Origin of the sequence: Vreelandella aquamarina (assembly GCF_900110265.1) — a bacterium.
In the GTDB taxonomy this organism is placed as follows: Bacteria; Pseudomonadota; Gammaproteobacteria; order Pseudomonadales; family Halomonadaceae; genus Vreelandella; species Vreelandella aquamarina.
The window spans coordinates 1-43,732 of the sequence record NZ_FODB01000029.1; the positions used below are offsets into that span (position 1 = coordinate 1).

Genomic DNA, 43,732 nt, shown 5'->3' on the forward strand with positions numbered 1-43,732 from the left:
AGCAGTTGTTGGAAGGGCTTGTCGCGGCGGAAGTTCTCGACAGCGTCATAGTCGCTCATGCCCAGACACAGCAGGCCCAGGTAGCTCTTGATCACGTCACTGGTGCGCATGCCCAGCGTGGTGGGGAAGCGGCTGTCGATGCTGTCGACGCCAGCGATCTCGAAGCATTGCCCGATGATGGACAGCCCGGCGTGGCTGGTGAGGGTGCGGCGACTGGCGCGGAACTTTATGTTGGGCATGGCACTGTCTGGGTGAATGGCGATAATGGCTATATTGCCATGCAGGTCAGTGGGTTAGAAGTGCTTCCGGGGGCCGGTCTCACGGATTCAGGGTATATCCTGGAGCAGGAGGACGTGGTATCGGTGGCCAGCTTCATCGGCCAGGGCGCTACCCGCTTCATGCTCACCTACGCCCCGGAGCAGCCCAACACCGCCTATGCCCAGTTCATCGTGCGCACCGAAGACCTGGACGCCATTCCCGCGCTGGACCAGCGCTTCTACCGAGAGCTGAACGAAGCGTTTCCCAGCGCGCAGGTACGCACCCAGCGGCTGCAGTTCGGCCCGGGCGATGGCGCGGGCATCGAAGCGCGCTTTCAGGGGCCCTCCCCGGAAGTGCTGCGCTCGCTGGCCGACCAGGCCCAGCGCATCATGGCCGACAGCCCCTACCTGATCGACCAGCGCACCGACTGGCGCCAGCAGGAGCTGGTAGTGCGCCCGCGCATCAACGAGGAGCGCGCCCGCATTGCCGGGGTCAGTCGTGAAGACATCACCCAGACTCTACAGTTTGCCTCGTCGGGCATTCGGGCAGGCACCTACCGTGAAGGCGAGCACCTGCTGCCCATCGTCGCCCGCCCCCCGGCGGCCGAGCGGGACGATGTGGCACTGCTGGAAAACCGCAACGTGTGGAGCGCCGCGCAGCAGCGCTTCGTGCCCATCAGTCAGGTGGTCTCCTCCTTCGATACCGATAGCGAGGAAGCGCTGATTCAACGCCGCAACCGGGTGCGCACGTTGACCGTCGGGGCCGACCCCGCCGAGGGCTATACCGCCGCCCAGACCTTCGGCGGCATTCGCGAAGAGATCGAGGCCATGACGCTGCCACCGGGCTACCAGCTGAGCTGGGGAGGTGAACACGAGGATTCCGGCGATGCCCAGGAGGCGCTGGCCCAGCAGTTGCCCATCAGCCTGCTGGTGATGCTGCTGACCTCGATTTTGCTGTTTGGCAAGCTCAAGCAGCCGCTGATCATCTGGCTGGTGGTGCCCATGTCGGTGTGTGGCGTGGTGATTGGCCTGCTGGTGACCGGCCTGCCCTTCTCGTTTACCGCCCTGCTGGGCATGCTCAGCCTGTCGGGCATGCTGATGAAAAACGCCATCGTGCTGGTGGACGAGATCGATGGGCAGATCAAGGAGGGCAAGGCGCGCTTTTCTGCTCTGGTGGACGCCAGCATCAGCCGCTTGCGGCCGGTCTTCCTGGCCGCTGGTACCACCATCCTCGGCATGCTGCCGCTTTTGGCCGACGCCTTCTTCAACAGCATGGCGGTGACCATCATGGGCGGCCTGGCGTTTGCCTCGCTGCTGACGCTGATTGCCGTACCCACCCTGTATGCCATGCTGTTCCATATCAGCAGCGACGAGGTCGACTCCTGAGCAGGCGCGTTCGGCCCATGAGCGCTTTTTGGCTATCATGGGCTGGACGCTGGGATCATCCGACTCATCCTTTCGGGTAATAAAACTACAACTTAATCTATAAATAGCGTTTTTATTGCCGTAAAGTCTCTTATATCGACGCCATAAGATGTAAAATAACTACAAATCTGGATTCACCGTCTCTACACATGCAGAGGTCTCTATGCCTGGTTCAACACCCGCCACACTCAATCCTACGGTTGCTAAGGTTACCCAACGCATTCGTGAACGCTCTGCCGAGCGCCGCGCTCTCTACGAGCGCCGCATGGCCGACCAGCACAAGCGTGGCGTGCATCGTGCCGAGCTCTCCTGCGGCAACCTGGCCCACGGCTTTGCTGCCTGTAGCGCCCAGGAGAAAGACTCCCTGAAGCTGATGAACAGCGCCAACCTAGGGATTATTTCTTCGTACAACGACATGCTCTCGGCCCACCAGCCGTTCGAAACCTTCCCGGAAACCATCAAAGCGGCCGCCCGCGCCATGGGTTCTACCGCGCAGTTTGCCGGTGGCGTACCCGCCATGTGCGATGGCGTAACCCAAGGCCAGCCGGGCATGGAACTCTCGCTGTTCTCCCGCGATGTAATTGCCATGGCCACCGCCGTGGGCCTGTCGCACAACATGTTTGATGCCGCGCTTTACCTCGGCGTATGCGATAAAATCGTTCCCGGACTATTCATTGGCGCGGCGCGCTTTGGTCACTTGCCCGCCATGTTCGTACCCGCAGGCCCGATGCCGAGCGGCTTGCCGAACAAGGAGAAAGCGCGCATTCGCCAGCTCTACGCCGAAGGCAAGGTGGGCCGCGAGGAGCTGCTGCAGGCGGAGTCCGACTCTTACCACAGCCCCGGCACCTGCACCTTCTACGGCACCGCCAACTCCAATCAGCTGATGATGGAAGTGATGGGCCTGCACCTGCCGGGCACCTCGTTCGTCAACCCAGGCACCGAGATGCGCGAAGCGCTCACCCGCTACGCCACCGAGCAGGCCATTCGCAACACCGAACCCGGCGGCGAGTACCGTCCGTTCTATAAGCAGATCGACGAGCGCGCCATCGTCAACGCCGTGGTCGGCCTGCTGGCCTCCGGTGGTTCGACCAACCATACCATGCACCTGATTGCTATGGCGGCCGCGGCGGGCATTACCCTTAACTGGGATGACTTCACCGATCTGTCAGCGGTCACCCCCAGCCTGATGAAGGTGTACCCGAACGGCCAAGCAGACATCAACCACTTCCAGGCCGCGGGCGGCATGAGCTACCTGTTCCGCGAACTGCTGGGCGCGGGCCTGCTCCACGGCGATATTCCCACGGTGTTTGGCACCGACCTGACCGCTTACACCCAAGAGCCCTTCCTGGAAGATGGCAAAGTGGTATGGCGCGAAGGCCCGGAAAACAGCCTGGACGAAGAAGTGCTGCGCCCGGTCGCTACACCCTTCGCCCCCACCGGCGGCCTGACCGTGATGAAAGGCAACCTGGGACGTGGCGTCATCAAAGTCTCGGCGGTAGCCGAAGAGCACCGTGTAGTAGAAGCGCCGGTGAAGATCTTCGAGGATCAGAACGAAATGAAAGCGGCGTTTGAGTCGGGCGACCTGGACCGCGACGTCATTGTGGTGGTTCGCTTCCAAGGCCCCAAAGCCAACGGCATGCCCGAACTGCACAAACTCACCCCCTTCCTGGGCGTACTCCAGGACCGTGGCTTCAAAGTTGCCCTCGTCACCGATGGCCGCATGTCCGGCGCATCGGGCAAAGTACCCGCCTCCATCCACATGAGCCCGGAAGCGCTGGACGGCGGCCCGCTGGCCAAGCTGCGCGATGGTGACGTGGTACGCCTGGATGCCAACGCCGGCACGTTGGAAGCCAAAGTAGACGCCGCCACCTGGGCCGAGCGTGAACTCGCCGTTGCCAATCTAGACCACTACCATGTGGGCCTAGGCCGCGAGCTGTTCTCGGGCTTCCGCCACTTGGCAATGCGCGGCGAAGAAGGCGCAGGCTCGTTGGGCGGCTTCGAAGCCGACGATCTCGCTCGTCAAGAAGGTCAGATTTTTCAAGAGGACGCCTGATGCGACCGGCATTAATCGGGGACATTGGCGGCACGAATGCTCGCCTAGCGTTGGTCACGCCGGGCGAGGTCACGCCCCACGACATTCTTAACCTACCCTGCGCCGATTACCCCGGCGTGATCGAAGCGATTCAGGACTATCTCGCTCGGGTAGGCGCAACGGGCGATAACGCCCCGCAAGAAGCCTGCTTGGCGTTCGCCTGCCCGGTGCACGCCGAGCGGGTAAAGATGACCAACAACCATTGGGACTTTATGAAAAGCGACGTTCAGCAGGCGCTGAATCTGTCGCTGTTCAAAGTCATCAATGACTTCACCGCCCAGGCGTTGGGCGTACCCCACGTAGGGGAAGATAACCTGGTGGAAGTGCAGCCTGGGGAAGCCCAGTCGCACTCTACCCGCTTGGTCATCGGCCCCGGTACGGGCCTGGGCGTTGCCGGGGTGTTCCCCGGCCAACACGCCTGGATTCCGCTGCCGACCGAGGGCGGCCACGTCACCTTTGCGCCTACCGACACCACCGAACGCGCGCTGCTGGACGTGTTCTTACAGCGCCACCAGCGGGTGAGCGTCGAGCGCATTCTGTGCGGCCAGGGGCTGCTAGAGCTATACCAAGCCCACTGCACCCTGGAAGGCCAAACGCCGCGCTGCGAGACCCCCGCCGAGGTGACACAAGCGGCCAACCAGGGCGATGCCCTGGCCACGGCTACCCTGCTGCGCTTTTTGAAAATTCTCGGCGACGTGTGCGGCGATGCCACCCTGACCATGGGTGCGCGCGGCGGCGTGTATCTCTGCGGCGGTATTCTGCCCCGCCTGTTGGACTGGCTGCCCAAGTGTGAGCTGCGCGCAAGTTTCGTCAATAAAGGGCGCATGGGCGCTTACAACGCCGACATCCCGGTGAGGATTGTGACTCACCCGTGGACCGGCCTGCTGGGTGCCGCCGAAGCGCTGCATAACGAAGAAGTCTTTTAAACTGACGGAAATACGCCATGGCTGCTGTGACCTTTGACGTGCCGTTCGTACTCGGCATGATGCGCCTGCATGAAGCGCAAGAGATGCACCAGGCGAGCCATTTGGCCGACTGGATCGAAGCTCGCTTAGAGCAGGGCTTGCACTGGTTCGACCATGCCGACATTTACGGCAACGGAGCTTGCGAAACGCTATTCGGCCAGGCGCTGCGTGCCCGCCCGGCCCTGGCCAAGCGGCTCCACGTGGTGACCAAAGCCAGCATTGCCAACGACAACCCGGCCCCCGGTTCCGGCAAGGTCAAGCACTACAATGCCAGCCCGGACTACTTGGGCCGCGCCATTGACGATGCGCTGGGCCGCTTGGGTGTCGAGCGTCTGGATCACTTTCTGATTCACCGCCCGGACCTGCTGATGGACGCCGCCGCAACAGGCCGTGCGCTGGATGACGCCATAGAGGCAGGCAAAATCGGCGCGGCGGGGATTTCCAACCATCTGCCCAGTCAGTGGCGCAGGCTGCAACGCCATATGTACCACCCGCTTCAGGCCAACCAGATCGAACTCTCCATTGCCCATAGCGCGCCGTTGTTTGACGGCAGCTTTGACGACCTCGGTGCCGATGGCCATGCGCCCATGGCGTGGTCTCCGCTGGCGGGCGGCCAACTGATGCAGGGTGAAGTGAGCCGCGTATTGAACCGTTTAGCAGGCGAGCTTAGCAGCACCCCCGGCGCGCTGGCGCTGGCATGGCTGCGCACCCTGCCCGGCCGCCCAGCACCGGTGGTGGGCAGCGTGAAACCGGAGCGTATTGCCGATATGCTGAACGGCCCGGAAACGCTGCCTAGAGAAACTTGGTATGAACTGCTGGAGGCCGCCCGCGGCCACTGCGTCGCTTAGTACGCTCACTCAACATTGATGCCAATAATGACAAGGAAAGACCTATGACACCGGTGATTGCTTTCGGTGAAGCCTTGATTGATATGCTCTCTAGCCGCTTGGGCGATAACACAGGGCCGGAAACCTTTACCCCCTATGCTGGCGGCGCGCCCGCCAACGTGGCGGTGGCCTGCGCACGGCTCAACGTGCCCAGCCAGTTTTTGGGCATGGTGGGTGATGATACGTTTGGGCACTTTCTAATTCGTGAGCTGAAAAGCCACGGCGTGGATACCCAGGGCGTCGTGCTTACCAAAGAAGCGCGCACGGCGCTGGCGTTTGTCTCCCGCGACAGCAGTGGCGAGCGCACCTTCGATTTCTACCGCCCACCGGCCGCCGACCTGCTCTACCGCTTGGAAAACCTTCCCCACGGCGTGTTCGAGCAGCCCGCCATCGTTCACCTGTGTAGCAACAGCCTGACCGACCCCGAAATTGCCGAGACCACTCTCGCTATTGCCGCTATGGCCAAGCGTGCGGGCTGTCTTGTGAGCGTGGACGCCAACCTGCGCCACAACCTGTGGGCAGAGGGTGCGGCAGATCCTTGGCTGGTCACCGAGCTGGTCGATAGCGCCGAGCTGGTCAAAGTCTCTCTCGAAGAGCTGGACTACCTGCGTGGCGACCACCCAAAGGAAGCGTGGCTCGCCGAGCGCATGGCCGCAGGGGTGAAGGTGATTGTAATTACCGACGGCCCCAATAATGTGGTACTCAAAGGCATCGGCATTGACCAAACCGTGACGCCACCCAGCGTCACGGCGGTGGACACCACCGCCGGTGGCGATGCCTTTATTGGCGGCCTGCTCGCGGAGCTTTCAAGCTACGGCATCAGCGAGAGCTGGCACCAGGACAGCGCGTTTCTCACCCGCGCGGTGGACATTGCCTGCCGCTGCGGTGCCCACGCGGTCACCCGCCCCGGCGCGTATGCCGCGCTGCCCACCCACGCCGACATCGAAGCCCTGCGCAGCTCGGCAGGCTAGCACTGAGCGTCGTCGAGGCCGCTACTCGACGGCGCTTTGGATGCCCCCTTCTGCCACCTCCACCCGCCCACTGACGACTTCCAACGTCACCGGCTGACGGCGATGATCGACAAAGCTAACCTGAGTGATGCTGCGCTGTTCGGTGGCCCCGTCGACCAACATTTCCAGCGTGCCGTGATCGCACCACCACGTTACCGTCACCGTTAACCCATCGACGCTGCCCGCCGCGTGGTCGCAGGCAAAGTGCTCATCAAAGGTGGCCTGACCGTTACTCCCTTGACGCTCATAGTGTAGCGACGTTGTTGATTCGCCTGCGGTCAGCCACAGCCGCTGCTGATAACCCTGCTGTAGTGATAGCGCTAGCCTTGTGCCTGCTTTAAGCACCAGCGTCAGTTGGCCGTAAACCGCCGCGCCCTCTGGCAAAGCAATGCAGTGCTCCCCTGCCGTTTGAAGCGAGCGAGGCGATATGTGGCTTGGGGCGCTGAGCGCTTGAGCTGCTTCGCGAGCAAAGCGCTGTCGTAACCGCACCCCACGAGAAGTCGCACGCAGCGTCAGCTCTCGCGGCAGGCTCATGGTGCCCCGCCAGCCCGTTTCGGGGGCATGATTGGCGTACTGCCAGTTGTTCAACCACGCCAGCGCAAGCTGCCGCCCGGGGGTATTCGACCAGCTCTGCACCGCGTAGAAATCCCGCCCTTCGTCCATCATCAGCACGACGTCGGCAGCGTTGTCATTGGTGAAACGCTGGCCGTCAAACTCGCCGATAAAGTACTGGGTAAACGAGCCAAACGGGTTATCCGGCGTGGCGCCAATCCCCACCACCAGCACCCAGCGCGTGGCGGGCTCATCCGACCCAGCGCCGTCCACCGGCAGCTCAAACAGATCCGGACACTCCCAGGGGTGCTGGGTATGCGCGCCCTCGCCTTCGCCAAAGGCGCTGGCAAACTGCCACTCCAGCAGGTTATGGGAGGTATAGAAGTGAATCTCCTGCCCACAGGCCAGCGCCATTACCCAGCGCTGGCTAGGGCCATGCCAAACCACTTTAGGGTCGCGGAAATCTTTAAATCCAGGCGGTGGCAGAACCGGACTCCCCTCGTAGCGCTGCCAGGTACGGCCCCTGTCGCGGCTATACGCCAAGCACTGGGACTGCTGGTAATCTTCTGGGTCATCTGAGAGCACCCGGTGGCAGGTGTAAAACGCCAGCAGCCCCGGCTGGCCGTCAAACAGCCCCGTGACATCGTGCTCATCCACCACGGCGCTACCCGAAAAGCAGGCACCCTCTTCATTGGGTGCCAGCGCAATGGGTAAATGCTGCCAGTGGCACAGATCACGACTGACCGCATGTCCCCAGTGCATCGGCCCCCAGACGGTGCTGAACGGGTGGTACTGATAAAACAGATGGTACTCGCCCTCGAAAAACACCAGCCCGTTGGGGTCGTTCATCCACCCCATCGGGGGAGTAAAATGCAGCGCAGGATGCTGAGGCTCAAAATCCGCTAACGTCATGCTTAAAACCTTAACTTAATCGGCCAACTTAATCGTTTAAGTTAGCGTATCACGCCTATTAACTAACGGAAGTATCCCCTTTAGGTGTAGACGTAAAAAAGCCCGAGCATGGCGACATGCTCGGGCAAACGTCTTGCTCACACGACCCGACATCAGTGAGGCAAGTGACGAGAGTGCTCGGTACTGTGTTTTACATAAGTGGTGGAACCGTTTAGTGGTGGAACCGTTTAGTGGTGGAAACGCTCCGCTGCTTGGCGGGCCAGTTCGCGAATGCCGTCCCAATCTTCGGCATCGACCATGGCTTTCGGCGTCAGCCAAGAGCCGCCGACACACATCACGTTGGGTAGTGACAGGTAAGATTCAGCGTTATCAACGGTAATACCGCCCGTGGGGCAGAAACGCGCTTCAGGAATTGGCGCGCCGAACGCTTTGATCGCCTTGGCACCGCCGCTGGATTCCGCGGGGAAGAACTTGAAGCGGCGGTAGCCGTACTGCCAGCCGGTCATCAGCTCAGAAATGGTAGAAACGCCCGGCAGCATCGGCACCGGGCTCTCTACGCCGTAGCGGTAAAGCGCGTCGGTGGCACCTGGCGTAACGACGAAATCAGCGCCGACTTGCTCGGCTTGGCGATATTGCGCGGGCGTCAGCACGGTGCCGACCCCAATGCTGGCACCCGGTAGCGCCTCTTTCATGCGCTTGATGGCTTCCAGGGCGCAGTCGGTACGCAGGGTAATTTCCAGCACGGTCAGGCCGCCTTCGACCAGAGCTCGGCCCAGCGGCACGGCGTCTTCCAGGCGCTCGATGGTGATCACCGGGATCACTTCGGCTTTTAGGCAGATGCTGTCTAGCTCGGCGGTGCGCGTTGAGGGAAGCTGTTTATCGATGGTCATCAGTGAGTCTCCAAGCAAATTGTTATTGGCGAAGGCGGTTTATTAGGGCGCCCAGTAGATCGCCAGCGGGCAAGATAGAAACGCGCGAATCGGCAGCGTGCGAACATCGTCACCACCCATGGCGTTGGCCAATACGGCACGCTTATCGTCGCCGGTGATATGTAGAATGTGGCGCTTCGCCTGATGCAGGCGGTCCGCCGAGAAGGTAATACGCGGCTGCGGCTGGCTGGGGGTGCGCACGGCCACTAGCGGCTCATCGGTAGAAAGCGCTAGGCCCAGCTCTTGGCTATCGGGGAACAGCGAAGCCGTGTGGCCATCGCCGCCCATGCCTAAAATGACGACGCTCGCGGGCCAGGCAAGTCCTGCCGTTGCTTCTGCCACCGCTGGCACGCCCTCTTCCGGGGTGCCAGCGTCCGAGGTGAGCGGCACGAAGTTAGCCGCCGCCGCCGGGCCCTGCAGCAGGTTCTCGCGCACCAGCTTGGCGTTGCTGTCGCTGCTTTGCTCATCTACCCAGCGCTCGTCGGCCAGGGTGATATCTACCCGCGCCCACTCCAGCGGCTTTTGCGCCAGCGCCTTGAAAAACGGCACGGGCGTTGAGCCACCGGAGACCACCAGCAGCGCACGTGATTGGTTGACAAGGTCATCGGCTAGCGCCTGATAGACGGCTTCCGCTAGCTGCTCGGCTAGCGCTTGACGTGCTTCGCTCATGTTAATAATCCTCGTACCAGCTGCGGCCATCCTGGGTAATCATGGCAATAGAGGCGACCGGCCCCCAAGAGCCTGCCGGGTAGCGGCGCGGCGGGGTTTCGCGTGCTTTCCAGCCGCTGATGAGCTGGTCGCACCAGCGCCACGCGTGCTCCACTTCATCCCGGCGCACAAACAAGTACTGCTGGCCTTTCATGACTTCTAGCAGCAGACGCTCGTAGGCATCCGGGATACGCGATTTCGGGAAGGCGCTGTTGAAATCCAGGTGCAGCGGGCCAGGGCGCAGGCGCATGCCTTTATCCAGGCCGCTATCCTTGGTGAGCACCTGAAGGGCAATGCCCTCTTCCGGCTGCAGGCGGATAATCAGCTTGTTGGAGGCGATGCCGCGCTGGTCCGGATCAAAGATGTAGTGCGGTTGCTGACGGAAATGAATGACGATTTGCGACAGTTTCTCCGGCATCCGTTTACCGGTGCGCAGATAGAACGGCACGCCAGCCCAGCGCCAGTTGGACACTTCGGTCTTCATGGCCACGAAGGTTTCGGTCTGGCTCTGGGTGTTGGCGCCCTCTTCTTCCAGGTAGCCCGGCACGGCCTGGCCATCGCTGGTACCGGCAATGTACTGGCCACGCACCACGTCGTGGCCCAGCGCTTCGCCGGTAAACGGCTTCAGCGCCTTGAGCACTTTTACCTTCTCGTCACGGATGGCATCGGCATCCAGGTTGGAAGGCGGGTCCATGGCAATCAGGCAGAGCAGTTGCAGCAGGTGATTCTGCACCATATCGCGCAGCTGGCCCGCATCATCAAAGTAGCCCCAGCGGCCTTCAATACCCACTTTTTCGGCGACGGTAATCTCGACGTGGGAGATATGGTTCTGGTTCCACTGGGTGCCGAAGAGCGGATTGGCAAAGCGCAGGGCGATCAGGTTTTGAACCGTCTCTTTACCCAGGTAGTGGTCAATGCGGTAAATGCGTGATTCAGGGAACACGGCACCGATGGCGTCATTGATCTCTTCTGAAGAGGCCAAGTCATAACCAATCGGCTTTTCCACTACCACGCGGGTATCGTCATCCAGGCTGTTGCTGGCCTGGAGATTGCGGCAAATGTCGCCATAAATACGCGCGGCGACGGAGAGGTAGACCACCATTGGGCGCTTGCTGCCTTCGCGCCACTGGCGAATGGCGTCGTAGCCCTCTGCGGTGGCAAAGTCGAGCTTGAGATACTCTAAGCGGTTCAGGAAGCGTTCAAGGCTTGCCTTGTCCTGCTCCTCTTTTTTCAGACGCTTCTGCAGCGCGCCGTTGACCAGCTGACGGAACGCGGCAGTGTCGTGTTCCTGACGCGCCAGCCCCATGATCCGCGTGCTTTCGGGCATTAAGCCTTCGCGGTCAAGATGATACAGCGCAGGAAACAGCTTGCGCATGGCAAGGTCGCCTAGCGCCCCAAAAAGCGCTAAATCAATAGCGTGATTCGGATCGCCCAGCGGGGCATGTGACTGGCTCATCTCAGCTCCTATTTATAATTAGGCCATCTAATGTAGTTAGATTACCTAAAATCTATCTTATATGAGGCACTATACGCAATAATTCGTGTAATTTTACTACAAAATATTATCGCCTGCTGCCCTTTCCGGTGAGTTTTACAACGACGATGTCGCGCCCTGGCCGCCTACGCTTCTACCTTTACTCTACGCCCCTTGGATACGCCACCCCTCCTCCCCCCAAGGAGGAGGTGGCCTTGCGCTGAATTAGAGACGCTGGCAGTGAACAAAGCACGTCCAACAACGAACGTGCCCGACAACAACAACGTCACAACGAGGTATGCACATCATGGCAATGGTTCGTCCATTTTTCACGCCGCTGCTCGCCGCTACGCTAGCAGCCACCGCCACACTCCCCGCCTTCGCCTTTGAGGATGACCGTTTAACCATCTGGATGGGCGACAATAAAGGCCAGGAAGGCATCCGCGCGGTCGCCGACCAGTTCTTAGAAGAGACCGGCATCGAAGTGGAAGTCGTGTTTCCGGACAACCTGACCGACCGCTTCCAGCAGGCGGCAGGCAGCGGCCAAGGGCCGGATATCGTGATTTGGGCCCACGACCGCATGGGTGAATGGGCACAGAGCGGCCTACTCAAACCGATTGCACCCAGCGACAGCTTCCGTGAAGCGTTCTACGACTTCACCTGGGAAGCCGCGCTGTGGAACGGCGATACCTATGCCTACCCGATTTCCGTGGAATCCCTTGGGCTGATTTACAACAAAGCGCTGGTGGAAACACCCCCCGATAGCTTTGCCGAACTGATGGAGCTGGACGCCACGCTGGCTCAAGAAGGCAAGAAAGCCATCCTGTTCGATTACAGCGAACCCTACTACGGCTGGACGCTGCTAGCCGCCAACGGCGGCTACCCGTTCAAGCAAACCGATAGCGGCTATGATGTCAGCGACATTGGGGTCAACAATGCCGGTGCCCTACAGGGGGCCGAGCTGCTGGTGGAGCTGATCGAGAGCGGCGTGGTGCCCCGGGGCACCGACTACAACCTGATGGATACTCGCTTCAACCGGGGCGAAGTCGCCACCATGATCAGCGGCCCCTGGGCGTGGCCCAACCTGGAGCGCAGCGGCATCGATTATGGCGTGGCGCTGCTGCCCCGGGTAGGCGACGAGCGCGCCCGACCGATGTTTGGCGTGACGGCCGCGATGATCAACTCCGCCACGCCCAACGACTTCCTGGCGGTGGAGTTTTTAGAGAACTACCTGCTCAGCGAAGAGGGTATGCGCACCTTCAACAGCGATGGTTCCCTGGGTGCGGTTGCCCATATCAACTATCAGGCGGAGCTGGCGGATAACCCCAACATTGCCGCTACGCTGAAAAACGCCGAAGTGGGCATGCCGATGCCCAACATTCCTGAAATGGGTGCGTTCTGGGCCGCCATGGAGCCAGCGCTGCAAAACATCGGCAGCGGGCGCCAATCGCCCCAGGAAGCGCTGGATGCCGCTGCACGGCGCATGCGTCAGTAGCCTCTCTTTTTTGCTCATCTGCCCAGCGGCATTAGCCGCTGGGCAGCTTTCAGGAAGCCATCATGTATACCACCAACGCGTCTCGTGGCCTTCCCCGCCATCGCTCTCGCCATCTTACTGAACGCTACACACGCTGGGCCATGCGTGGCGTGATTGCTGTTTTGGTGATTGCGCTACTTTGGTTAGTCTTGGCCTTTCATTTGAACGGCCAGTGGATGTTTGCTCTGCTGTTTTTGGTACTTGGCGGCTCGCTGGGCGTGGTCTTCACCAAGCGCACGCTGATGAGCCATCGCTATATCTTTCCTGCGATTGCCGGACTTGGCGTGTTCGTCATTTTCCCGCTGTTGTACACCATCGGGATCAGTTTTAGTAACTACAGCTCTACCAACCTGCTCTCAGAAGAGCGGGTACGCGACCAGCTCATGAGCCAAACCTATCAAGCGGAAGGCAACGCCTTTGATCTGGCGCTCTATCCCGAGGGTGATTTGGTACGGCTCTATTTAGAGAGCCCTCAGGGCCAGCGGTTCGTGTCTTCCCCACTCAATTTGGCCAATCAGGAAAACCGCCAGATTGGCGTTCAGGCCACCGATGCCCCACCCGCACAGGAAGCGCTGGGCATGCGGGCCGTTATTCAGGCACGGGATGCCCTACAAGGCTTGCGGCTGGTCACTCCAGACGGCAGCGAACTGCGTATGGCGGGCTTGCGCCAGTTTGCGCCCATGCTCGACCGCTACGAGGCCCGGGAGGATGGCACGCTATATGATCGTCGAGACGACCGCGTGCTGACACCGGACCACACCATCGGCTTTTTCGTCGCCGACGACGGCGAGCAAATCACCCCCGGCTGGCCGGTCAACGTGGGCTTCTCGAACTACACGCAAATCTTCACCGACCCGGACATTCGCGGCCCGTTCATGCAGATTTTTGTGTGGACCTTCGTATTTGCCGCCCTCACCGTGGTGTTTACCCTGGCTGTCGGTTTCGTACTGGCGTCACTGCTGCAGTGGGATCAACTCAAAGGCAAGGCCATTTACCGTACGCTGCTGATTCTGCCCTATGCGGTGCCAGCGTTTATCTCGATTCTGATTTTCAAAGGCATGTTCAACCAGCACTTTGGCGAAGTGAACATGATTCTGGACACCTTGTTTGGGGTGCGCCCCGAGTGGTTTACCGACCCGTGGATGGCACGCAGCATGCTGCTGATTGTGAATACCTGGTTAGGCTACCCCTACATGCTACTGCTCTGCATGGGCTTGATTCAGGCCATTCCCCAGGATTTATACGAAGCCTCGGCGGTAGACGGCGGTGGCCCGCTCACCAACCTGTTCAAAATCACCCTGCCGCTGATCATCAAGCCGCTCACGCCGCTGCTGATTGCCGCCTTTGCGTTCAACTTTAATAACTTCGTGCTGATCGCGCTGCTCACGGGTGGCAACCCGGACATTCTGGGGGCCAGCACCCCGGCGGGCACCACCGACCTGCTGGTGAGCTACACCTACCGCATCGCCTTCCAGGATGCCGGGCAGAACTTTGGCCTCGCGGCGGCCATTGCCACACTGATTTTCCTGCTGGTGGCGGGCATGTCGCTGCTCAATTTGCGCCTTTCCAAAGTGAAGGTATAGGAGGTTACACATGGCCATGGTTCAACCCCGCTCCGTTGGTGTGCGCCGCCTAGGAGCGCACTTAGCGCTGATCTGCTTTGTATCGCTGATTGTCTTTCCGCTGCTGCTGGTCATCTCGATTTCATTTCGCGAGGGCAACTTTGCCACCGGCAGCCTGATTCCAGAAAATTTCTCGCTGGAGCACTGGTCGCTGGCGCTGGGGATTCCTTGGGAGCGGCCAGACGGCACCGTAGTGCAGCCGCCCTTCCCCGTGCTGCTCTGGCTGTGGAACTCCATCAAGGTGGCGGTGATCTCCTCGGTGCTGATTCTCATGCTCGCTACCACCAGCGCCTACGCGTTTGCCCGCATGCACTTCAAGGGCAAAGCGCCGCTGCTCAAAGGCATGCTGATTTTTCAGATGTTCCCAGCGGTGCTCTCGCTGGTGGCACTGTATGCCCTCTTTGACCGGCTGGGGCAGTTCGTCGGTTGGCTGGGCATCAATACGCACGGCGCGCTGATTGTGGCTTCGCTGGGTGCGGTAGCGCTACATATCTGGACGATCAAAGGTTATTTCGAATCCATCGATGGCTCGCTTGAGGAAGCTGCCATGGTGGATGGCGCCAGCACTTGGCAAGCGTTTCGCTACATTCTGCTGCCGCTCTCTATCCCAATCTTGATGGTGGTGTTCATTCTGGCGTTTGTGATGAGCATTATGGAGTACCCCATGGCCTCGGTACTATTGGTCGACGAGCACAAGCTGACGCTCGCCGTGGGTGCCCAGCAGTACCTAGCCGACCACAACCAGCGCTGGGGTAACTTCGCCGCCGCTGCTGTTCTCTCCGGCCTACCGGTTACCGTGGCGTTTTTGATCTGCCAACGCTGGATTATCGGCGGTTTAACCGCAGGGGGTGTGAAGGGTTAAGCAGGAACTTACTAGGCTGTTTCCTCGCTTGAGCATGTTGCTCATGACCGGCGCTCATCAGCGCCGGTTTTTTTATGGGTTAGGTAATCTTTAGCACTACAGTCGTAACTACTGCCGTGATCGTTCATGCTAAGAAGCCCATTGGCGGCCCAAGGAGTTAGGTTTTTGGACTGATGGTGCGTTCTTCTCGTTACTGTTATGTTGAAAGATTGTTCATGGCTGAAGCGAGGAGCGCGATTATGGCGGGTGGATGGGCGAAAGATGGCGCTGAACACGAGCAGATGGAGAGCACGCTGGAGGATGCGGTGCAGCGTGCGCGTAGCCAATTACCCCGCGGCGAAAGTCTTGAGTTTTGTGAGGAGTGTGGCGACCCCATTCCCGAAGCACGCCGCAAGGCTATTCCTGGCGTTCGACTCTGTGTGGTGTGTCAAGGTGAATTGGACAAAAAGCAGTCGGCTTATAGTGGCTACAATCGTCGGGGCAGTAAGGATAGCCAACTGCGTTGAGATGGGGCTGTATGTCTACGCGTCCTGGTCGGTGTCCGGCAACTGCTTGAAATAGACATAGCGGTGAAGGCGAATCGCTGGGCGAATCAGCATTCGAGAGCGACGGTGTTGCCGTCCGGTACTTTGACGTCGGCGGGCGTCATGTCAGCCAGCGCGACGTGACTGAAGGATGCAATCAAGATAGCGGCGAGAGTATGCTGGATGGTCATTTCAGTCTCCTTGGGTTTTGTATCAACCGCTTTAAATAGCGGCTGTATAGGGGATACACACAAGGAGACCGATTGGATGCACTCTTTTTTAAAAAAGTTTAATTATTTAAAAAATTATCGGCTCACCCCATCCACCGTGACTTGGCGTGGGCAGGCGTTGCCGTTGGAGTCAAACAGATGGCAGCGCTGCCCTGTCAACCCCAGATGTGACGCTTGCCCTTCTTCAAGCCGGGTTAAACCATCCAGGCGTTGGGTTAAAGGCGCTTCAATGCCCTCTACCTGCCAGTGGGCCAGAGTTTCATAGCCCAGCTTTTCGGCCACCATCAGGGTCGCGCTCAGCGTTGCATCCGCTTGCTCAGCCGCCACGAAGTCTTCGGCACGCAGTCCCAGGGTGGCCCTATCGCCTGCCTGGAGCTGATGACCGCTCACCGCCACCGCCAGCGTTTCACCGCTGTGCAGGCGCACCACGGTTTGGCGCTCGCCGGGGTCGACCACCGTCACCGGCAGCGTATTGATACGCGGCGAGCCGATAAACTCCGCCACCTCAAGGGTATTGGGAAAGTGATACAGCGACAGCGGCGCGCCTACCTGGGCAATACGCCCCTTGGAGAGCAGCACGATACGATCCGCCAGGGTCATCGCCTCCACCTGATCGTGGGTGACGTAGATCATGGTGGCGTTTAAGCGCTTGTGCAGCGCGGCGATCTGTACCCGCATATCCACGCGCAGCGCGGCATCCAGATTGGAAAGCGGCTCGTCGAACAGGAACACTGCGGGCTCTTTCACCAGGGTGCGGCCAATAGCGACCCGCTGGCGCTGGCCGCCGGAGAGGTCTTTGGGCTTGCGCTCCAGAAGCTCGGTGAGGTGCAGCATCTCGGCGGCGTGCTCCACGCGGCGGCGAATTTCTGCTTTGTCGGTGCGTGCCAGCTTCAAGCCAAACGCCATGTTCTCGGCCACGCTCATATGCGGATAGAGCGCGTAGGATTGGAACACCATGCCGATGTCCCGCTCCTGGGGCGGAATCTCGTTGATACGCTGACCATCGAGCTGCATATCCCCAGTGGTGATGTCCTCCAAGCCCGCAATCATGCGTAGCAGCGTGGATTTACCGCACCCGGAGGGGCCCACGAAAACGACGAACTCGCCGTCTTCGATGGTGAGGTCGATATCTCGTGAGATTTCGACACCATCGAAGGATTTACCGATGCCGCTGAGGGTTAAACGTCCCATGGTGCTTCCTCCTGAGTGTGCGGGCAGCGGGCAATCGCCACCCCAAACGGCGGCAGTGTCAGCGTACCTGCTTGCCACTCGCCGTTTAGCCACTTAGGCGCATCCCCCAGCGCTTCAGCACCCTCGGGAGCCGGGCGGGTCACGGTTTGATCGCTAAAGTTCAGGGCCACCAGCAGGCGTGTTTGCTGATAGGTGCGCTCCAAGCAAAGCACCTCGTCGCGTACCGGGTGATAGCGCACGTCGCCTTTAACCAGCGCAGGCTGCGTGCGGCGGAAGGCTAAAAAAGCTCGGTAGGCATTGAGCAGCGAATCGGCATCCTGCTCTTGCTGGTCCACCGCCAAACTTGCGTGGGAATCGGGCACCGGCAGCCAGGGAGTAGCACTGCTAAAGCCCGCATGGCGGGCGTCCGCCTGCCAGGGGTGCGGGGTGCGGCAGCCATCGCGGCCTTTATAGGCAGGCCAGAAGGTGATGCCCGCCGGATCGACAAGCTGCTCGAAGGTCAGCTCCGCCTCGGGCAGACCCAGCTCTTCGCCCTGATAGAGGCATACGCTGCCCCGCTGGCTGAACAGGAACACCAAATAGAGGCGCAGCTTCTCCAGCTGCCCTTCCGCCTGCCAGCGAGTTGCTAGCCGCGTTACGTCGTGATTTCCCAACGCCCAGCAGGGCCAGCCATCGCCAATGCGCGCTTCCATTTCAGTAAGCGTTTCGTGCAAATAGCCGGGGTCGGCTTTATCGGTCAGCAGGTTGAACGAGTAGCACATGTGCAGCCGCTTGCCGCCCTGGGAGTACTCCGCCATCACGCCGAGCGCGTCATCGTCGCCCACTTCGCCCACGCTGGTGGTGCCGGGGTACTCATCCAGCAGCGCCCGCAGCCGCTCCAGAAACAGCAGATTTTCCGGCTGGGTTTTGTCGTATTGGTGGAGCTGATAGCCGTAGGGGTTATCAGGGCGAACGCCCAGGAAGCTCTCGATAATTTCCTGGCGCGGCGGGTTGTCTTTTAACTCGCCGTGGGTGCAGAAATTCACCGCATCCAGCCGGAAGCCATCCACGCCGCGCTCCAACCAGAAGCGCACCTCTTCCAGCATGGCGTCGACTACCGCAGGGGTGCGGAAGTTAAGGTCCGGCTGGCTGGCCAGGAAGTTATGCAGATAGTACTGGCAGCGGCGGGTATCCCACTGCCACGCGCTGCCGCCGAATACCGACTGCCAGTTGGTGGGCGGCGCGCCGTCGGGTTTGGGGTCGGCCCATACGTACCAGTCGGCTTTGGGGTTGTCGCGGCTTTGGCGGCTCTCTTCGAACCACGCGTGCTGGTCGGAGGTGTGGGACATCACCTGATCGATCGTCACTTTCAGCCCCCGCGCGTGGGCCGCTTCGACCAGGCGGTCGAAGTCTTCCAGCGTGCCGAACATGGGGTCGACATCGCGGTAGTTGCTGATGTCGTAGCCGAAATCTTTCATCGGCGAGGTAAAAAATGGCGAGAGCCAAATCGCATCGACGTTCAGTGAGGCGATGTAGTCGAGCTTATCGATTACCCCTTTCAAATCGCCAATGCCGTCGCCGTTACTATCCATAAAGCTGCGCGGGTAGATTTGGTAAATCACCGCGCCGCGCCACCAGTCTGCCCCCTGGCTGCCAACGTAGTGAGAAGTAGAAGGTGTCTGCATCATGATCCTTGTCCTTGTTATTGCCGTCGGCATCTCGATGAATAGAGAGATGCCCCATAGTCGGCATGATGCAGGCTACGCCGCTCGATAGAATCCTCCCCCACTGGGCATACCAGGCGTAGGCCCGGGGAGGAGTGGTCACACGGCGCCTTACTCCCCCTGGATATGCGCCAAGAGCTGTCCGGCCAGGGCAATGGCCTCGTCCCGGCGGCGGATATTCTGCTTTTGGTAGAGGCTGCGGATATGGGTTTTGATGGTGGTCGGTGCTACCGAGAGCTGCTCGGCAATCTGTTCGTTGGAGAGCCCGGCGTGAATCAGCCCCAGGATTTGCCATTCGCGGCGGGTCAGCGGCGAGGTGCGGATCAGCTCTGGCACGTCGGGCCTCGCGACAATATCCGCGATGACCGTTTCATCCAGCATTAAGCGTCGGGCGCAGCCGAAATCCTTCTGTTGGCCCGCCAGCGCCAACAGCCGCTCTGCCCTCGCCTGCTCTAAAGCCGCTAGCGTGCCGCTGGCGAGTAAGCCGTTGAGCAGTTCCCCAAGCGGTTTCCCCAAGCGCAGAAAACTGCCTACCAGCGCGGTACGGGAAGCCAAGCTGAGCGCTTGATGCATGTGGTGGCGGGCTTGCGTCTCCTGGCCAGCCGACCACGCAGCGGCCGCGAGGCAGAGCTGATTGCGGTTGGCATCGGTAACCAGCCCTAGTCTTTGAGTATGCACTTCGAGCGCTTCCAGAAGCGTGCGGGCCTCCTCGCACTGGCCCAACAGCGTGAGCGCTCGGGCGTGGTTGCGCACGTTGCATTGGGCAAAGTGGTTGGTGGCCCCTTCGGTAACGGGAGCGGGCGCTTCTTGGCGCCAGCGCTCTACCGCGTCGAGGTCTTGCGTGGAGTGCCACCAGGCCAGCAGCGTGGCGTGGGCATTGGCCACCCAGTCGATATGGTAATCGCCTTCGGCGAGGATTTTACGCAACCGCCGGATATGGTCGGCGCACTGGGCCTGATCGCCACGACTCTGGGCAATTTTGGCCAGTTGAATATGGCACTGCAGCGTCCAGCGCTCGCCCTGGTTATCCAGCACGGCAATGCCTTTCAGCGCGGCCTGCTCGGCTTCATCCAGGCGGTGCCACTCCCAGAGCACCTGGCTGCGAATCCGGTAGAGAAATTCCGCCACGGGCAGGTGCTCAAGCTCTGCTCGCTCCAGGTGGGCAAAGGCGCGTTCTTGAATATCGTAGGCAGCCTGCAAGCGCCCCTGGGCCACCAGCGTTTCCGACTGATGGCAGAACGACCACAGCAGCAGCTGATGATCCTCACGCTGACGTGCCAGACGCTCCACCTCGCGCACCCGCTGCAGCGACTCATCCAGATAGCCCAGCACAAAGCGCGCCTCGCTCAAAATGGCTGTCGCGGTCAGCGGTGTGGAGGCTAAATAGCGGGCGGGCACGGCCAGCGCCTGTTCGGCGAGCGGAGCGGCACGCTCGGCGTTGCCTTGATTGATCGCTAACTGGGCACGCAGGGTGGCAAACTCCGCGCTCAACACCTGCCACTCGGGCACCTCAAGCTGCGCTTCGATCCAGCTAATCACCCGTGCGGTGATATCAAACTGAAACTGCGCGTGGGATACCCAGCCGTAAAGCAGCACCAGCTCTGGGCGTGTCGAGATTTGCGGCTCCCCCAGCAACCCAAGCCCTTGAGCCAGCAGCGCGTAGGCCCCGCTGGCAAGCAGTGCAGGCCCTTGAGAAACCAGCAGGCTAGCCACATCGCCAGGCGATTCGGCCAAAATGGCTTGTCGCAGCGCCATTACCGGGTCGTTGAGTGCTAGCCAGGCTTGGCTGGCCCGCTGGTGCAGCGTGCGCTGGGTGGCCAAGCTTAGCTCGTGACGGCGGTGGCGCAGGTACTCACCAAACAGCCGTTGAAAGCGGTACCACTGAGCGTGAGGGTCGGGCCGCTCGATAAATAGCCCCGCCTGTTCAAAGGCTTCCAACCGCTGGGTAAGCCGCTCGCCCTCCAGTAGGCGCGCCATCAATTCAGGGGTAAAGCGCTCCAGCACTCCAAGCTGCAGCAGGAGTTCACGCTCTTCAGGGGGCAGCGCCTCGGCCAGCCGTTCATCGAACCACGCCACGAAATCGGGATGACCGCCGTTTAGCCGCTCGACCAGCGCATCGAATCCCGCGCGGGTCGTCGTACGCTCCACCAGCCAGTTCAGGGCCATCACCCAGCCGCCGCTTCGACGCAGCGCCCGCTCCAGGCTCACCCGAGTAGGCGGAAAACTGAGCTGCTCGGCGCAGAGAGTTTGCGCCTCTTCGCTATCGAAGGCCAGGGCGCTAAGGTCGATCTCTTCAAGCTCGCCGCGTAACCGCAGGCTGGCAAGGCCCAACGCAGGGCGGGAGCGGCTGGCCAGCGTTAAGGTCAGCCAGGGTGGCTGGTGGCGTAGCCAGTGGGCCAGCCCGGCTAAAATATCGGGATGGGTAAGGTGCTCAAACTCATCCACCACCAACCGGCAGGCTGCGCGCTGTTCAGGCAGCTCGGCCAGCCAGCGCTCCAACTGCTCAACACACTCTTGCTCATCGCACTCTGCCCCTTCGGCCAAAGGCGACAGCGGCGTATGGTCGCCTAGCAGCGACTGGATGGCCGCTTGCCAGTAGCTCAAAAAGCGCTCGGGCTGGTTATCGCGCTGATCCAAACGCAGCCAGGCCGCCTCTTGTTCCAGGGCGGGTAGGCGTTCAGCCAGCAGCGTGGTTTTGCCATACCCCGAAGGCGCTTGCACGACCAGCAAGCGTATCCGCTCGTTCAACGCGAAGAAATCGTTCAGGCGCGGCCTTGCCACGACGCTCAGTGGCAGCGGCGGTGCTTTTAGCTTTTCTTGAAGCAGCGGCATGGCCCTCTCCTTTCACTACCCAAAACCTAGCCTAGTAAACCTAGGCTAATAAAAAGCCCGCGACGAATCGCGGGCAATCAGCATTGGTGAAACAAACGTATCAATAACAGCCTTGCTAGTGAGTGGTTCGCCCTTAGAACCATACCTCGGTTTGTACGCCGAAGGTGAACTCACCGCCAGTAAAGCCATCGCTGCCAAGTAGTGAATTCCCACCGTAACTGTTCAGGCTCTCATCCCAGTCGCTATAGGAGTGAACAGACGAATTTCAGGACGCTTCCAGAACCCGCCAACTTCCGGCTTGAAGGTCGGGGCGATGGTGAACTTCATGTAGTCGCCATCGACAGCGTTGCGGTCGCTGTAGCCCTGCGGTTTGAAATCCATCCACTGGTAGCTGGCTTCGTACTGCATTTCAAAGTTCTGGTTAATCTCGTTCGCCAGACGAACGTTCAGGGTCGCCCAGTCGTAGCTGTCACCGCTAGCAAAACGGTCATCGCTGGTTTCCGCCAGAATGGCGGGAGCAATGCGCCACTTCGGAGCAACATAGGTTGTACCGTAAACGGCCAGACGCGTCGTGGAGGCATCGTCGGTTAGATCACCGTTGCTACCGAGCCCCTTCACTTCGGCACCCAAGCCTTGGCCATGCAGAACCGCCGCTTTGAAGTTACCTTCACCCATGCCGAAGAAGCTGTCGCCGTGGTAGGCCACCATGGTGTGCCAACCGGTATCTGCAGCGGTTTGACCCACGCCAATATCGCGCTCGTCGTTATCGGCAGCGGACATGCCGTTGACCATCACCTGCCAGTTACCGAAGTAGTTATTGGAGGTCAGGACCAGGTTGTCGGTATCGCTGTTTTCGCCATCCAAGCCGGGGTTTTCGCGGTTGACGACCGGATAGTCGCTGAAGCTGCGGCCATAAAGCGAGAAGTTGGTTTTCCAGTTCTCCGCCAGCTGCACGTCGTACACACCACCACCGGTACCAGCTAGGAAGACCACATCGCTATCGAGCCAGTGAATATCGAAGTTGTTACGGTCAAAGCGCTTACCGGCCCAGATGGATGCGTTTTCAAACGCCCCGGTGAAGCTGGGCAGGTCGCTGAACTCTGCATACACTTGGCGCACGTTTAGGTTGGTGTCATCGCCCACCCAGTCGTTGCTGGAATTGGTGCCATGGGCCAGCATGGTGGTGTAACGGGCTTTGGCGCCGTTATCGAACTGCATGCGGTAGTTCAGGATGGCTTCAGAGTAGGTGTCCGGCTCGTTACCCAAACGCCCCACTGCGCCGCCATTACCACCGGCGGGCGTTAGGTACGGGCCGCCCGGTGCGCTTTTGCCATCTTCACCGATCAACAGGCCAGAACGAGCATACACGTTGAACGAGAAGCCCTCTTCGCCGCTGGCCTGGCGTTCGACGCGGGCCAGGCGCTCTTCGATATCGGCATCGGTAGTTGCCGTTGCTGGCGCGCTTGAAGCAGGCGCAGCACCGCGCCCCTGCTCAGCTAACTCCGCGCGGCGCTCGGCAGCTTCAGCCCGCTGCTCGGCGGCCGCAATGCGCGCTTCTAGCTCGGCAAAGCGCTCTTCCATCGTCGTGTCGGCGTTGGCAACACCGCAAAGTCCGAGGCTGGCAGTGGCAACGGCGATGGCTAATGGTGTCTTGAATGTCATTTTGTGCATTGTTTTAAATCTATTTTTGTTCTGATCGTGACGCTGGCTCCAGGCACCGCCTTCCCTTGAATAATGTTGCAAAGCAACTTCTATTTTGAGCCGAAGAGCGACAGCCACTAAAACTTAATCGATTAAGAGCTAGTAAACCAACAAGCTTTTACTAATTATCGACCAATGTCTAAAGCACTATTTATCTTAGAGAAACCGAATTGAAATAGATTAGACAAAAGTCTCTATTGAACTTCACGACGACAGACGGCTAACTGGCAGCGTACTTAATCGTTTAAGTAGGCGCTACAAGCGCTCTGATCCCCCATCACCCACAACAATAAACGCCGAGGAACGCCGTAATGAAAAAGACACTACTCACTTCAGCTATCGCTTTGGCCAGTCTTGCCAGTACCACCGGGTCTGCCCAGGCGGTCGAACTGACGATTTCCTGTGGTGCGGTTGGTGCAGAGTTGACCCTTTGCCAAGAAGGCGTGCGCGCTTGGGAAGAGAAAACCGGCCACAGCGTCGATGTGGTTTCAACGCCCAACTCATCCACTGAGCGCCTGTCTCTCTATCAACAAATTCTCTCCGCCAACTCCAGCGATATCGATGTGATGCAAATCGACGTGGTGTGGCCCGGCCTGCTGGCCAACCACCTGTTCGATCTTCGCGAGGTATTGGGTGACGACGCAGCCGCGGGCCATTTCGAGACGATCGTGGTCAACAACACCATCGATGATCGTCTGGTCGCCATGCCGTGGTTTACCGATGCGGGGGTGCTTTACTACCGGGAAGACCTGTTGGAAAAGCATGGCCACGAGGTGCCCACCACGTGGCAAGACCTGACTGAGATTGCGCGCGATATTCAAAACGCTGAGCGTGAAGCGGGCAACAGCCGCATGCAGGGCTTCGTATTCCAAGGGCGCGCCTATGAAGGGCTGACCGTCAACGCCTTGGAATGGGTCGCCAGCTTTGGCGGCGGTACCGTGGTCGATAATGACGGCGAAGTGACCATCAACAACGAGCGCGCTGCCCAAGCGTTGGATCTGGCCGCCTCTTGGATCGGTGACATCTCCCCGGAAGGCGTGCTGAACTACACCGAAGAGGAAGCACGGGGTGTTTTCCAGGGCGGCAATGCCGTCTTCATGCGCAACTGGCCTTACGCCTGGGCGCTGGCCCAAAGCGATGACAGCGACGTGCGCGGCAAAGTAGGCGTCGTGCAGCTGCCTGCTGGCGGTGAAGAGGGCCAAAGCGCTGCGGGCCTGGGCGGCTGGAACCTGGCCGTGTCGCGCTACAGCGAGCATCCTGACATTGCGGCGGATTTGGTGGCTTACCTGACCGGTGAAGAAGAGCAGAAACGTCGCGCCATTCAGGCGTCCTACAACCCCACCATCGATGCGCTCTACCAGGACCAGGAAGTACTGGAAGCGGTGCCCTTCTTCGGCACGCTCTACGACACGTTCACCAATGCCGTCGCGCGTCCGTCTGCACCTACCGGCGGTGCCTATGGCCGGGTCAGCAACGCCTTCTTTAGCACCTCTCATGACGTGCTGTCCGGCACCAAAGATGGCGCTCAAGCCGTCGCTGACCTTGAAGGCGAATTGCTGCGCCTGAAGCGTCGCAACTGGTAAACGCGGAGACACCTATGTCGAGCTCTTCTCACCACTCTCACCAAAACGCGCCCCTCGGGGCGCGTTCCGCCACGCCAGCGCGGCGGCAACGGGGTACCAAGGTCCGCCGCCAACGCGTCAAGGCGGCGTGGCTGTTCTTAGCCCCCATGCTGATTGCCCTCACGCTGGTGGCGGGCTGGCCGTTACTTCGCACCTTCTTTCTCAGCTTTACCGATGCGTCGCTGTCCGATTTAGGCGCCGCAAACCTGATTGGCTTTGAAAACTATCTGGTTTACGACAACGGCCGCTGGTTTGGCGTGCTAGCCGACCCGGTATGGTGGCAGTCCGTGTGGAACACGGTCTACTTCTCGGTCGTTTCCGTTTCGCTGGAAGTAGTGTTTGGCGTCATCGTGGCGCTGATTCTGAACGCAGAATTTAAAGGCCGTGTGATTGTTCGTGCGGCGGTCCTCATCCCTTGGGCCATCCCCACCATTGTCTCAGCCCAGATGTGGGCGTGGATGCTGAATGATCAGTTCGGCATCATCAACCACCTGCTGATGGTGGTTGGCATTATTGATAATCCCATCGCCTGGACAGCCAGCGCCACCTACTCCATGTGGGCGGTCATTATGGTTGACGTTTGGAAGACCATTCCTTTCGTCGCGCTGCTGGTGTTAGCCGCGCTGCAAATGCTGCCTAAAGATTGCTATGAAGCTGCCGAGGTGGATGGCATTCATCCGGTACGCGTGTTCTTCAAGGTTACGCTGCCACTGATCACACCCGCGCTGATGGTGGCGGTCATCTTCCGCCTGCTGGATGCCCTGCGCGTATTCGACGTGATTTATGTGTTGACCTCCAACTCCACCAGCACGATGTCGATGTCGGTGTATGCGCGCCAGCAGCTCGTCGAATTCCAGGACGTCGGCTACGGCAGTGCGGCCTCTACGCTGCTGTTCTTGATCATCGCGCTGGCTACCGTTGCCTACCTCTATATCGGCCGCAAACAGATCCAATTGGGAGGTGACTGATGAACAGCCGCCAGTTCGCCAAAATTGCTAAACGCGTTGGTTTTTGGGCACTGATTGCCGTCATTATGGTGTATGCAGTGTTCCCGTTTTACTACGCGGTGATCACCTCGGTAAAACCCTCTAGCGACCTGTTCCGCGTGGAGCTATGGCCCTCTACCTGGAACCTGGACAACTACGCGCAAATCTTTAGCCAATCGAGCTTTGTGCGAGCGATTTTCAACTCCATCATCGTCGCCTTTAGCGTAGTGTTTATCGCCCTGCTGCTGGGTATCACCGCCTCTTATGCGCTTGGGCGGGTACGCTTTCGGGGCCGTTCGACGGTGCTGCTGGTCATTCTGGGCGTTTCGATGTTCCCTCAAGTGGCCGTGCTCTCTGGGCTGTTCGAGGTAATTCGCGCGCTGAATCTATATAACAACCCCGCAGGCCTGATCCTCAGTTACACCATCTTTACGCTGCCCTTTACGGTGTGGGTGCTCACCACCTTTATGAAGCAGCTGCCCATGGAGCTGGAAGAGGCGGCGATCATGGATGGTGCCACCCCCTGGGTGACCATCACCAAGGTATTTCTGCCGTTGATGTGGCCCGCCATGGCGACCACGGGCCTGCTCGCATTCATCGCCGCCTGGAACGAGTTTCTGTTCGCACTGACCTTCACACTGACCGATACGCAGCGCACGGTGCCGGTCGCGATTGCCCTTCTGTCAGGCGGTAGTGCTTACGAACTGCCCTGGGGGCCGATTATGGCCGCCTCCGTTGTGGTAACCGTGCCGCTGGTGATTTTGGTCATTATTTTCCAGCGCCGCATTGTTTCCGGCCTAACGGCGGGTGCCGTGAAGGGCTAAGCCCCTGCGCAATAACGCCTCTATGAATTCGCTGATAAACCTCAGCAACCGTTTTTAAGGAACTAAGTAATGCAAGACAACATGATGTGGTGGCGCGGCGGTGTAATCTATCAAATTTACCCGCGCAGCTTTTTAGATAGCCGTGGCGACGGCGTAGGCGATCTGAACGGCATCACCGAAAAGCTGGATTACGTGGCCTCCCTCAACGTGGACGGCATCTGGCTATCGCCCTTCTTTACTTCTCCGATGCTCGACTTTGGCTACGACGTGAGCGACTACCGCGACGTAGACCCGATGTTCGGCACGCTGGAAGACTTCAAGGCGCTGCTGGAAAAAGCCCATTCGCTGGGCTTGAAAGTGATGATCGACCAAGTGATCAGCCATACCTCCGATCAGCACCCCTGGTTCCAGGAGAGCCGCCAGGATCGCACCAATCCTAAAGCCGACTGGTTTGTGTGGGCCGACCCGAAACCCGACGGCACGCCGCCCAACAACTGGCTGTCGATCTTTGGCGGCTCGGCGTGGACCTTCGACTCCCGCCGCCAGCAGTACTATCTGCACAACTTCCTGACCAGCCAGCCGGACGTCAACTTCCACAACCCGGAAGCGCGTCAGGCACAGCTCGACAACATGCGTTTCTGGCTGGATTTGGGTGTCGACGGTTTCCGCTTGGATACGGTCAACTTCTACTTCCACGATGCCGAGCTGCGGGACAACCCGCCGGTACCGAAAGGCGAAGCCAAAACCCTGGGCGCCCCGGAAGCAAACCCCTATACCTGGCAGCGCCATGTCTACGACCTCAGCCGCCCGGAAAACCTGGACTTCCTCAAAGACCTCCGTGCGCTGATGGATGAGTACCCCGGCACCACCACCGTAGGTGAAATTGGCGACGATAACCCGCTAGAGCGCATGGCCGAGTACACCGCCGGTGGCGATAAGCTGCATATGGCGTACACCTTCGACCTGCTCAACATGCCCCACTCCGCCAGCTACCTGCGCGAAGTGATTGAACGCTTCCAGCGCTTAGCAGGCGACGCTTGGCCCTGCTGGGCAACCTCCAACCACGATGTGGTGCGTAGCGCGACTCGCTGGGGGGCTGACGAAGACCCCAACGCCTACCCGAAAGTGATGCTGGCCATGCTGTTCTCACTGCGCGGCAGCGTGTGCCTGTACCAAGGCGAAGAGCTGGGCCTGCCGGAAGCGGACGTGCCCTTCGAGCGCATTCAAGACCCCTACGGCAAAGTGCTGTGGCCTGAGTTTAAAGGCCGCGACGGCTGCCGCACGCCCATGCCGTGGACCGACGGCGAACAGGGCGGCTTCTCTCCGATGGAACCGTGGCTGCCCATGGAAGCTCGTCACTTGGATTTGGCGGTGAGCCGCCAGCAGGATGACCCCAACGCCACGCTCAACACCGTACGCGCCCTGCTAGCGTTCCGCCGCAGCCAACCGGCCATGTTCGATGGCGACTTGGCACTGGTAGACGTTGGCGAGGAGCTACTTGGCTTTACCCGTCAAAAAGGCGACGAGACCCTGCTGTGCGTGTTCAACCTGACCGGGCAAGAGCAGCAAACCACCCTGCCTGTGGAGGTCGCCAGCGACTTGCCGGTCGCCCACTTTACCGCCACGCGAGACGGCAGCACGCTCACGCTGCCCGCGTACCAAGCCGCCTTTATGCAGGTTGCCTAAACGCCGCCCATAACAGTTAATAACGATAGCCGACCCGCTCCGATCGAGGTCGGCAAGGAGTTACCATGGCAAGTGTTACGCTTGAAAAGGTCAATAAGGTATTTGGCCGCGATCACATCATCAAAGACGTTGATCTTTCCATTGGCGACGGTGAGTTTGTCGTATTTGTTGGCCCCTCCGGCTGCGGTAAATCCACGCTGCTGCGCTTAATCGCCGGTCTTGAATCAATCACCGATGGCGACCTGAATATTGGCGGCACCGTGGTCAACGACTTACCGCCTCGTGAACGCGGCGTAGGCATGGTGTTTCAGTCCTACGCGCTCTACCCGCACATGACCGTTTACGACAATATGGCGTTTGGTCTTAAGCTGGCCAACACCGCCAAAGAGACCGTTCACGAGCGGGTGATGAGCACGGCAAAAATCCTGCAGTTGGAAGAGCTTTTACACCGTAAGCCCAAAGCCCTCTCTGGCGGCCAGCGCCAGCGGGTGGCGATGGGCCGTGCCATGGCGCGGGAGCCGCGCATTCTGCTGTTTGACGAGCCGCTCTCCAACCTGGATGCCTCGCTGCGGGTGCAGATGCGTAACGAGATCGCCCGCCTGCACAACCGTCTCGGCTCTACCATGATTTACGTCACCCACGATCAGGTCGAAGCCATGACCCTGGCGGATAAAATCGTGGTGCTAAACCGCGGTCATATCGAGCAAGTGGGCAGCCCTCACGAGCTGTACCAGCGTCCGGCCACTAAATTCGTAGCCGGCTTTATTGGCTCACCCACCATGAACTTTATGCCCGCCGAGCTACTGAGCGGCACCGCCGACGGCTGCCGAGTGAAAGCGGCGGGAGTGGGAGAAGTATCATTGCCACAAGCGGGCGACGCTTACTCGAAAGGCTCCTCGCTCACACTTGGCGTGCGCCCCGAGCACCTTCGCCTGGAAGCGCCTCAGGGCGATAACTGCTTTGATATCGTCAACGTTGAATACCTGGGTAACGAAGTCTACGTGTATCTGGAGCCGAAAGAGGGCTCTACCTTGCTGATCCATCGCAGCGAAGCGCCCAGCCAGTGGCAAGAGGGCCAGCAGGTATCGCTGGTACCGGATACCGAGCATGTACATCTGTTCGACGAAAGCGGGGCCGCCTTAACACTTTCCGCAACCCGCTCGGCAGCTTAAGTACTGATAGAAAGACCCATCACGGCCTTGGCTGGGTGAGACAACCTTTCAAAGAGGGTAGTCGTCACACCATCAAGGCCGTTATTCTTGCGCACTACAAGTAAATAATTAGCCTGCGTTGTAAATACCACCCAGGCAACGCACTCTCTCCGCCCATACTCTTCACCAGTTTAGGAAGCACCGTGACCGCCCCTCGCCGAATGACCCTAAAGGATCTTGCGCTCGAACTCGGCGTCTCAACCGCGACGATTTCCAACGCCTTTAACCGACCCGACCAGCTCTCCCCGCTACTGCGCGACCGCATTCTTAAGGAAGCTAAGCGGCTGGGGTATAGTGGACCCGACGCCAAAGCACGCAGCCTGCGCACCGGACGCTCCAGCATCGTGGCGGTGATTCTGGCCGAAAGCCTGACTTACAGCCTGAACGATGCCGTGGCCAGTGAGTTTCTCTCTGGCGTGGCTGAAGTGCTGGATGCCCACGGCCATACCATGCTGTTATTACCGGGCCGAGGCCATGCTTCCCAGCCACCCGGCTCGGCTAATATCGCCGATGGATTTATCGTTTACGGGCTGATGCCCAACAATAAACTGCTGAACGAACTGTCCTCTCAACGCCCTTTGGTGTCGGTAGACTTCGATATCGACGGCAGCCCTACCGTGCACATCGATGATCGTGATGCCAGCTACGCGATGGCAACCCATGCGCTTAAGCAGCGCCCTCTTCGGCCTGCCATTATCAACCTGCGTTTAACTAAAGAGCACTGCAATGGCCGGGTGACCAAAGAGCACACGATGCTGCCCGACAGCAGCACGATAAGCCGTGCGCGCCTGGCCGGTTTTCATGCCGCGCTCACTGAGCATGGCTTTGATACCGAACAGGTTCCGCTGTGGAATATTGAAGAGAACGTGTTTGACGTGTGCTCGCCGGTGATTACCGAGATCATCGATCTGCCCGCTGAGCAGCGTCCAGATCTACTACTATGCATGTCAGACCGAATTGCACTCACTGCGCTAACGCTAGCAGAGCAGCGAGGCATTCACGTCCCAGGGGAGTTACGAATTACCGGCTTTGACGGCATTGCCGAAGGGCAATATCGTGCCCCACGCTTAACCACCGTACGCCAGGACAGCGCAGGTAAAGGACGTGTGGCAGCCAAAATGATTTTAGGCCGAATACCAAAAACCCAGCAGCTGCTCAAAACCGAGCTGCTGCTGGGCGATACCTGCCCTTAAAGATCAAACAGGAGTTATTTGGCGGTTTTCTGCATGGCGATGGCGGTATCCAACATACGGTTGGAGAAGCCCCACTCGTTGTCGTACCACGCCATGATCTTCACCAGACGACCATTAACGCGAGTATGGTTAGCGTCAAAGGTAGACGAGTGCGCATCGTGATTGAAGTCGATAGACACCAGCGGCTGGGCGTTGACGGCCAAGACCGGGGAGTTTGCGGCGGCTTTCTCGACAATCGCGTTGATCTCTTCTTTGGTGGTATCACGACCCACAGTAAAGGTTAGATCCACCAGAGAAACGTTGATCACCGGCACGCGCACGGCCAGGCCATCGAACTTACCCGCTAGCTCCGGCAGTACCAAACCCACGGCTGCCGCCGCGCCGGTTTTGGTCGGAATCATGGAGTGGGTGGCACTACGCGCACGGTAGGGATCGGAGTGATACACATCCGACAGGTTCTGGTCGTTGGTGTAAGCGTGAACGGTAGTCATCAGGCCGTTTTCGATACCGACTGCATCGTTCAGCGCTTTAGCGACCGGAGCCAAGCAGTTGGTGGTGCAGGAAGCATTTGATACCACGGTGTGCTCGGCGGTCAAAATGTCGTCATTCACACCGTAAACGATAGTGGCATCCGCATCCGGGCTAGGCGCAGAAATCAGTACGCGCTTTGCGCCTGCAGCAATATGCTTGGCCGCCGCTTCGCGCTTGGTAAACAGACCGGTACACTCCATGACGAGGTCAATATTCATAGAGGCCCAGGGCAGGTTGGCCGGATCGCGCTCAGAAGAGATCACAATACGATCCCCATCCACGCTGATGCTCTCTGCATCGTGCTCGACCGCAAATGGGAAATGGCCGTGAACGGTATCGTGGCGCAGCAGATGGGAGTTTAGGGAAGGGTCGCCCAGATCGTTAATCGCAACCACCTGAACGCGATCACGGTAGCCATTTTCGTACAGCGCACGCAGTACGTTACGGCCAATCCGTCCAAATCCGTTAATGGCAACTCTTATTGTCATGGTAGCACCTCAATCAAGCAGTGGTCGTAGATGGCGTATCCAGTAAAAAAATTACTAAAAATACGTATTTAGTCACCTATAGGCCGATTAAAACCTGCCATAACCGCCCCTAAAGGCTAATAACTATCCAATATGTAGTAAAATTACTATATAAAGGCTATCGTAGTCCAATACTTAATCAACGATTCATCAGCCCTTTTTATAGTCTATGTTCAGCCCACGCTGCTCATTAGGAGTACCACTATGACACGCGCAACGTCCCCAACCCCCCTTCGTCGTACCAAAATCGTCGCCACGCTTGGCCCAGCCAGTGACCGCCCCGGGGTGTTGGAAGCCATGCTAAAAGCGGGCGTTGACGTGGTGCGGCTGAATTTCTCCCACGGCTCTGCTGATGATCATCGCCGCCGCCTCACCGAAGTACGCGAGATTGCTCAGCGCTTAGGCCGCAGCGTAGCGGCACTGGGCGACTTGCAAGGCCCTAAAATTCGCATTTCCCGCTTCAAAGAAGGCGCTATCCACTTAGACATCGGCCAAGTGTTTGTGCTCGATATGGCTATGGATGCCAATAGCGGCACCGCCGAACGCGTCGGCTGCGACTACAAAGCGCTCATCGATGACGTCGCCCCCGGCGACCGTCTGCTGCTGGACGATGGTCGCGTCGTGCTGGACGTCACGTCTATCGTTGGGCAAGAAGTTCACACCCGAGTTCACGTGGGTGGCAAACTGTCCAACAATAAAGGCATCAACAAGCAAGGCGGCGGCCTTTCCGCCCCAGCGCTGACCGATAAGGATAAAGAAGACCTGAAAACCGCCATCGAGATTGGTGTGGATTACCTCGCCGTTTCGTTCCCACGCAGCGCCGCCGACATGCAGGAAGCGCGTGCTCTACTGGGCGACGAGGGCAAAGAGATCGGGCTGGTGGCGAAATTGGAGCGTGCCGAGGCCGTTGCCAACGACGAAACTCTAGACGCCATCATCGAAGCGTCAGAAGCAGTCATGGTCGCTCGCGGCGACCTGGGCGTAGAGATTGGCGATGAGGCGCTGATCGGCACGCAAAAGCGCATTATCAAGCATGCCCGTTCGCTGAATCGCGCGGTGATCACCGCCACCCAAATGATGGAGTCGATGATAGAGTCGCCGCTGCCTACGCGTGCCGAAGTGTTCGACGTGGCCAATGCCGTGCTGGATGCCACCGATGCCGTCATGCTCTCGGCGGAAACCGCAGCGGGTGACTATCCGGTGGAGACCATCGAAGCCATGGACCGCGTCTGCCTGGGTGCCGAGCGGGAGCGCATTGCTCAAGCCTCCGGCCACCGCATCCATGAAGGCTTCGAGCGGATCGATGAAACCATCGCACTCTCCGCTATGTACGCCGCCAACCATCTGACCGGCGTACGCGCCATTGCCTGCATGACCTCCACCGGCTACACGCCGCTGATTGCCTCGCGCATCCGCTCTGGCTTGCCGATTGTCGGCTTGGCTCACAGCCCCATCGCCCAACGGCGCATGGCGCTCTACCGTGGCGTAGTCTCGATTCCATTCGATACGACGCACATGGAGGCCACCGAGGTGAACCATGAAGCCATCAAACTGCTGAAGGCCCATGGATTGGCACGCCCAGGTGAGCATGTCATTCTTACTCGCGGCGACCATATGAATGCCCACGGCGGCACCAATACCATGAAAGTACTGGCCGTCGACGCCGAATGAATAACCGTCTCGACGGACGATGAATAACAATCGAATGACCAGGAGAGCCATGCCATGAACGATGCCCGCCCACCCCGCCAAGCCGTGCGCACGCTGCAACCGCGCAAGCGTATTGCGCTGATTGCCCACGATGGCAAAAAAACCGAGATGCTGGAGTGGGCGACGCGCTGGCAAGACACACTCAGCCAGCACACGCTGATTGGCACAGGCACTACCGCAGGGCGGCTGAAAACCGCCCTGGGGCTAGAAGTGGAAGGCTTAATGAGCGGGCCGCTAGGCGGCGACCAGCAGATCGGGGCGCGTATCGCCGAGCAGCAGCTCGACGTGCTGATCTTCTTTTGGGACCCCTTTGCACCGCAGCCCCACGACCCGGATGTGAAAGCGCTGCTGCGCCTTGCCGCGCTATGGAACGTGCCGGTGGCCTGTAATGCGGCCAGCGCCGACTTTCTGCTCTCCTCGCCCTATCTTAGCGAACGATATGATATGTCGATTCCAGACGCCAACGCCTGGGCACAGGCACGCACGGTATAAACCGCGCGCCGCCTGCGCTCAGCGAGTACGCAGGCGGCGCGCGACCACCTGCTGCCCGCATTGGTAGCTTCCATTCATCGCGCCCAGCGCGCACTGAAGCGTCAGCTCGGCGATGCGGTCATAATCCTGCAGCGCCGAATTAACCGGCTGGGGCAGAAAATCTAACAGGCGGTGGTCACCAAAAGTGGCTAACCGCAGCGTCTCCGGCAGCCCCCCCTGGGCAAGCAGCTCATCAAACACACCTTCCATGAGCGCGTAGGAGGCCGTGACCAGCGCATCTACCTCGCCTGCAGCAAAGAGCTGTTGCGCCAGTTCAACGCCCACATCCCGCTCGTAGCGCCCACCGCTAAAGGTAACGGCTTCAACCCCCGTCCCTTCCAGCGCGGCAAAAAAGCCCGCACGCCGCTCACGACTCACCGAGAGTTCGGGCATGGCATCCAACCAGGCAATGCGCCGTGTTGAGCCATCCATCACCGAGCGCGTCAGCGCGTAAGCCGCCTTTTGGTCATTGCTCACCACGCTGGCAAAACGCTCGGGGGTCAGGCCCCGGTCCATCCCAACGACGCTCCAGCCTTCGTCGGCCAAATCCGTATAAAAGGTGTCGTTTTCCGGCAGGCAGCTGGCGGTAATCAGCACCTCACAGCGCTGGGCACGCAGCGCCAAGGCCAGCGTGCGCTCACTATCCGCGCAGTCATCGGAACTCACCACCAACAGCTGGTAGCCGCGCTCGCGAGCACCGCGTTCCAGGCGTTTGGCGAGGCGCGCGTAGCTGATGTTTTCCAAATCCGGCACGATCAAACCGATCAACCGGCTAGCGCCCCGGCGCAGCGCGGCTGCCTGGGGGTCAATGTGATAGCGGTGCTGACGCACCACAGCCATCACTTTATCGATGGTAGCTGAACTAATGCGCCGCTGTTCAGCCTGGCCGTTGATTACATAGCTTGCCGTGGTGCGCGAAACCCCGGCGAGCCGGGCAATATCGGCAAGTGTCATGCTGGTTTCTCCCTAAATGAAGACGGCAGTTTAGCAGCCGTTTTACCCTCTTCAGACAAAAGTCTAAAGAAACAACCCTTGTGCCAAAAAGTGAATCGATTCAGCATAGCCAACTAACCACAGGTGACACGATTCATCCAGCTAACCTTAACGATCTACGACTAACGTTTTATGCGCGCACTTTCGCCGCCAATCGCAGACGTTGCCGTTGCCTGACCGCGTTTACAGGAGACCCCTATGTTGACACTCGGCCCCGATGACATCTTGCTCGACCGCCACGCGGACAACTGGCAAGCTGCGCTCGACAGCGCCGCCAACGCCCTGGCAGAGGCTGGCTTGGTTGCGGCCGAGTATCGCGATGGCCTCCACGCCCGCGAAGCGCAGTCCTCAACGTACCTAGGCAACGCCATTGCCATTCCCCACGGCACTCCAGAAAGCCGCCATCACGTCAAACGTACCGGCGTACGGGTGCTGCAGTTCCCTAAAGGGGTAGAGTGGCACGACGGCAACACCGTTCACGTACTGGTCACGATAGCGGCACAAAACGACGAACACCTGGATATTTTGCGCCAGCTTACCCACGTCCTCGACCGCGACGGCGTAGCAACCGAATTAGCCCGCGCCAGCTCCGCCGCCGATGTTGCGCGCCTGCTCTCGAAGCCGTCCTTAGCGCCGCGTCTGGATGCCGATACGCTATGTGTTAACTTTCCCGCCCGCGACCCGCAGGAGCTGGCCCTGGCGGCGGCAGCGCGGCTGCGTCAAAGCGGCTGCGTGGATAACGGCTTTATTAGTGCCGTGGCGAGCGCCCAGCCCCAGTGGTTGGGTAAAGGCTTATGGCTTTCAAGCCACGCCCAAGGGGTCAACCAGCCCGCACTAGGCGTGGCAACGCCCGCCGATAGCACCATCGAGCATGGCGGTCATCCGGTTCATGCGCTGTTCTGCCTGGCCGCCAGCGGCGATGCCCACCGGCCGCTGCTCGAACAGTTGATGGCGGTACTAGAGAACGGCGAAAGCGACAGCTTTGTGGGCAAAAATAGCGCCCAACTGCTGGCAGCGCTGGCCGGTGAAACCGCCAGCACCCAAACCCGCCGCGTGCGCGTTCTGAACCCCCACGGCCTGCACGCCCGCCCGGCCAAACAGCTGGTACAGATCGCTCGTGCCCAGCCCATGCCCATCAACGTACGCCTGGAAGAGGGCAGCGCCACCACGGTATCTGCTGCCAGCTTGACCAAAGTGATTGGCCTGGGTGCACGCCGTGGCCAATGGCTGATCTTCTCTGCCGAGGGCGAACAGGCAAGCGCCGCGCTAGATGCCATTGCCGCCGCTGTCGAAGAGGGCTTGGGTGAAAAAGTCACGCCGTTCGACGGGGGCCGTGATGCCACGCCCGCCGCCAACGCCAGCAAGCCCGCCGTTGAGCCGCTGGCCGCTGACACGCCGCACACCGGTGTAGCAGCCTCGCCAGGCTTGGCGATTGCGCCGGTGTTCGTCATTCGTCCGATGCAGTTCGACTATCCTGAGCACGCCAATCAGCCCGACGACGAGATCGCCCGCCTGGAGGCAGCGCTGAAAGAAGGGGCTGCCCAGCTTCAGGCGCTGGTACACAAAGCGCCCGGCGGCGAAGTCGCCGACATTCTCTCCATGCATGAAGAGATGCTCGACGACCCCGAACTGCACCAGGCGGCGATTGACGCCATCCGCGAAAGCCGCTCGGCGGAAGCGGGCTGGTGGGAAGCTATCGACACCGCCGCCCACGCCCAAGAGATGCTGGCCGACCGGCTGCTGGCCGAACGCGCCGCCGACCTGCGCGATGTCGGCCGCCGCGTGCTCGGCGTGCTTTGCGACGTCAGCCTGCCCGAGCCACCCGACCACCCCTATATTTTGGTGATGGACGATATCGGCCCCTCCGATGTGGCCCGCCTGGATACCTCCCGCGTGCGTGGCCTGCTGACCGTGCGCGGCGGCGCCACCGCCCACAGCGCGATTTTGGCCCGTGCGCTGGGCATTCCTGCCGTCGTAGGCGCCGGTGAAGCGGTCATGGCGCTACACAACGGCAGCATGATGATTCTGGATGGCGAGCGCGGCCGCGTGACCTCGCAGCCTTCCGAGGAGCGCCTGCGCCGCGCCGAGCAGCAGCTGCTCGACCAGCAGCAGCGTGAAGCGGACGCCTGGGAGCTACGCTTCGAGCAGGCGCAAACCCGCGACGGCCACCGGGTTGAGGTTGCTGCCAACCTGGGCAACACCGCCCACGCCGCCGATGCGGTAGAGCGCGGCGCGGAAGGGGTCGGCCTTTTGCGCACCGAGTTCCTGTTTATGGCCTACTCCAGCGCGCCGGATCTCGCCACGCAAATCGCCGAGTACCGTGAAGCCACCGATGCCCTCGACGGCCGCCCGCTCGTCGCCCGCACCCTGGACGTCGGCGGCGACAAGCCGCTGCCCTACTGGCCGGTGCCCCAGGAAGACAACCCCTTCCTCGGCCTGCGCGGTATTCGCTTAGCGCTGACCCAACCAGAAGTGTTGGAAACCCAGATTCGCGCGCTGCTGATGGCCGCCGTCGGTAAACCGCTACGCATTATGCTGCCGATGGTCAAAGACGTGGCCGAGTTCCGCGCGGCGAAGGCGATTTACGACCGCCTGCTCAACGAGATCTCCCCGCAGCAGCGCGCTACCGATGTACAGCTTGGCGTGATGATCGAAGTCCCTTCCAGCGCTCTGCTAGCACCGACGCTGGCCGCCGAGGTCGACTTCTTCTCAGTCGGTACCAACGACTTAACCCAGTACACCCTCGCGATTGATCGCGGCCACCCAGAGCTATCCGCTCAAGCCGATGGCCTGCACCCAGCGGTACTGCGGTTGATCCAAATGACCGTCGAAGCCGCCCACGCTCACGGCAAATGGGTCGGTGTTTGCGGCGAGCTGGCTTCTGATGCCATGGCCGTACCGGTTCTGGTGGGCTTAGGTGTCGATGAACTCTCCGTCAGCGCACGCCAAATCCCGCTGGTCAAAGCCCGCCTGCGCGAGTTTGATCTTGCCCAAGCCCAGGCCAGCGCCCAGTTAGCGCTGAGCAAAGCCACTAGCGATGAAGTCCGCGACGCCCTGGAGGCCAGCTGATGGCAAGAGTTGTCTGTATTACGCTCAACCCAGCGCTGGATCTCGCCTTCAACCTGGATGCGCTGACGCTGGGACACGTCAACCGCCCCACTAGCGCGCAGCTGGAAGCCGCAGGTAAAGGGGTGAACGTCGCCCGAGTACTGGCCAGCCTTGGCCATGAGGTGGTCGTCAGCGGCTTTTTGGGCGAAGAGAACGACGCCCCGTTCAGCCTCGCCTTTCCCCGTTACGGCGTGAAAGATGCCTTTGTGCGGGTGCCGGGCAACACGCGCATCAACGCCAAACTCGCCGAGCAGAGCGGTCGGGTGACCGACATCAACGGCCCCGGCATGCCCATCGAAGCCGCCCATCTGGAGGCTTTACGCACCACGTTAAGCGGCCTGTTTGAAAGTAGCGCGCCGCCTGAGGCTGTGGTGGTCGCAGGCAGCCTGCCTCCCGGCATTGACCAACCCGCGTTTGGCGAGCTGCTTGCCTTCCTGAAAGGTTTCGGAGTGCCGCTGTGGGTGGATACCAGCGGCCCGGCGCTGCTCACGGCGATTGCCGCGCAGCCTGCCGCCGTAAAACCCAACGAAACCGAGCTGGCCGACTGGGCCGGTAGCGCCCTTGATAGCGACCAACAGCGCCAAGCCGCCGCCGAGCGGCTGCACGCCAGCGGCATCGAACACGCGCTGATTTCAGCGGGTGCTGAAGGCGTTTTATGGGTGAGCCAGCACGGCATTTGGCAATCCACGCCACCGACCGTCACTGCCACCAATACCGTTTGCGCGGGCGACACCTTTGTGGCGGGCATGCTGCATGGACTGCTGAGCCAGCATACACCCGTCGATACGCTTCGTTTCGCCACGGCGCTTTCTGCCGAAGCGGTACGCCATGTTGGCGTAGGCACTTCCCACGCCGATGATTTTGACTCACTCCAACAACAGACCCGGGTACGGCGTCTTGACGACACCCACACCGAGGGAGCCACGCGATGAACCTAATCCTGATTACCGCCTGCCCCAGCGGCATGGCGACCACGTTCCTGGCCGCCAAGCGCCTAGAGCAAGCCGCCACGCGGCTGGGCTGGAACGTTCATGTAGAGATGCACGGTGAGATTGCGCCACTGCAAGCCGCCAGCGCCGAGCAGATTGCTAACGCCGATTTGATCGTCGTGGCCGCCGACCACGTGCCCGCCCCAGAGCGGTTCGAAGGCAAGCGGCTATTCCAGGCCCCCATTGCCAGCGCCCTGCCCGACCCCAGCGCCTTTTTAAGCCAGGCCAAGCGGGAAGCACCGATTTACAGCGCCCCGGCAGCTACTGCTGCCGCTCCGGCCAGCAGTGCGGGCGGCAAAAAAATCGTTGCCGTCACCGCCTGCCCCACCGGTGTTGCCCACACCTTTATGGCCGCCGAAGCGCTGGCCGAAGCGGGTAAGGCCATGGGCCACCAGATTCGCGTGGAAACCCAAGGCTCGGTGGGCGCGCAAAACAAACTCACGGAAGCGGAAATCGCCGACGCGGACGTGGTCGTATTGGCCTGCGACATCGAAGTGGACCCGTCACGCTTTGCGGGTAAACGGGTTTATCGCACCTCTACCGGCAACGCGCTGAAAAAGCCTCGCCCGACCCTGGAGGCCGCCTTTACCGACGCCGCTGTTGAAGATGGCACCAGCGCCGCCAGCAGCAGCGCCACCGCCAAAAAAGGCATGAAAGAGAAAGGCGTCTATAAACACCTGCTAACCGGTGTGTCCTTTATGCTGCCCATGGTGGTGGCGGGTGGCTTGTTAATAGCCCTCTCGTTCGTGTTCGGTATCGAAGCGTTCCAGGAAGAAGGCACCCTGGCCGCCGCGCTGATGCAGATTGGTGGCGGCACGGCCTTCGCGTTGATGATTCCCGTTCTGGCAGGTTACATCGCCTACTCCATCGCCGACCGCCCTGGTATTGCCCCCGGCATGATTGGCGGTATGCTCGCCGCCGAGATTGGTTCTGGGTTTATCGGCGGTATTCTGGCCGGTTTCCTAGCGGGCTACGTGGCCCTCGCCGTCACGCGCTACGTGAAACTGCCCTCCAGCGTTGAGTCGCTCAAACCGATTCTGATCATCCCGCTGATTGCCAGCTTGGTCACCGGCCTGACAATGATCTACGTGATTGGCGAGCCGGTGGCTGCCGTGCTGAGCGCGCTCACCAGCTTCCTGGAGTCCATGGGCTCGACCAATGCCGTGCTGCTGGGCATTCTGCTCGGCGCCATGATGTGCTTCGACCTGGGTGGCCCGGTCAACAAAGCGGCTTACACCTTTGGCGTCGGCTTGTTGGCCTCTGAAACCTACGGCCCGATGGCCGCGATTATGGCGGCAGGTATGGTGCCCGCCATTGGTATGGGCATTGCCAGCTTCGTGGCGCGTAACAAGTTCTCTGCCCCCGAGCGGGAAGCGGGTAAAGCCTCGTTCGTGCTGGGCCTGTGCTTTATCAGTGAAGGCGCGATTCCCTTCGCGGCGAAAGACCCGCTGCGCGTGATTCCCGCCTGTATCGCCGGTGGCGCGGTCACGGGTGCGCTCTCCATGCTGGTGGGTGCCAAGCTGATGGCCCCCCATGGCGGTATCTTCGTGCTGCTGATTCCTAACGCCATTACTCCCGCTCTGCTTTACCTGGGCGCGATTGTGGTGGGCTCTTTGATCACCGGCCTGGGCTACGCGTTTATCAAACGTGGCGCTGCCCAAGTAGCCGTTGCCAGCTAAAAGCGGCACACTAAGGGCGAGGCAATCTCGCCCTTTTGTTTTTTAGTCAGACATTCAAAACGACCACCACCCCGCTGTTTTATTAACCATTTTTCGCTAGCTGTTGTTCTCAAGCGCGCAATATGTAGTATTTTTACATAAATAACAGCGACGCCAGGGGTCGGACACGCCCCGTTAGCGATAACGATGTAAAACAGATGTAAAAACAACAGGACCGCCCGTTATGTTTCAACTCACTCGCAGCGTTACTTGGCAGGCCCTAGAGCGCCTGCGCGATAAAACCGCCAATGACCGCATTCGTGATTACTTTACGAGTGACCCGCAGCGCTTCGAAAAAATGAGCCTCCGCGTCGGCGGCCTCTTTCTAGATTACTCCAAGCATCAGGTGTCGGATGAAGTGCTGGCCAAACTGATTGAGCTAGCCGACCACTCCGCCCTGGTACAGCGCCGCGCCCAAATGTTTTCTGGCGACATTATCAACGTGACCGAGAACCGTCCGGTACTCCACACCGCGCTACGCCATCTTGGCGATGAGCCGGTGTATGTGGATGGCGAAGACGTGATGCCCGAAATCACCCGCACCCGCGAGCAGATCAAGCTGTTCTCAGAAGCGGTGCGTAGCGGCGAGTGGAAAGGCTATAACGGCCAGCGCATTAAAGACGTGGTCAATATCGGCATTGGCGGCTCGGACCTCGGCCCCAACATGGCGGTGCGTGCGCTGTTGAAGTATCGCCACCCGGAGCTGCACTTCCACTTCGTTTCCAACGTGGACGGCACCCATATTCAGAAAGTGCTCTCACGACTCGACCCGGCCACCACGCTGTTTATCGTCTCTACGAAAACCTTCTCCACCCAGGAAACCCTGCTCAACGCCAAGACTGCGCGGCGCTGGTTCCTGGAGAACGCTGGCGAAGACGCCGACGTGGGCGCGCACTTTATTGCCGCTTCCACCAACCGCAAAGCGGCGATGGAGTTCGGTATTCGCGAAGAGAACGTGTTTGAGTTTTGGGCCTGGGTGGGCGGCCGCTACTCCATGTGGTCGTCCATCGGCTTACCGATTGCGCTCTCGATTGGCTTTGAAGGCTTTATCGAGCTGCTGGAAGGCGCCCATGAGATGGACCGGCACTTTATCGAAGCACCTTTCGCTCAAAACATGCCGGTCCTCATGGCGCTGATCGGCATCTGGTACATCAACTTTATCGGCGCGGAAACCCAGGCCATCGTGCCCTACGACCAAGCGCTGAACCAGTTACCCTCTTTCCTGCAGCAGCTGGATATGGAGTCTAACGGCAAGTCGGTGGATATTTTCGGCCACCCGGTGAACTACAAAACCGGCCCGATTGTGTGGGGCCAAACCGGCTCCAACGGCCAGCACGCCTTCTTCCAGCTGCTGCACCAGGGCACTCGCTACGTGCCCATCGACTTTATCGCCTCGCTCAAGCCGGAACCGGGCGTGGAAGACCACCACTTCGCGCTGCTGACCAACATGCTGGCCCAAGCCAACGCCTTTATGGAAGGCAGCCAAGGCGACAGCAAAGAGCTTAGCCAGCTCGACCCCTACAGCTGCCCAGGCAACCGCCCCTCCAGCACCCTACTGCTCGACGAGCTAACGCCGAAAAACCTGGGCGCGCTGATTGCGCTCTACGAGCACAAGGTGTTTGTGCAGGGCGTAATCTGGAACATCAACTCGTTCGACCAGTGGGGCGTACAGCTAGGGAAGCGCATCGCCGGTGAAATCAGCGAACGCATCGACGCCAACGCCGCCGACTTCGACGCTTCCACCCAGGGGCTTCTGGAGTTAGTACGAGCGCACTTTCCCAGCAGCGCACGCAAAGCCGATAGCGCCGAGCCAGCAAGCAGCGATAAAAAACCGGTGCGGAAGAAGCGATAAAGCAACTATGGCTCACCAGTGCCCCTACTGCTGTGGGGGCACTTTTTTGAGCCTTGGCTTACCTAGCTTCATTTCAAAACTCGGCGGATGAGTAGCAAACATCTGCCTGCTCTTTATTTCCCTATAGGGATAAAGGCCTCTCTTTTCGATCATCCTACGCATTATTTTCCCTATAGGGAAAGATCAGCTAGTATATCTGTTTTCATCCAGAAATTTTCCTTATCGGGAAAATGGAGCATGTATGCGTACCCTGCCAGCAACGACGGAAACGCCCCTTCACTCAATTGAATCCGCCAAGAGTCTCGGCCTGTTAATTCGACAAGCCCGCAAACGCCAACATCTGACACTAGAGACGGTGGCAGGACTATGCGGCGTCAGCATTCGTTTTTTAAGTGAACTCGAAAATGGCCGTGATACATGTGGCATAGGAAGAGTATTACGCGTGTTAGAAACACTTGGCATAGAGCTTCTCGCCCAGCCCATGGATAGTGATCTATGACCCCAGACCAGCTTATCGTTTGGCAAAACCATCAGCGAGTAGGTACCCTCTGGCGTGGTTTAGATGGCCGTCTCATGGGCTTTGAATATGACGAAGAGTGGCAAGCTAGCGGACAAGCAATTTCCAATAGCCTTCCTTTAAACCAACGAACATGGCCGCCCGAAACGCTGACCGCCCACCACTGGTTTGGCAACTTGCTGCCAGAAGAGCAGGCGCGCGCTGCTCTTATTCGCCAACTGGGCATTCCTGATCAAAATGCGCGTCAAACCTCGGCCTTTTAGGCCGAGGCAGGATAGCGCGAGGCGCGCAGCGCCTCTTAGTTGACATGCTAGATTTACCACG

33 protein-coding genes and 2 pseudogenes are annotated in these 43,732 nt (G+C 59.9%); 23 read left to right on the forward strand and 12 right to left on the reverse strand.

All coding sequences use genetic code 11. The features are described from left to right. Positions 1-239: pseudogene (locus BMY49_RS09500) on the reverse strand (IS1380 family transposase); the annotation flags it as partial. Between the two features lie 12 nt (positions 240-251). On the opposite strand from BMY49_RS09500, the gene BMY49_RS09505 reads away from it, so the two are divergent. From BMY49_RS09505 to BMY49_RS09525, 5 genes are all read left to right on the forward strand, one after another. After that, the gene (locus tag BMY49_RS09505) at positions 252-1,643 is read left to right on the forward strand and encodes an efflux RND transporter permease subunit (RefSeq protein ID WP_244154941.1); all 1,392 of its coding nucleotides are present in this window, start codon (positions 252-254) and stop codon (positions 1,641-1,643) included. Positions 1,644-1,845: 202 nt separating this feature from the next. After that, positions 1,846-3,735 (forward strand): phosphogluconate dehydratase, encoded by a 1,890-nt coding sequence (edd, locus tag BMY49_RS09510; protein WP_062374531.1) that lies wholly within the window; start codon positions 1,846-1,848, stop codon positions 3,733-3,735. After that, positions 3,735-4,700 carry a glucokinase gene (gene glk, locus BMY49_RS09515; protein ID WP_044629365.1) on the forward strand — a complete coding sequence of 322 codons (966 nt, stop codon included), beginning with the start codon at positions 3,735-3,737 and terminating at the stop codon, positions 4,698-4,700. Before edd ends, glk begins: the two co-directional genes overlap by 1 nt. A gap of 17 nt (positions 4,701-4,717) precedes the next feature. Then, a complete protein-coding gene (locus BMY49_RS09520; RefSeq protein ID WP_089675452.1) occupies positions 4,718-5,587 on the forward strand; it encodes an aldo/keto reductase in 870 nt (289 codons plus the stop codon). A 44-nt stretch (positions 5,588-5,631) separates the two neighbouring features. After that, the gene (locus BMY49_RS09525; protein ID WP_089675453.1) at positions 5,632-6,597 is read left to right on the forward strand and encodes a carbohydrate kinase family protein; all 966 of its coding nucleotides are present in this window, start codon (positions 5,632-5,634) and stop codon (positions 6,595-6,597) included. Positions 6,598-6,618: 21 nt separating this feature from the next. Here the strand turns inward: BMY49_RS09525 and BMY49_RS09530 are convergent, their stop codons facing one another. From BMY49_RS09530 to zwf, 4 genes are all read right to left on the reverse strand, one after another. Next, positions 6,619-8,100: a glycoside hydrolase family 32 protein gene (locus BMY49_RS09530; RefSeq protein WP_089675454.1), complete on the reverse strand. Its 1,482-nt coding sequence runs from the start codon at positions 8,098-8,100 to the stop codon at positions 6,619-6,621. A gap of 227 nt (positions 8,101-8,327) precedes the next feature. Continuing rightward, positions 8,328-8,990, reverse strand: a complete 663-nt coding sequence (locus BMY49_RS09535) for a bifunctional 4-hydroxy-2-oxoglutarate aldolase/2-dehydro-3-deoxy-phosphogluconate aldolase (protein WP_044629369.1) — start codon at positions 8,988-8,990, stop codon at positions 8,328-8,330. A gap of 42 nt (positions 8,991-9,032) precedes the next feature. Continuing rightward, a complete protein-coding gene (gene pgl / locus BMY49_RS09540) occupies positions 9,033-9,698 on the reverse strand; it encodes a 6-phosphogluconolactonase (RefSeq protein WP_044629370.1) in 666 nt (221 codons plus the stop codon). A gap of 1 nt (position 9,699) precedes the next feature. Further along, positions 9,700-11,193 (reverse strand): glucose-6-phosphate dehydrogenase, encoded by a 1,494-nt coding sequence (gene zwf / locus BMY49_RS09545; protein WP_074210719.1) that lies wholly within the window; start codon positions 11,191-11,193, stop codon positions 9,700-9,702. 325 nt (positions 11,194-11,518) lie between these two features. On the opposite strand from zwf, the gene malE reads away from it, so the two are divergent. From malE to BMY49_RS09565, 4 genes are all read left to right on the forward strand, one after another. After that, positions 11,519-12,706 (forward strand): maltose/maltodextrin ABC transporter substrate-binding protein MalE, encoded by a 1,188-nt coding sequence (gene malE, locus BMY49_RS09550; RefSeq protein WP_089675468.1) that lies wholly within the window; start codon positions 11,519-11,521, stop codon positions 12,704-12,706. A 62-nt stretch (positions 12,707-12,768) separates the two neighbouring features. Beyond that, a complete protein-coding gene (malF, locus tag BMY49_RS09555; protein WP_089675455.1) occupies positions 12,769-14,328 on the forward strand; it encodes a maltose ABC transporter permease MalF in 1,560 nt (519 codons plus the stop codon). 10 nt (positions 14,329-14,338) lie between these two features. After that, the gene (malG, locus tag BMY49_RS09560; protein WP_089675456.1) at positions 14,339-15,229 is read left to right on the forward strand and encodes a maltose ABC transporter permease MalG; all 891 of its coding nucleotides are present in this window, start codon (positions 14,339-14,341) and stop codon (positions 15,227-15,229) included. 239 nt (positions 15,230-15,468) lie between these two features. Next, positions 15,469-15,735, forward strand: a complete 267-nt coding sequence (locus BMY49_RS09565) for a DksA/TraR family C4-type zinc finger protein (RefSeq protein ID WP_044629374.1) — start codon at positions 15,469-15,471, stop codon at positions 15,733-15,735. An 86-nt stretch (positions 15,736-15,821) separates the two neighbouring features. Here the strand turns inward: BMY49_RS09565 and BMY49_RS18005 are convergent, their stop codons facing one another. From BMY49_RS18005 to BMY49_RS09590, 5 genes and pseudogenes are all read right to left on the reverse strand, one after another. Then, complete coding sequence (locus BMY49_RS18005) at positions 15,822-15,944, reverse strand: hypothetical protein (protein WP_269473455.1); 123 nt, start codon at positions 15,942-15,944, stop codon at positions 15,822-15,824. A gap of 114 nt (positions 15,945-16,058) precedes the next feature. Next, positions 16,059-17,174 carry a sn-glycerol-3-phosphate ABC transporter ATP-binding protein UgpC gene (gene ugpC, locus BMY49_RS09575; RefSeq protein ID WP_044629375.1) on the reverse strand — a complete coding sequence of 372 codons (1,116 nt, stop codon included), beginning with the start codon at positions 17,172-17,174 and terminating at the stop codon, positions 16,059-16,061. Further along, positions 17,162-18,841 carry an alpha-amylase family glycosyl hydrolase gene (locus tag BMY49_RS09580; RefSeq protein WP_089675457.1) on the reverse strand — a complete coding sequence of 560 codons (1,680 nt, stop codon included), beginning with the start codon at positions 18,839-18,841 and terminating at the stop codon, positions 17,162-17,164. Before BMY49_RS09580 ends, ugpC begins: the two co-directional genes overlap by 13 nt. 147 nt (positions 18,842-18,988) lie before the next feature. Next, complete coding sequence (gene malT / locus BMY49_RS09585) at positions 18,989-21,709, reverse strand: HTH-type transcriptional regulator MalT (protein WP_089675458.1); 2,721 nt, start codon at positions 21,707-21,709, stop codon at positions 18,989-18,991. Positions 21,710-21,842: 133 nt separating this feature from the next. After that, positions 21,843-23,380 (reverse strand): annotated as a pseudogene (locus tag BMY49_RS09590) (carbohydrate porin). A gap of 341 nt (positions 23,381-23,721) precedes the next feature. On the opposite strand from BMY49_RS09590, the gene BMY49_RS09595 reads away from it, so the two are divergent. The 6 genes from BMY49_RS09595 (at position 23,722) to BMY49_RS09620 (ending at position 30,932) form a co-directional block, all read left to right on the forward strand. After that, positions 23,722-24,993 (forward strand): ABC transporter substrate-binding protein, encoded by a 1,272-nt coding sequence (locus BMY49_RS09595; protein WP_058578338.1) that lies wholly within the window; start codon positions 23,722-23,724, stop codon positions 24,991-24,993. A 14-nt stretch (positions 24,994-25,007) separates the two neighbouring features. Then, entirely contained in the window at positions 25,008-26,000 is a 993-nt protein-coding gene (locus BMY49_RS09600) for a carbohydrate ABC transporter permease (protein WP_044629380.1), read from the forward strand. After that, the gene (locus BMY49_RS09605; protein WP_058578337.1) at positions 26,000-26,842 is read left to right on the forward strand and encodes a carbohydrate ABC transporter permease; all 843 of its coding nucleotides are present in this window, start codon (positions 26,000-26,002) and stop codon (positions 26,840-26,842) included. The genes BMY49_RS09600 and BMY49_RS09605 overlap by 1 nt, the downstream gene beginning before the upstream one ends. A 69-nt stretch (positions 26,843-26,911) precedes the next feature. Beyond that, entirely contained in the window at positions 26,912-28,528 is a 1,617-nt protein-coding gene (locus BMY49_RS09610) for an alpha-glucosidase family protein (RefSeq protein WP_089675459.1), read from the forward strand. A 65-nt stretch (positions 28,529-28,593) separates the two neighbouring features. Beyond that, positions 28,594-29,700 (forward strand): ABC transporter ATP-binding protein, encoded by a 1,107-nt coding sequence (locus BMY49_RS09615; RefSeq protein WP_089675460.1) that lies wholly within the window; start codon positions 28,594-28,596, stop codon positions 29,698-29,700. Positions 29,701-29,900: 200 nt separating this feature from the next. After that, entirely contained in the window at positions 29,901-30,932 is a 1,032-nt protein-coding gene (locus BMY49_RS09620) for a LacI family DNA-binding transcriptional regulator (protein ID WP_044629384.1), read from the forward strand. Positions 30,933-30,946: 14 nt separating this feature from the next. Here BMY49_RS09620 and gap read toward each other — a convergent pair whose 3' ends face one another. Beyond that, positions 30,947-31,951 (reverse strand): type I glyceraldehyde-3-phosphate dehydrogenase, encoded by a 1,005-nt coding sequence (gene gap / locus BMY49_RS09625; RefSeq protein WP_089675461.1) that lies wholly within the window; start codon positions 31,949-31,951, stop codon positions 30,947-30,949. A 243-nt stretch (positions 31,952-32,194) separates the two neighbouring features. On the opposite strand from gap, the gene pyk reads away from it, so the two are divergent. Further along, a complete protein-coding gene (pyk, locus tag BMY49_RS09630; protein WP_089675462.1) occupies positions 32,195-33,661 on the forward strand; it encodes a pyruvate kinase in 1,467 nt (488 codons plus the stop codon). A gap of 54 nt (positions 33,662-33,715) precedes the next feature. Further along, positions 33,716-34,192, forward strand: coding sequence for a methylglyoxal synthase (locus BMY49_RS09635; protein ID WP_044629387.1), 477 nt, complete (start codon positions 33,716-33,718; stop codon positions 34,190-34,192). 18 nt (positions 34,193-34,210) lie between these two features. On the opposite strand, the gene cra is transcribed toward BMY49_RS09635, so the two are convergent. After that, on the reverse strand, positions 34,211-35,185 hold the full coding sequence (gene cra / locus BMY49_RS09640; RefSeq protein WP_044629388.1) for a catabolite repressor/activator: 975 nt from the start codon (positions 35,183-35,185) through the stop codon (positions 34,211-34,213). 237 nt (positions 35,186-35,422) lie between these two features. Here cra and ptsP point away from each other — a divergent pair, with 237 nt between their 5' ends. The 6 genes from ptsP (at position 35,423) to BMY49_RS09670 (ending at position 43,671) form a co-directional block, all read left to right on the forward strand. After that, the gene (gene ptsP, locus BMY49_RS09645; protein WP_089675463.1) at positions 35,423-38,293 is read left to right on the forward strand and encodes a phosphoenolpyruvate--protein phosphotransferase; all 2,871 of its coding nucleotides are present in this window, start codon (positions 35,423-35,425) and stop codon (positions 38,291-38,293) included. After that, positions 38,293-39,264, forward strand: coding sequence for a 1-phosphofructokinase (gene pfkB, locus BMY49_RS09650; RefSeq protein ID WP_089675464.1), 972 nt, complete (start codon positions 38,293-38,295; stop codon positions 39,262-39,264). The genes ptsP and pfkB overlap by 1 nt, the downstream gene beginning before the upstream one ends. After that, positions 39,261-41,000 carry a PTS fructose-like transporter subunit IIB gene (locus BMY49_RS09655; protein ID WP_089675465.1) on the forward strand — a complete coding sequence of 580 codons (1,740 nt, stop codon included), beginning with the start codon at positions 39,261-39,263 and terminating at the stop codon, positions 40,998-41,000. The genes pfkB and BMY49_RS09655 overlap by 4 nt, the downstream gene beginning before the upstream one ends. Before the next feature lie 223 nt (positions 41,001-41,223). After that, the gene (gene pgi, locus BMY49_RS09660) at positions 41,224-42,891 is read left to right on the forward strand and encodes a glucose-6-phosphate isomerase (RefSeq protein WP_089675466.1); all 1,668 of its coding nucleotides are present in this window, start codon (positions 41,224-41,226) and stop codon (positions 42,889-42,891) included. A 241-nt stretch (positions 42,892-43,132) separates the two neighbouring features. Then, positions 43,133-43,390: a helix-turn-helix domain-containing protein gene (locus BMY49_RS09665; RefSeq protein WP_074210730.1), complete on the forward strand. Its 258-nt coding sequence runs from the start codon at positions 43,133-43,135 to the stop codon at positions 43,388-43,390. Continuing rightward, on the forward strand, positions 43,387-43,671 hold the full coding sequence (locus tag BMY49_RS09670; protein ID WP_089675467.1) for a HipA N-terminal domain-containing protein: 285 nt from the start codon (positions 43,387-43,389) through the stop codon (positions 43,669-43,671). The genes BMY49_RS09665 and BMY49_RS09670 overlap by 4 nt, the downstream gene beginning before the upstream one ends. Positions 43,672-43,732: the final 61 nt, after the last annotated feature.

Excerpts from the sequence above, each read along its gene's own strand:
- BMY49_RS18005 (WP_269473455.1), bottom strand. The coding sequence starts at position 15,944 with ATGACCATCCAGCATACTCTCGCCGCTATCTTGATTGCATCCTTCAGT.
- BMY49_RS09600 (WP_044629380.1), top strand. The coding sequence starts at position 25,008 with ATGTCGAGCTCTTCTCACCACTCTCACCAAAACGCGCCCCTCGGGGCG.
- ugpC (WP_044629375.1), bottom strand. The coding sequence starts at position 17,174 with ATGGGACGTTTAACCCTCAGCGGCATCGGTAAATCCTTCGATGGTGTC.
- BMY49_RS09610 (WP_089675459.1), top strand. The coding sequence starts at position 26,912 with ATGCAAGACAACATGATGTGGTGGCGCGGCGGTGTAATCTATCAAATT.
- malF (WP_089675455.1), top strand. The coding sequence starts at position 12,769 with ATGTATACCACCAACGCGTCTCGTGGCCTTCCCCGCCATCGCTCTCGC.
- pgi (WP_089675466.1), top strand. The coding sequence starts at position 41,224 with ATGTTTCAACTCACTCGCAGCGTTACTTGGCAGGCCCTAGAGCGCCTG.
- malT (WP_089675458.1), bottom strand. The coding sequence starts at position 21,709 with ATGCCGCTGCTTCAAGAAAAGCTAAAAGCACCGCCGCTGCCACTGAGC.
- BMY49_RS09605 (WP_058578337.1), top strand. The coding sequence starts at position 26,000 with ATGAACAGCCGCCAGTTCGCCAAAATTGCTAAACGCGTTGGTTTTTGG.
- BMY49_RS09520 (WP_089675452.1), top strand. The coding sequence starts at position 4,718 with ATGGCTGCTGTGACCTTTGACGTGCCGTTCGTACTCGGCATGATGCGC.
- BMY49_RS09580 (WP_089675457.1), bottom strand. The coding sequence starts at position 18,841 with ATGATGCAGACACCTTCTACTTCTCACTACGTTGGCAGCCAGGGGGCA.
- BMY49_RS09565 (WP_044629374.1), top strand. The coding sequence starts at position 15,469 with ATGGCGGGTGGATGGGCGAAAGATGGCGCTGAACACGAGCAGATGGAG.
- pfkB (WP_089675464.1), top strand. The coding sequence starts at position 38,293 with ATGGCAAGAGTTGTCTGTATTACGCTCAACCCAGCGCTGGATCTCGCC.
- pyk (WP_089675462.1), top strand. The coding sequence starts at position 32,195 with ATGACACGCGCAACGTCCCCAACCCCCCTTCGTCGTACCAAAATCGTC.
- gap (WP_089675461.1), bottom strand. The coding sequence starts at position 31,951 with ATGACAATAAGAGTTGCCATTAACGGATTTGGACGGATTGGCCGTAAC.
- zwf (WP_074210719.1), bottom strand. The coding sequence starts at position 11,193 with ATGAGCCAGTCACATGCCCCGCTGGGCGATCCGAATCACGCTATTGAT.
- BMY49_RS09670 (WP_089675467.1), top strand. The coding sequence starts at position 43,387 with ATGACCCCAGACCAGCTTATCGTTTGGCAAAACCATCAGCGAGTAGGT.
- ptsP (WP_089675463.1), top strand. The coding sequence starts at position 35,423 with ATGTTGACACTCGGCCCCGATGACATCTTGCTCGACCGCCACGCGGAC.
- pgl (WP_044629370.1), bottom strand. The coding sequence starts at position 9,698 with ATGAGCGAAGCACGTCAAGCGCTAGCCGAGCAGCTAGCGGAAGCCGTC.
- BMY49_RS09665 (WP_074210730.1), top strand. The coding sequence starts at position 43,133 with ATGCGTACCCTGCCAGCAACGACGGAAACGCCCCTTCACTCAATTGAA.
- BMY49_RS09525 (WP_089675453.1), top strand. The coding sequence starts at position 5,632 with ATGACACCGGTGATTGCTTTCGGTGAAGCCTTGATTGATATGCTCTCT.
- malG (WP_089675456.1), top strand. The coding sequence starts at position 14,339 with ATGGCCATGGTTCAACCCCGCTCCGTTGGTGTGCGCCGCCTAGGAGCG.
- BMY49_RS09655 (WP_089675465.1), top strand. The coding sequence starts at position 39,261 with ATGAACCTAATCCTGATTACCGCCTGCCCCAGCGGCATGGCGACCACG.
- BMY49_RS09535 (WP_044629369.1), bottom strand. The coding sequence starts at position 8,990 with ATGACCATCGATAAACAGCTTCCCTCAACGCGCACCGCCGAGCTAGAC.
- BMY49_RS09595 (WP_058578338.1), top strand. The coding sequence starts at position 23,722 with ATGAAAAAGACACTACTCACTTCAGCTATCGCTTTGGCCAGTCTTGCC.
- BMY49_RS09530 (WP_089675454.1), bottom strand. The coding sequence starts at position 8,100 with ATGACGTTAGCGGATTTTGAGCCTCAGCATCCTGCGCTGCATTTTACT.
- cra (WP_044629388.1), bottom strand. The coding sequence starts at position 35,185 with ATGACACTTGCCGATATTGCCCGGCTCGCCGGGGTTTCGCGCACCACG.
- malE (WP_089675468.1), top strand. The coding sequence starts at position 11,519 with ATGGCAATGGTTCGTCCATTTTTCACGCCGCTGCTCGCCGCTACGCTA.
- edd (WP_062374531.1), top strand. The coding sequence starts at position 1,846 with ATGCCTGGTTCAACACCCGCCACACTCAATCCTACGGTTGCTAAGGTT.
- BMY49_RS09615 (WP_089675460.1), top strand. The coding sequence starts at position 28,594 with ATGGCAAGTGTTACGCTTGAAAAGGTCAATAAGGTATTTGGCCGCGAT.
- BMY49_RS09635 (WP_044629387.1), top strand. The coding sequence starts at position 33,716 with ATGAACGATGCCCGCCCACCCCGCCAAGCCGTGCGCACGCTGCAACCG.
- glk (WP_044629365.1), top strand. The coding sequence starts at position 3,735 with ATGCGACCGGCATTAATCGGGGACATTGGCGGCACGAATGCTCGCCTA.
- BMY49_RS09620 (WP_044629384.1), top strand. The coding sequence starts at position 29,901 with ATGACCCTAAAGGATCTTGCGCTCGAACTCGGCGTCTCAACCGCGACG.